This is a genomic window from Streptomyces sp. NPDC034086, from assembly GCF_055575515.1.
Map to the genome: position 1 here is coordinate 1 of NZ_JBVISM010000025.1, position 45,114 is coordinate 45,114.

Annotated in this window: 44 protein-coding genes and 5 pseudogenes; 28 read left to right on the forward strand and 21 right to left on the reverse strand. The window is 70.7% G+C overall.

The window, feature by feature from the left end:
* Positions 1 to 126: pseudogene (locus ACZ514_RS30880) on the forward strand (IS5/IS1182 family transposase); the annotation flags it as partial.
* A gap of 179 nt (positions 127 to 305) precedes the next feature.
* On the opposite strand, the gene ACZ514_RS30885 reads toward ACZ514_RS30880, so the two are convergent.
* Both ACZ514_RS30885 and ACZ514_RS30890 read right to left on the reverse strand, forming a co-directional pair.
* Positions 306 to 1,883, reverse strand: a complete 1,578-nt coding sequence (locus ACZ514_RS30885) for a transporter (RefSeq protein WP_469126205.1) — start codon at positions 1,881 to 1,883, stop codon at positions 306 to 308.
* Complete coding sequence (locus ACZ514_RS30890) at positions 1,859 to 2,656, reverse strand: ABC transporter ATP-binding protein (protein WP_469126206.1); 798 nt, start codon at positions 2,654 to 2,656, stop codon at positions 1,859 to 1,861. The genes ACZ514_RS30885 and ACZ514_RS30890 overlap by 25 nt, the downstream gene beginning before the upstream one ends.
* Before the next feature lie 891 nt (positions 2,657 to 3,547).
* Between ACZ514_RS30890 and ACZ514_RS30895 the strand changes: the two genes are divergently transcribed.
* The 4 genes and pseudogenes from ACZ514_RS30895 to ACZ514_RS30910 all read left to right on the forward strand — a co-directional run.
* Positions 3,548 to 4,165, forward strand: a complete 618-nt coding sequence (locus tag ACZ514_RS30895; RefSeq protein WP_469126207.1) for a GNAT family N-acetyltransferase — start codon at positions 3,548 to 3,550, stop codon at positions 4,163 to 4,165.
* 1,328 nt (positions 4,166 to 5,493) lie between these two features.
* The gene (locus ACZ514_RS30900; RefSeq protein WP_469126208.1) at positions 5,494 to 5,676 is read left to right on the forward strand and encodes a cold-shock protein; all 183 of its coding nucleotides are present in this window, start codon (positions 5,494 to 5,496) and stop codon (positions 5,674 to 5,676) included.
* 126 nt (positions 5,677 to 5,802) lie between these two features.
* Positions 5,803 to 6,138 (forward strand): ferredoxin FdxA, encoded by a 336-nt coding sequence (fdxA, locus tag ACZ514_RS30905; protein WP_468164418.1) that lies wholly within the window; start codon positions 5,803 to 5,805, stop codon positions 6,136 to 6,138.
* 191 nt (positions 6,139 to 6,329) lie between these two features.
* Positions 6,330 to 6,506 (forward strand): annotated as a pseudogene (locus ACZ514_RS30910) (transposase family protein); the annotation flags it as partial.
* Between the two features lie 273 nt (positions 6,507 to 6,779).
* On the opposite strand, the pseudogene ACZ514_RS30915 reads toward ACZ514_RS30910, so the two are convergent.
* The 3 genes and pseudogenes from ACZ514_RS30915 to ACZ514_RS30925 form a co-directional block, all read right to left on the reverse strand.
* Positions 6,780 to 7,321, reverse strand: a pseudogene (locus ACZ514_RS30915) (transposase); the annotation flags it as partial.
* A 1,085-nt stretch (positions 7,322 to 8,406) separates the two neighbouring features.
* Entirely contained in the window at positions 8,407 to 9,069 is a 663-nt protein-coding gene (locus tag ACZ514_RS30920) for a hypothetical protein (protein ID WP_469126209.1), read from the reverse strand.
* Positions 9,070 to 9,378: 309 nt separating this feature from the next.
* Positions 9,379 to 9,975: a DUF5956 family protein gene (locus ACZ514_RS30925; RefSeq protein ID WP_469126210.1), complete on the reverse strand. Its 597-nt coding sequence runs from the start codon at positions 9,973 to 9,975 to the stop codon at positions 9,379 to 9,381.
* A 718-nt stretch (positions 9,976 to 10,693) separates the two neighbouring features.
* Between ACZ514_RS30925 and ACZ514_RS30930 the strand changes: the two genes are divergently transcribed.
* Positions 10,694 to 11,431, forward strand: coding sequence for a 3-keto-5-aminohexanoate cleavage protein (locus ACZ514_RS30930; protein WP_469126211.1), 738 nt, complete (start codon positions 10,694 to 10,696; stop codon positions 11,429 to 11,431).
* A 17-nt stretch (positions 11,432 to 11,448) separates the two neighbouring features.
* Here the strand turns inward: ACZ514_RS30930 and ACZ514_RS30935 are convergent, their stop codons facing one another.
* On the reverse strand, positions 11,449 to 11,769 hold the full coding sequence (locus tag ACZ514_RS30935; protein WP_469126212.1) for an STAS domain-containing protein: 321 nt from the start codon (positions 11,767 to 11,769) through the stop codon (positions 11,449 to 11,451).
* A gap of 288 nt (positions 11,770 to 12,057) precedes the next feature.
* Here ACZ514_RS30935 and ACZ514_RS30940 point away from each other — a divergent pair, with 288 nt between their 5' ends.
* Positions 12,058 to 12,414, forward strand: a complete 357-nt coding sequence (locus ACZ514_RS30940; RefSeq protein ID WP_469126213.1) for a hypothetical protein — start codon at positions 12,058 to 12,060, stop codon at positions 12,412 to 12,414.
* A 122-nt stretch (positions 12,415 to 12,536) separates the two neighbouring features.
* Here ACZ514_RS30940 and ACZ514_RS30945 read toward each other — a convergent pair whose 3' ends face one another.
* Both ACZ514_RS30945 and ACZ514_RS30950 read right to left on the reverse strand, forming a co-directional pair.
* The gene (locus ACZ514_RS30945; RefSeq protein ID WP_469126214.1) at positions 12,537 to 12,956 is read right to left on the reverse strand and encodes a hypothetical protein; all 420 of its coding nucleotides are present in this window, start codon (positions 12,954 to 12,956) and stop codon (positions 12,537 to 12,539) included.
* A gap of 517 nt (positions 12,957 to 13,473) precedes the next feature.
* The gene (locus ACZ514_RS30950) at positions 13,474 to 14,343 is read right to left on the reverse strand and encodes an alpha/beta fold hydrolase (RefSeq protein WP_468164432.1); all 870 of its coding nucleotides are present in this window, start codon (positions 14,341 to 14,343) and stop codon (positions 13,474 to 13,476) included.
* A gap of 119 nt (positions 14,344 to 14,462) precedes the next feature.
* On the opposite strand from ACZ514_RS30950, the gene ACZ514_RS30955 reads away from it, so the two are divergent.
* Both ACZ514_RS30955 and ACZ514_RS30960 read left to right on the forward strand, forming a co-directional pair.
* Positions 14,463 to 15,047 carry a TetR/AcrR family transcriptional regulator gene (locus ACZ514_RS30955; protein WP_468164434.1) on the forward strand — a complete coding sequence of 195 codons (585 nt, stop codon included), beginning with the start codon at positions 14,463 to 14,465 and terminating at the stop codon, positions 15,045 to 15,047.
* Positions 15,048 to 15,259: 212 nt separating this feature from the next.
* Complete coding sequence (locus tag ACZ514_RS30960) at positions 15,260 to 17,407, forward strand: hypothetical protein (protein ID WP_469126215.1); 2,148 nt, start codon at positions 15,260 to 15,262, stop codon at positions 17,405 to 17,407.
* Positions 17,408 to 17,715: 308 nt separating this feature from the next.
* On the opposite strand, the gene ACZ514_RS30965 is transcribed toward ACZ514_RS30960, so the two are convergent.
* Together ACZ514_RS30965 and ACZ514_RS30970 are read right to left on the reverse strand one after the other, a co-directional pair.
* Complete coding sequence (locus tag ACZ514_RS30965) at positions 17,716 to 18,027, reverse strand: hypothetical protein (protein WP_469126216.1); 312 nt, start codon at positions 18,025 to 18,027, stop codon at positions 17,716 to 17,718.
* A pseudogene (locus ACZ514_RS30970) lies at positions 18,011 to 18,769 on the reverse strand (IS5 family transposase); the annotation flags it as partial. The pseudogene ACZ514_RS30970 and the gene ACZ514_RS30965, both read right to left, overlap by 17 nt.
* A gap of 180 nt (positions 18,770 to 18,949) precedes the next feature.
* Here ACZ514_RS30970 and ACZ514_RS30975 point away from each other — a divergent pair.
* From ACZ514_RS30975 to ACZ514_RS30990, 4 genes are all read left to right on the forward strand, one after another.
* Positions 18,950 to 19,255 carry a GNAT family N-acetyltransferase gene (locus ACZ514_RS30975; protein ID WP_469126217.1) on the forward strand — a complete coding sequence of 102 codons (306 nt, stop codon included), beginning with the start codon at positions 18,950 to 18,952 and terminating at the stop codon, positions 19,253 to 19,255.
* A 272-nt stretch (positions 19,256 to 19,527) separates the two neighbouring features.
* Positions 19,528 to 20,808, forward strand: a complete 1,281-nt coding sequence (locus ACZ514_RS30980) for a geranylgeranyl reductase family protein (protein WP_469126235.1) — start codon at positions 19,528 to 19,530, stop codon at positions 20,806 to 20,808.
* 84 nt (positions 20,809 to 20,892) lie between these two features.
* Positions 20,893 to 21,063: a hypothetical protein gene (locus ACZ514_RS30985; protein WP_468164438.1), complete on the forward strand. Its 171-nt coding sequence runs from the start codon at positions 20,893 to 20,895 to the stop codon at positions 21,061 to 21,063.
* 395 nt (positions 21,064 to 21,458) lie between these two features.
* Positions 21,459 to 21,611, forward strand: coding sequence for a CsbD family protein (locus tag ACZ514_RS30990; protein WP_468164440.1), 153 nt, complete (start codon positions 21,459 to 21,461; stop codon positions 21,609 to 21,611).
* A gap of 102 nt (positions 21,612 to 21,713) precedes the next feature.
* Here the strand turns inward: ACZ514_RS30990 and ACZ514_RS30995 are convergent.
* Positions 21,714 to 21,800 (reverse strand): annotated as a pseudogene (locus ACZ514_RS30995) (TetR/AcrR family transcriptional regulator); the annotation flags it as partial.
* Between the two features lie 325 nt (positions 21,801 to 22,125).
* Here ACZ514_RS30995 and ACZ514_RS31000 point away from each other — a divergent pair.
* Positions 22,126 to 22,557: a hypothetical protein gene (locus ACZ514_RS31000; RefSeq protein ID WP_469126218.1), complete on the forward strand. Its 432-nt coding sequence runs from the start codon at positions 22,126 to 22,128 to the stop codon at positions 22,555 to 22,557.
* A gap of 87 nt (positions 22,558 to 22,644) precedes the next feature.
* Here ACZ514_RS31000 and ACZ514_RS31005 read toward each other — a convergent pair whose 3' ends face one another.
* The 3 genes from ACZ514_RS31005 to ACZ514_RS31015 form a co-directional block, all read right to left on the reverse strand.
* Positions 22,645 to 23,010 (reverse strand): Asp23/Gls24 family envelope stress response protein, encoded by a 366-nt coding sequence (locus ACZ514_RS31005; RefSeq protein ID WP_469126219.1) that lies wholly within the window; start codon positions 23,008 to 23,010, stop codon positions 22,645 to 22,647.
* A complete protein-coding gene (locus ACZ514_RS31010) occupies positions 23,007 to 23,546 on the reverse strand; it encodes an Asp23/Gls24 family envelope stress response protein (protein ID WP_469126220.1) in 540 nt (179 codons plus the stop codon). Before ACZ514_RS31010 ends, ACZ514_RS31005 begins: the two co-directional genes overlap by 4 nt.
* A 131-nt stretch (positions 23,547 to 23,677) precedes the next feature.
* Complete coding sequence (locus ACZ514_RS31015; protein ID WP_468164471.1) at positions 23,678 to 24,319, reverse strand: RNA polymerase sigma factor; 642 nt, start codon at positions 24,317 to 24,319, stop codon at positions 23,678 to 23,680.
* 168 nt (positions 24,320 to 24,487) lie between these two features.
* On the opposite strand from ACZ514_RS31015, the gene ACZ514_RS31020 reads away from it, so the two are divergent.
* The 5 genes from ACZ514_RS31020 (at position 24,488) to ACZ514_RS31040 (ending at position 27,014) form a co-directional block, all read left to right on the forward strand.
* Positions 24,488 to 25,015: an Asp23/Gls24 family envelope stress response protein gene (locus tag ACZ514_RS31020; RefSeq protein WP_468164473.1), complete on the forward strand. Its 528-nt coding sequence runs from the start codon at positions 24,488 to 24,490 to the stop codon at positions 25,013 to 25,015.
* Positions 25,016 to 25,081: 66 nt separating this feature from the next.
* Positions 25,082 to 25,261 carry a hypothetical protein gene (locus ACZ514_RS31025; RefSeq protein WP_469126221.1) on the forward strand — a complete coding sequence of 60 codons (180 nt, stop codon included), beginning with the start codon at positions 25,082 to 25,084 and terminating at the stop codon, positions 25,259 to 25,261.
* Positions 25,262 to 25,359: 98 nt separating this feature from the next.
* Positions 25,360 to 25,662, forward strand: a complete 303-nt coding sequence (locus ACZ514_RS31030) for an Asp23/Gls24 family envelope stress response protein (RefSeq protein ID WP_468164477.1) — start codon at positions 25,360 to 25,362, stop codon at positions 25,660 to 25,662.
* 34 nt (positions 25,663 to 25,696) lie between these two features.
* Entirely contained in the window at positions 25,697 to 26,359 is a 663-nt protein-coding gene (locus ACZ514_RS31035) for a DUF6286 domain-containing protein (protein WP_469126222.1), read from the forward strand.
* Positions 26,360 to 26,408: 49 nt separating this feature from the next.
* A complete protein-coding gene (locus ACZ514_RS31040) occupies positions 26,409 to 27,014 on the forward strand; it encodes an alkaline shock response membrane anchor protein AmaP (RefSeq protein ID WP_469126223.1) in 606 nt (201 codons plus the stop codon).
* Positions 27,015 to 27,538: 524 nt separating this feature from the next.
* Here the strand turns inward: ACZ514_RS31040 and ACZ514_RS31045 are convergent.
* A complete protein-coding gene (locus ACZ514_RS31045) occupies positions 27,539 to 27,988 on the reverse strand; it encodes an NUDIX hydrolase (RefSeq protein WP_469126224.1) in 450 nt (149 codons plus the stop codon).
* 1,210 nt (positions 27,989 to 29,198) lie between these two features.
* Here ACZ514_RS31045 and ACZ514_RS31050 point away from each other — a divergent pair.
* Positions 29,199 to 29,963, forward strand: coding sequence for a PDZ domain-containing protein (locus ACZ514_RS31050; RefSeq protein ID WP_468701060.1), 765 nt, complete (start codon positions 29,199 to 29,201; stop codon positions 29,961 to 29,963).
* 153 nt (positions 29,964 to 30,116) lie between these two features.
* Here the strand turns inward: ACZ514_RS31050 and ACZ514_RS31055 are convergent, their stop codons facing one another.
* The 4 genes from ACZ514_RS31055 to ACZ514_RS31070 all read right to left on the reverse strand — a co-directional run bounded on the left by ACZ514_RS31055 (position 30,117) and on the right by ACZ514_RS31070 (position 36,275).
* Entirely contained in the window at positions 30,117 to 31,436 is a 1,320-nt protein-coding gene (locus ACZ514_RS31055) for a DUF7507 domain-containing protein (RefSeq protein WP_469126236.1), read from the reverse strand.
* 705 nt (positions 31,437 to 32,141) lie between these two features.
* Complete coding sequence (locus ACZ514_RS31060) at positions 32,142 to 32,795, reverse strand: hypothetical protein (RefSeq protein ID WP_469126225.1); 654 nt, start codon at positions 32,793 to 32,795, stop codon at positions 32,142 to 32,144.
* A 367-nt stretch (positions 32,796 to 33,162) separates the two neighbouring features.
* Positions 33,163 to 33,786, reverse strand: a complete 624-nt coding sequence (locus ACZ514_RS31065) for a hypothetical protein (RefSeq protein ID WP_469126226.1) — start codon at positions 33,784 to 33,786, stop codon at positions 33,163 to 33,165.
* Between the two features lie 1,424 nt (positions 33,787 to 35,210).
* Positions 35,211 to 36,275, reverse strand: coding sequence for an ABC-2 transporter permease (locus ACZ514_RS31070; RefSeq protein ID WP_469126227.1), 1,065 nt, complete (start codon positions 36,273 to 36,275; stop codon positions 35,211 to 35,213).
* Positions 36,276 to 36,354: 79 nt separating this feature from the next.
* Between ACZ514_RS31070 and ACZ514_RS31075 the strand changes: the two genes are divergently transcribed.
* Positions 36,355 to 36,825, forward strand: a complete 471-nt coding sequence (locus ACZ514_RS31075) for a MarR family winged helix-turn-helix transcriptional regulator (RefSeq protein ID WP_468164502.1) — start codon at positions 36,355 to 36,357, stop codon at positions 36,823 to 36,825.
* Positions 36,826 to 37,444: 619 nt separating this feature from the next.
* Positions 37,445 to 38,119: a GntR family transcriptional regulator gene (locus ACZ514_RS31080; protein WP_469126228.1), complete on the forward strand. Its 675-nt coding sequence runs from the start codon at positions 37,445 to 37,447 to the stop codon at positions 38,117 to 38,119.
* Positions 38,120 to 38,399: 280 nt separating this feature from the next.
* Here the strand turns inward: ACZ514_RS31080 and ACZ514_RS31085 are convergent, their stop codons facing one another.
* Positions 38,400 to 38,963, reverse strand: coding sequence for a MarR family winged helix-turn-helix transcriptional regulator (locus ACZ514_RS31085; protein WP_469126229.1), 564 nt, complete (start codon positions 38,961 to 38,963; stop codon positions 38,400 to 38,402).
* 212 nt (positions 38,964 to 39,175) lie between these two features.
* Here ACZ514_RS31085 and ACZ514_RS31090 point away from each other — a divergent pair, with 212 nt between their 5' ends.
* Together ACZ514_RS31090 and ACZ514_RS31095 are read left to right on the forward strand one after the other, a co-directional pair.
* Positions 39,176 to 40,249, forward strand: a complete 1,074-nt coding sequence (locus tag ACZ514_RS31090) for an alkene reductase (protein WP_469126230.1) — start codon at positions 39,176 to 39,178, stop codon at positions 40,247 to 40,249.
* 41 nt (positions 40,250 to 40,290) lie between these two features.
* On the forward strand, positions 40,291 to 41,229 hold the full coding sequence (locus ACZ514_RS31095) for an NAD-dependent epimerase/dehydratase family protein (RefSeq protein ID WP_469126231.1): 939 nt from the start codon (positions 40,291 to 40,293) through the stop codon (positions 41,227 to 41,229).
* 468 nt (positions 41,230 to 41,697) lie between these two features.
* On the opposite strand, the gene ACZ514_RS31100 is transcribed toward ACZ514_RS31095, so the two are convergent.
* A complete protein-coding gene (locus ACZ514_RS31100) occupies positions 41,698 to 42,042 on the reverse strand; it encodes a peptidase inhibitor family I36 protein (RefSeq protein ID WP_468164512.1) in 345 nt (114 codons plus the stop codon).
* 1,322 nt (positions 42,043 to 43,364) lie between these two features.
* On the opposite strand from ACZ514_RS31100, the gene ACZ514_RS31105 reads away from it, so the two are divergent.
* The 4 genes from ACZ514_RS31105 to ACZ514_RS31120 all read left to right on the forward strand — a co-directional run bounded on the left by ACZ514_RS31105 (position 43,365) and on the right by ACZ514_RS31120 (position 45,107).
* Entirely contained in the window at positions 43,365 to 43,790 is a 426-nt protein-coding gene (locus ACZ514_RS31105) for a hypothetical protein (RefSeq protein ID WP_469126232.1), read from the forward strand.
* A gap of 123 nt (positions 43,791 to 43,913) precedes the next feature.
* Positions 43,914 to 44,342, forward strand: coding sequence for a hypothetical protein (locus ACZ514_RS31110; protein WP_469126233.1), 429 nt, complete (start codon positions 43,914 to 43,916; stop codon positions 44,340 to 44,342).
* A gap of 44 nt (positions 44,343 to 44,386) precedes the next feature.
* Positions 44,387 to 44,746 (forward strand): peptidoglycan-binding domain-containing protein, encoded by a 360-nt coding sequence (locus ACZ514_RS31115; protein ID WP_469126234.1) that lies wholly within the window; start codon positions 44,387 to 44,389, stop codon positions 44,744 to 44,746.
* A 13-nt stretch (positions 44,747 to 44,759) separates the two neighbouring features.
* Entirely contained in the window at positions 44,760 to 45,107 is a 348-nt protein-coding gene (locus ACZ514_RS31120) for a peptidoglycan-binding domain-containing protein (RefSeq protein WP_468701088.1), read from the forward strand.
* Positions 45,108 to 45,114 lie beyond the last annotated feature (7 nt).

Below are 45,114 nucleotides of genomic sequence, written 5' to 3' on the forward strand. Positions count from 1 at the left end.
GAAGTCGAGCGGACAATCAACCGGCTCAAACACCACCGGGCCGTCGCCACCCGCTACGACAAACGCGCCTACGTTTTCCACGGCACCATCACCACAGCAGCCATCAGACTCTGGCTCCGCGAATGATCCGCCGGACACAACCTAGGCGAGGCCGCCCTCTATGAGGTCGCTGCGGTACTGGCTGTGTCGTATTCCGCGACGGATGCGCTGTACGAGGTTCGGGGCCCTGGGGTGACGTTGGAGAGCCAGCGGCGTCGCAGGAGCGACCCGATCCCTCGACGGGGTGGTCGTGTCCGGTCGGTGGGTCAGGACATCCGCAGGGTGGTGAGGATCTCGGGCGCCTTGTCGAACAGTCGCTGTCCCATGGTCCGCAGGGTGATCAGGACGACGAGCAGGCCGTATGACGTACCCAGAGGCAGCAGCAGCCACAAGAAGGGGGCGCCGTTCAGGGCGATCGCGCCCGCGATTACCGGGGCGATCGCCACCAGGCCGAGGATGGAGCTGAAGAAGTTCGCCAAGTGGTAGCCGCCGCTCTGGCCGGGGGCGCTCACGCTCCACGGGTCCTCGGGGTATGGGTAGGGGTGGAACACGCTGATGACCATGCCCATCGCGAAGGTCACCCCGAGCAGCGCGAAGCTGACGCCGAGAGCGGCCGCGAGCTGGTCGGTGCGCCCGGTGACGAGGGCGGCGCCAGCGGCGACGGCGGTGAGCCAGGGCGCGATGACCACCAGCTGGGGGATCAGCCGGCCGGCGAGTTCGGCGCGGGCCTGCGCCACGGTGCGCAGGGTCGCGACGTTGCTCCAGATCGCGGAGCCGTCGAGGGCGAACATCACTCCGGGGACGGTCAGTCCGAAGACCCAGGCGCCGCCGACGGCGGCGTACGGGGTCCGCATGCCGACCCCGGCCATCACGACCGGGAACAGCAGCGCGTACGCCAGCGCCGCGATCATCGTCATCCGGTGCCTCGGCGACCGTGCGAAGGCGCTGAACTGGTGGTGGGCGACGAGCAGGGTCCGGCTGGAGGTCAGCAGCCGGGCCCGCAGGCCTGTCGTCCGGCCCGCCCGGACTTTGACGGCATGGGCCGTAGAGGCGTCCGTCGTGGTCATCAGCCGGGTCAGGGAGCCGTGCCACCACACCATCAGCAGAGCGATCAGGGCGGCGGTCCCGGCCAGTTCGAGCAGGGCGGCGGCGGTCCTGCCGTCGGCGGCGGCCCGGATCGCGTCGGCCGGCCAGCCCGGCGGGGTCCAGCGCAGGATCCGTGCGACCAGGGGCGGCAGAGCGAGCCCCGAGCTGGCGGTGGTCAGCAGCAGGTAGGTGGTGTAGCCGCCGACCGCGGTCAGGACGCCGCCGAGGGCGGCGGCGTCCTTGCCGCGCCGGCCGGTCAGCGCGCGGGCGAAGGAGGCGAGTACGGCCCGGGAGGCGACCACGCACAGCAGCAGTATGAGCGGCACGGCGAGGACGGTGACGACCGCGGCGGGGAAGCTGCTGAACGCGCCCTCGGCGGCGCCGACGACCGCTCCGGTGATGAGGATGAGCGTGCACAGCGGCCCCGGGCCGATGAGCGCGGAGGCGGTGGCCCCGGCGATCAGCGTGCGCGGCCGGACAGGCAGCACGGCGAGGCGGGTGGGGTCGGAGCTCTCGTCGCCCCCCGCGCCGAAGGACAGCGGCAGCGCCAGCCAGGCGACGGCCAGCCCTGCGAAGGCCAGGACGGCCAAGTCGGGCCCGTCCGGCTCACCTTGGGCGCGGGCGAGGCCGATGGCCGCGTAGCAGGACCCGGCCAGGCTGATGCCCGCCCCGGCCACGAAGCCCACGGCGCGGGCGGTACTGCGGCGCAGACTGCTGCGCAGGAGGGCGAGTTTCAGCCCGACGAAGACCCCAACCATGCGAGGCTCCCTCCCTTCGCCTTCCCGACCGGGGCGCCCACCAGTTCCATGAAGCGCTCGTTCAGGTTCCGGCCGGCCCGTACCTCGTCGAGCGTGCCGTCGGCGACCACACGCCCCTTGGCCAGGATGGCGACGTGGCTGCACAGCGCGGCCACGAGCTCCATGACGTGACTGGAGAAGACCACCGTCGAGCCGGTCGCGGTGTACTGGCGCAGCACCTCGCGGATCGTCTCGGCCGATACCGGGTCGACGCTCTCGAAGGGTTCGTCGAGGAAGAGGACCGGAGGGTTGTGCAGCAGCGCGGCCGCCAGACCTATCTTCTTGCGCATGCCGGTGGAGTAGTCGACGACCAGCTTGTCGCCGGCCTCGGTGAGCCCGAGCACGTCGAGCAGCTCCTCGGCGCGCGCCTCGGTGTCGGCGGCGGAGAGCTCCCGCAGCCGTCCGGTGTAGCGCAGCAGTTCCCGTCCCGACAGCCGCTCGAACAGGCGCAGGCCGTCGGGCAGGATGCCGATGCGGTGCTTGGCCTCGTATGGGTCCTGCCAGACGTCGTACCCGGCGACCCGCACGGTGCCCGCGTCGGGCCGGAGCAGGCCGGTGATCATCGACAGACTGGTGGTCTTGCCCGCGCCGTTGGGTCCGACCAGGCCGTAGAAGCTGCCCCGTGGAACGGTGAGGTCGACTCCGCCGACGGCGACCTTATCGTCGAACTCCTTGCGGAGTCCGCGTACTTCCACGGCCGCCGGGACCGCGTCGCCTTCAGGGGGGTGTTGCATGGTGCTGTCTTCCTCCTGGTAGGGGGATGTGGGATGGGGCGTACGGTCGGATCGGCGGGGGCCAGCGCGCTCAGCGGGCCGGGATGGCCGGAAAGGCCAGGTTAGCCGTTGGGTATTGGGCGCTGTGCGAGCGGTATGCGGCACGCGGATGCCGCCGAGGCAGCACCCGACGACGCGGCTCGGCGACCGGCCACCACCAGGGGTTCGCGGGCCAAGGCGGCTTCGAGCCCGGGGGCGCGGGCCGTCGGCACGGGCCCCAGCCCGGCTGCTGCTCACCCGGGGACGGGTACGGATTCGACATCACGACCCCCTGACCGGTCGCGCACGGGCGCTCCTCCCACCGCTGGACACCTCCAGCCTCATCCGCCGCCCGCCACCGCGCACCCCCACGACCCGCCCCACCCCGGGCCGGGTCGGCGCCGCCGGGACGAGTGCGGCGCCGGGATGTCGTGAAGTGCGGGCTGCAGGGCACCTCGAGCCAGGACTTGTCGCCGTTCAGGACGCAGGGTCTGGCAGAGGGCGCAGAGGTAGCCGCCCTGACGGCTCTCTTTCGGAGCTGGGGAGCCGGGCCCGCTGTCCGTTGGGGACCCCGGCCGGGTCAGCCGCATGCTCGTCCGCACGCAACAGCCTGCCCAGTGCCCGCGCCGCAGCCACGAGCTGCGGAGGGTCGCCCCAGGCGTTCGCTCGGCCATTGGCGCGCTCATCCAGCGCGGAAAGGTGGACGGCCCTGACCACCAGGTATGCATGTCGGCCGAGCGCCAGCAGCGAGCCGAAGTAATGGACGGGCGGGACGGATGACCGCAGCTCCGAGGCGTCGCCGTTCAGAGGTGACCTGGTCGTGTGACGAATAACAGGGGGACACCGAGCGGGGAGGTCGCACACAATGCGGCCATGGTTGATCAGGTTCAAAGTGCTCCCCGCCCCGACTTTGTCAGCAAGCCCACGCTGAGGGGAGAGCGGGTACTGCTCCGGCCGGTCACGGTGGATGATGTGCCCGCGCTGCTGCCGATGTTCCGGGACACCGAGGCGTCACGGCTGACTGGCAGCCATGACGACGGCGAGCCCGATGAGGCGCGGATACGCACCTGGTACGAGACGCGAGGAGACCAGGGTGACCGGCTGGATCTTGCCGTGGTCGAGCAGGCGACGGGGAGCGTTATCGGCGAGGCGGTGCTCAGCGAGTGGGACCCGGGCAACGAAAGCTGCAGCTTCCGTATCTGCCTCGTGCCCGGCACCTACGGGCACGGTCTAGGGACGGAGGCGACGCGGCTGATCGTCGGATACGGCTTCGAGGAACTGGGCCTGCACCGCATCTCGCTGGAGGTCTACGCGTTCAATCCGCGGGCTCGCCGCGTCTACGAGAAGGTGGGCTTCGTCTCCGAGGGAGTACTGCGCGATGCGTTGCTGTGGGATGGCAAACGGGTGGACACGGCGGTGATGTCGATTCTGGCGCCGGAATGGTCCCAGCACCGTGGGCGGCCGGGAGCGTCCGGTCACATGTCGGTCTGACCGTGCCACGGGTCGTCATCGACCTCAGCAGGTCTCCTTCGCCGACTCCGCGCTCGTACATGCGCTCCTGGACGCTCACACCGGGCACGACCTCATCCTCACCGGCCCGCTTCCCCACTACCTCCACCTCCTGCTCGACAGCTCCGGTACTCGCCACTGCTTCATCTTCGCCCCCCGACAGCGGGCACACCTGACCGGCACCCTGCCGGCCACCGCCAGCGGCCCAGACCGCGCGACGCCAGGCAGTGCGCCCTGCGGCAGTCCTGGCCGCCGCAGGACGGCTCATCGCCCCGGAGCCAGGTGAGCGTGAGCGGCTTTCCGTCCGCCAACGCTGGGGACCTCCACCTGCGCGGCCGGGCGCCGCAACAGAAGCCAGTCGCCGCCCACCGCGACCGCCTGCGCAATCCTTCGCCCAGCGGCATGGTGACGGAAGCCACCCGACTGACTTCCGGCCGACCGCAGGATGATCCGGCACCCGTCGGTCGGCGGGCTGAGCGCAAGAAGGCCGCGCACGCCCTGGTTCACGAGCTCCTCCTCGCTCAAGGTCGCGCACGCCGGGCGATCGCCCGGCACCTGGGTGGGGGCCTCAGCACAGTGCTCAGGCACGCGAACGCCGCACACTGGCAGGACACCATCCGCGAGAACCAACCCCGATCCAGCAGGCTGGACCCATACAAGCCCTACCTGGAGCGACCCTTCGCCGAGGGATGCACCAGTGTCACCCACCCACCCCCACGGCGAACTCGTTGCCAACAACGCGCCCGTCACCTACCAGATGGTCCGCAGCTACACCGCCACCCTCCGCGGGGCTCCGGCCGGCGCGCCGCCGCGGCCTCCGACGGTACGGCGGCAGGTGACTGGCTGGCTCACCCGACGCCCCACCGCGCCAAGTGAGAAGAACCGCGTCGGTCTGAAGGGCGTCTTGGTACGCTGCCCAGAAGTGGACACGGTCGCCGGACACGTCCGCGACTTGGGCGAAGTACTGACCGCCCGCCTCGGCGTCAGGCTCCCTGCCCGGATCGACGCAGTCGACGCAAGCCAACTGCTCCGGCCTCACGGGCTTCGCACTGCACCTGCTCCGGGACCTCGATGCCGGGACCGCCGGACTCACCCTCCACTGGAAGCTGCGGCAGCATCAAAGGCGCCGTCAACCGAATGGCGCCCCGTTTCCTCTGTCCACTCCGGCTGGCTGAAGTTCGGCACGGCTTCTCCCTCGTATTCAGTCGTTCGAGCGGGCCGGTGCCGTCCGGGGCGGCGCCTTCACCGCCGCAGCCGTTCCACCGTGCAATGATCAATCCGTAATCGACTGACTACGCAGTGGAGAGGTCATGGCGGAGCGCGAGAACGGCACCGTGAAGTGGTTCAACGACGAGAAGGGGTGCGGCTTCACCACCCCGGAGTCCGGCCCCGACCTGTTCGTGCACTTCCGCGCGAGCCAGGGGAACGGCTTCCAATTCCTGAAGGAGGGCCAGAAGGTCGGGCAGGCCGACGAGGTCCAGGTCACCGGCTGACCCCGTCACCGCCGGCCGAAGGGTCGGCGTCCCCGGCGAGCCACAGCTCCCGCCCTGCATCCGGTAACGCGCCGTATGGCACGCACTGAGCAATCGATCAGATCGATTCGGACGAGAAAGCGCCACATGACCTACGTAGTGACTGAGCCTTGCATCCGGTGCCGGACCACCGACTGTGTGGCCGTGTGCCCCGTCGACTGCTTTCGCGCAGGTGCAAACATGCTCGTTATCCACCCGGAGGAGTGCATCGACTGCGGCGCCTGCGAGCCCGAGTGTCCGGTCAGCGCCATCTTCGAAGAGTCCGAAGTCCCGACGAAGTGGTCGGAGTACAAGGAACTCAACGCGGAGTACGCCGCGAAGTGGCCGCTGATCACTGAGCAGACCGATCCGCCCTCTGGCTGGGAGAGCTGGAGGTACGTCGAAGAAAAGGCGGATTACTTCAGCTCGGAGCCCGCTTCCTGAGCCGACTCATCCGCCGTCGTCGGTGGGGACGCAGGGCTCGTGGGGGCCGAGGACGCAGCGGAGGTCACTCGGCACTTTCAGCTTCCTTCCATGCACCGCGGACCCAGTCGGCGGCCCTCCCCCACCAGGAAGGCTTCGGGCAGCAGGCGGCGTGCGGGCAGCACAGCCGGGTGCCGGAGTAGTTCTTAGGACACAAACGCAACGGCATGAACGTCCAAGTCCTCACCGATCCGTCCGGACGCCTCCTGTGGGCCTCACCCGCACAGTCCAGATCGACTCACGACCTGACCGCCACCCGTACTCACGGCATCGTCGACATACTCGCCGAGGCAGGCGTGAAGCGCTGGGCGGACAAGGCTTACCAGGGCAAGTCGTCCAGGGCCGATACGGCGGCGTCTTTGCGCTCCGGTGTGCGGGCCGAGACCAGCAGGACGTCCAGGCTCGGGCAGGAGCCGACGGCGAGCAGGCAGGCCGGCGCTGGAGGGGGCGCCGGGCCGGAACAACTCAACCAGCTCGGTCGTGATCAGGTCCAGGAATTCCTCGCCGTGCAGGGGCGCGGGCCCGAAGGCGAGCAGCCCGTCCTGAAGGCTGTTGCAGAAGGTCTGGTTTTGGCAGGTCGAAGCGGAGCCTGACCTGCTGTTTCACCACGTCATGGCGAGGTTGTGCATGGTGGCGACGGCCTGGACCGCGTGGTGGAGGCCGTCTCCCTTCTGACGGCAGTCGCGGAGGATCTTCCCGTTCTTCATCCGGGCGAAGGCGTGCTCACGCGTGCCCGGACACGTCGGTGTTCGGCGTTGACTTCCTCCTGGCCACGCAGGAGGGGGCGTCCGGCTCTTTTGCGGTGAGGGACGATCAGGCCGGTGCCGAGGCAGGCGCCGTCCGCGATCACCGTCGTCCCGGCCGCCGTGGCCGGCAGGTCCGACTCCCGCCAGACGTGGGCGTCGGCCTTGTTTCCCGGCGCTGGCCGGGCCGAGGCGATGACCAGGCGGCTGTCTGCGTCGACGATGACCTGCACGTTCGCCGGGAACCGGTAGTTGCGGGAGGAGGCTGCGACGGTACGGTCGCGGACCGGGATCAAGGTTCCGTCCACGATCCACAGCCGGTACACGTCGACGACCGGCCGCGGGGCGGCCTCCAGGGCCAGCAGCAGACGCAGGCGTTGGATGACCCGGCAGACGGTGGCCCACACTCACACTTCAACGCTGGGCTCGCAAACAGACCACCCTGTGGTGCACAGCTCCACCCCCATCAAAAAGGGCTGCTGACAGCCGTCGGCCTACACGCGCTCCAATTCCACTCGGAGCGGCAACTATCCAGGCTGACAGGTGACCTGGACAGCTCACTGGGCCGGACTGCTACTGATCGTTCTGGTGGTAGGCACGGGCAAGGAGACCGGCGAACGCAACGGCCCGCTCTACGCTGTATCGGCCACTTCGAATCTGCTGAAGCAATGCACGGCCTACCTGCTCGGGAGTGAACCCGTTTCTTGCCAGCTCTCGAACGGCCTCCTGAACAGGCCGCGGTGCTTGCCTATAGGCACGCTCACTCCCAGCCCCGGGCGCTGTTCCGGCAAGGACAGGTCTTTGCCCGGCTGGTGCAGCAGCTTGCAGGGGGGCTTCGAAGAGCAGTTGCTGTTCCCTGGGAGCATCTCCAGCAGGCTGGCTCCGCGGTTGTCTCACATCTCTTGGGAAGAGGTTCTCATCCAGCGGCCTGAGATGAGGCCTGGCGCGGACCAGGATGTTTTGGCCGAATGACAAGGTGCCCCACACGTATGTGGCCTGGCTGCTCGCCGTCGGTGTGTCCTTGGGTGTAAGGGGCCCTAGACCGGCCAGCGCCGGTCCCTTTGGCGTGTGCGAGCGTCTTCGAACTCCGCGTGGAGCCGGCAGCTCCCACGTGCGAACCTCTCCACCCGGCTACCCCCCACGCTGCCGGCAGCCGAGGGCGAAGGCCGCGGCCGGGCTGCCTGTCGGCGCAGCAGACTGCGGCCCCTACCGCCGTCGCACACGGGATGGTGTCCGTGTCCCTGCCCGAGCCCTCCGCCAGCGCTGCTCCCGGTTACGGGCTCGGTCCTGATCAGCCGGCCTTCTCCCGGGATGCTTGGAGCCGCCCGCGGCGTACTTCACCGCCCTGGGGAGCGGCAGCGCCGCGCGCGCAACGGGGATGTGGATGGATTGCTGGAGGGTAGGGCCCATAGAACTGGCGCGGGCGCCCCTAGACGTGGGACGGCCAACGAGGGCGTTCCACGTCTCGGGGGCAGGTCCGGTTCGGTCAGGGTGCGTTCAGTCCGAAATCCTGGCGGCTGACGTTGCTGGCGCCGGGGCTGTGGATGTTGTTGTTCGTGGTGATGTTGTTGAACATCGGGATGACGCCGTTGAGGTTGACGGGGAGGATCGACACGGGGCCCCCGTCTCCGTCACCGTCCCCGTCGTCTCCGCCGCAGGTGCCGCCGGTGATGGTGGTGGGGTCATTGACCGAGTCGCCGGTGCCACTTGCGGGAACGATCACCACTGCATAGTTGTCGACGAGGCACGGGCCCTCCTCGGCGACCTTGACGGTGAGGGTGAGCGTGTAGCCCTCACCGGGGCCCAGCGGATCGCTGTCGCAGTTGATCCTGTTGTCCCCCTCGAAGGCGCACGAAATGTTGACATCCGAGTCGATGACCGTCTCCCCTTGGACGAAGGTCACGCCTTCATGCTGGATGGTGTCTTGCATGACCGTCCCGCCGGCGGTCGTCTGATCGCCTGTGTTGGTAACCGCGAGCGTGTAGACACCCTGCCCGCCCTTGGGGAAGCTGCCGGAATGCGTCTTCGTGATGTCGATCTGTGCCGCGGCGGACGCGGGAGTCGCCCCCAGGGCGAACGGGAGGGCGATACCCAGTCCCAGGACGGTGGCGAGGGCGGACATCCGCCGCCCCAACGTGTGCGTGACCATGATGGTCCCCTTGTCGTGTGAAGGTCGCCGTGCTGCGGCTCCGCCCGCGAAGCGACGGGGGGACGCAGTACACGCGGGACGCCTGCACGACAGGAACGCACCGGTGGACCGCCTGATCACGGGCGCGGTCGCCGTTTCACTCGATCGCCCCGCCGCATCCGGGTGGAATGAGCGGCGTGTTCGCCGTCGTCATTCCGTACAACGGTGGCGTGCTCGGCCGGTGCGAGCGGTCTTGCTGGTCCTCTCCACCGGCGAGACCAGCGGGTCGCGGTGCCATCCTTACGCGTCCACCCATGCGTTCAGCTGCGCTCACTGACTGTGGTGCGGAGAGCCATCAGCCGTGCGCGCGGTACGGCGGAAGCTGTGCGCGTCCTGCTCCCCACCGATCTGTCCCGGCGGCCCGCTCACTCCTTCGGCCTGGAGCTCGGCCGCGCACAGCTCCGCGAACGCAGCCGACAGCCCGACGAGCACACCACGGGTCTCGGCGTGAGCACAGAGGTGGTCGAGAACGGCGTCCAGATCCTCGAACCGTCCCACCGGGCGCAGCAGCCACAGCCGGCCGGTGGGACGCGGCGGGATGCCGCAGCGAGCCAGGTCCGCGGAGACGTCCTCCTCTTGCGTCTCCTGCTCCGACTTCGTGACGGGGTGGCATTCGACATCCACCACTCGACCCGATGCGTCCAATGTGGCGTCGATCTGCCAGCGAGTCGACCGATCCGGTACCCAGGTCCGAGCTTCCGCCGGCCACACGAACGGCAGAAACACCCACATCGGGGCCTCCGGCGAGAGGAACCAGCCCAGCTCCCCCAGCTCCCGCACTTCCGGCAACCGGGCCGGTTCCAGCTCACTGCGCCCTGAGCGACGACCGGCCAGCCGATGCGGGCTTCCACTTACATCCCATGACATACCGGACTACAGTAGCCAAGGTTGTGCACCCGTGATCGCTGCCCCGGCCGCCGGACCGGCCCGAGAACGTGCGGCTCACCACTCGTGCGTCCTCGGACGGGTCGTCGATGTGGTCGCCGCTCTCACTCTCGGCCCGGTAGTACGCAGCCCCCATCGGCGCCTGTCTCCCCTCAACCCGCTGACCGAATCGCGGCCAGAATGACCGGTCGGACCGGTACCTCCTGCAGGTCACAGCCATGCGTTGACCGGCGGCCGCGGCCAGCCGCTCCCGGTCTCGAAGCAGGGCGTCCAGGTAGGCCCGCAGGTCCGGCAGGTAGGAGGGGTCGGTGCGGAAGTTCGCCTCCGATATCCGAATCCCGGCTCGGCCGCGGTGGATCTTCCACCGCCCACTCGACGACAACGACCTCAACGCGCCCTGGCTCTTTCCGACTCAGAGACCTGGCGACCCACTGGGCAGCAAACAGCTCAGCCGACGTCTCCGCAAGATCGGACTCCCTACCGAAGCCGGACGATGCGCGGTTCTGCTTGATCTCTGCACGCAGATGCCTCCCGCGGTCCTTCAGCGCCTGCTCGGCATCAGCCCCACACAACCCCACGGGTCGATACACGTAGGGCCTCCAGTGCGATTGAGGTCGAGGCTGGTCGGTTCATCACGGAGCCCCTGGGCTTTGAGTACGGGCCGTGAAGGGTGCCCATGGTGTCTGGCAGAGTTCTGTCCATGTTGCAGGTGTGTCTGAACGGAGCACGGAGTCAGAGCGGGAGCCGTTGGGTTCCCGTGACGCCTGGGGAGTTGGCGGCCGAGGCTGCGCGTGCGGTGGCGGCTGGAGCGGAGGACGTTCACCTGCACCCCAAGGGGTCCGAGGGTCTCGATTCGCTGGAGCCGCAGGTAGTGGGTGCGGCGGTGAGCGCGGTGCGTGCCGCGGTGCCGGAAAGGGTGCGCGTCGGGGTCACCACCGGGGCATGGGCGTTGCCGGACCCGGGGCGGCGGGTCGAGCTGATCCGGTCTTGGACGGTGCTGCCCGATCATGCCTCAGTGAACTGGCACGAGGACGGCGCTGAAGCAGTGGCCGGTGTTCTGCTGGAGCGTGGCATCGGTATCGAAGCCGGCATCTGGTCGGGTACCGATGGGGCCCGCCGGTTCCGTGTCTCGCCGCTGGCCCACCGGGTGCTGCGTGTGCTCGCTGAGGTAACCGATACCGGCCCGGGCACGGCAGTGGTCACGGCCGCGGCCTTGGTGCGGGAACTCGGGAAAGGGCTCACAGTGGCTGTGCTGCTGCACGGCGAAGACGGCGGGGCCTGGCCCGTGCTGCGAGCGGCAGCCGGCCTGGGACTGGACACGAGGATCGGTTTGGAGGACGTGCTGGTGCTGCCGGATGGCTCGGTCGCAGAAGGCAACGCGACGCTTGTACAGGCCGCGCGGAAGATCCTTGACCAGCACCCCTCCCGGCGGTCTTGACCTCACGCAGAAGTTGGTCAGGCTGCCTGGGTCGGGCTGTCGCGGATCGTGAAGAGGGCCAGCGCGCCCGTCATCTCCAGCAGCCGCTCCAGCCGGTGCGGCAGCGGCCCCGCCAGGACCAGGGGACGGGCGTTGCGCAGCCGGATGAGGGCGTTGAGGAAGGACGAGTCGGCGAACGTCACACCGGTGACGTCGAGGACCAGGAGCCGGGCGTCGGCGCCTTCGCCCTCGCAGGCGGCTTCCAGCTTCCCCGTCGTGTCCAGGTCGAACTCGCCGGAGCAGGCGACCACCCACACGCCGTCGGACTCGGCCCTCACCGTCACCTTCGGCGACTCCATCCACGCCTCCCGTCCGGACCGGGCCGGCCCTACGTCGGCCCCTTGCCTGCGACCGTACGCCCTCAGCAGCCGGAACAACACCGTGCCACCGGGGCCCGGAGCGTGCTCGTGGGGGTGAACAGCCCACCGGGTGTCTGCCGTCCTGCCACGAGGAAGTGGGGTGGAAGGCCCGCGATGTGGCTGTGCGTCGGGCACTCACGGATCCGCGCCGACCGTCCCGGTGCAGGGGGAAGAACGTCTGTGTTGGAAGCCCCTCGCGTTCTGGCCGTTGGCGGATAACCTGCCTTCATGCCGCTGAACGTCCCCAAAGAGATAAAGCGTGTGAACAAGCAGGTCCTCGTAGAGCTGAGCTCGCAGAGCGAGCGCCTCAACCTCGGCAGGGGACGCGAGCCAGGATGGCTGGATCAGTACCTGGCCGATGATGCGACGGGGTCTTTGCGGGCGATCCTTCTTGAGCGTCATCCCAAGCCCTGTTATCGCTGCCTCGTCCTGATGAGGCGGGCCAGCCGGGAACTCGAGCACTTCCTGCTCGACGTGCTGCCGGAGGATTTCGACCGGCTTGAGGACATCGTCGGCGAGGATCTGCTCACGTTCACACGCTGGGCGTTGTCACAGATACCTTTGAGTCCTCTTCCTGCGGAGTAGGAGGTTCATTCGACCGACCGCAGGCAGTGCTCTGGGGGTCCAGCGGGTGGCGGCCGCCAGTGGTCTTCGGCGGCGTGTCGGCGTCAGCCGATGGGCTGACAGAGGTGCCATGCCTGTGATCGCTACGGAGGTGTCGTCTTTCGGCGTCCGACCGTCGGTGGGGTGGCGGTGCTGGTCAGGCAGTGGTCGAGGAGTGCGTGCATGCGCAGGGCGGGGAGGGACGGGTTGGCCGCAGCGCCCTCTGCGGTGTGGGAGTCGGCGAGGAGGGTCTCCAGGGCTTCCGGCGTCAGGCTCGGGTTGGCGGCAGCGGCCCGGCACACCGACTCGTCGGGGTCTTCCAGCAGGGCCTCGGCCAGGGCGGGGCCGGCTGCCGCGAGGGCGCGGACCTCGGGGTCCGGGTGGCCGATGAGGTGGGTCAGGCCGGTACCGGGCAACGTGGGCAGGGTCAGCAGGTGCGGGCGGTGGGCCGGGCGGGTGACGAAGACGTCCAGGAGGAGGTGGGGCGGAGCCAGCGGGTGGTGGCAGGCCAGCCGGATCCGCACCTCCTCGTCGTCGTCCTGCGCGAGTGTCCCGACGGGTTCGGCGGCCCGGCCGGGCCACTCGTCGGAATTGTCCGCCCTCTTGATGCGTTCGATCCGCCGGCCTCGCGGGGTGTGGAAGGGCAGGAGGTGTCCTTCCAGTTGTCCGGCACGTCGAGGGCGGTGGCGTGCGGGAACTCGGCGAGCAGCTCCAGCGGAACGGAGTCCCGCCGCGTGAAGCGGTGGTCGGCGGGCACGCCCAGGACCCGGGAGCCGGTGCAGAAGGCCGGGCCGACGGTGAGGTCTGGCTCTTCCACCGGCAGCCAGACGCTGTGGTCGGTGGCCGCCCGGCTGATGACCCTGTACGCCGTGCCCGGCTCCGCGTGCGGCGTGCAGGGCTGCCCCCTCGCCCGTCGGAGCGCGGACCGGGGTTCCGGTCTCATGCCGGAGCCGAGGGGCAGCCGCCCGGGTTCCGGTGGCCGCGCCCGTCGCGGCGCGGGTCGGCCGTCGGCTGATGGCCGACCCGCGCCGCAGGGTGTGATCAGCGAGCCAGGAAGGCGAGGATGCGCTCGTTGACCTCCTGCGGCTTCTCGGCGAGCAGATGGTGGCCGGCGCCTTCGATCATGGCGCCGTCCGATCCGGGGGGCAGCATGGCGATGATCTCGGCGAGTGTCGCCTCGTCGACCACGGGGTCCTCGGTCCCGTGGAGGTACAGGGTGGGCTGGGAGGGCAGCTTGTTCAGCACGCTGACCATTTCCCATTGCGGGGTGCCGAACGTCGCGGCCGGGAAGTTCTGCCGGTAGAGCTCCAGGCCGAGGTGGAGCCTCTCGGGCGTGTTGAGTCCTTCCTTCATGGCCTTGCGGTCCTCGGTGGAGTCGTAGCCGGGGACGGTTCCCGTCCAGTGGTCCCAGAGCCAGTCGAGGTAAGCGAGGTTGTCGGCCGCGACGAGTTGGTCGGCTATGGCCATCTGGAAGAAGTAGAAGTGGACGTACCGCTCGATCCTGCCGGGGTCCGCGCTGTTGCGGTCGTAGAACGACAAGGGCGGTACGTCGTTGACGACCACCTTGGCCCACCGCTCGGGCGCGGCCGCGGCGGCGCCCCAGGTGGTGAACCCGCCCCAGTCATGCCCGATCAGGACCGCGTCGGAGCCGCCGCCGAGTGCCTCGTGCAGGCCGTTGGCGTCGGCGATCAGGTCGGGAAGGCGCATGCTGCCGTCCAACGGCACCTGGGACGGGGCGAACCCCCGCATGGTGGGTACCACGGCGTGGTAACCCGCCTCGGCCAGCGCGGGCATGAGGTACCGGTACAGGTGAGGCGTGTCGAAGCCGTGCAGCATCAGGGCGAGCGGCCCTTCTCCTGCTTCGACGTAGGCCAGGTCCAGGCCGTTGACGGTGATCCGCTTGTGCTCCATTTCCAGCTCCTTGGCATCCAAGAGTCGCTAAAACGAACGTTCTAACTAGCCGCAAGCTAGCACGGGGCCCGCGCGACCCACAAGCTAGAACGAACGCTCTACCCAGTAAGCTTTGCCGCATGGCGAACACACCACAGCCGGGCACCCGGGAGCGCATCATCCACGCGGCCTCCCTGCTGATGCAGCGGCAGGGGTACGAGGGCACCGGCATCAAACAGGTCGCCCAGGAGGCCAAGGCCACGCTCGGCTCGGTCTACCACTTCTTCCCCGGCGGCAAGCAGGAGCTGGGCGTCGCCGCGGTCCAGCACGCCGACCAGGAGTTCGCGGAGCTGCTGTCGGCCGTGCTCTCCGCGGAGGCCGACCCGGCGAAGGCCATCGCCGCCTGCGCCCGCGAACTCGCCCGCCTCCTGCGCGAATCCGGCTGGGTGGACGGCTGCCCGATCAGCGCGACAGCGCTGGAAACCACCGGGCGGGCCCCCGACATCGAGCAGGCAGTCGCCCAAGCCTTCCAGCACTGGCGCGACTTGGTCGCGGGCACACTTCGCGAAGCCGGATTCCCGGAGGGCGACGCGCACGACCTCGCCATCACCGTCATCAGCACCCTCGAAGGCGCCGAGCTCACCGCGCAGGTCGCCAAGAGCGAGACGCCGCTGACCGTCGCGGGCGAGCACCTGGCCCGGCTCATCAACTCCTACAAGGGGTGAGAGCCGGCCGGCCTCCCGTGCCGGCCTCGCCGCCGGGGCCGGGCGGGCGGACGCAGGCCCCTTCGGCAACAACGGCTCCAGCACCGGCCCCGCTTGAGCTTGTCGATGCACGGCTCGACGGGTTCTGCTGCGCCGCTTCCTTGAAGGCCCCAAGGCCTACCTGCCGGACCTGCTCCGAGCGGATGTCAGAGGTCCCTGGGAAGATCACGGCCATGGAGCTCCTCACCACCCTTGCCGGGCTCGACGCCCACCCCTGGTCCACTGTCAACCACGCCTACGGCCCCGCCGAGGACCTGCCCGCTCTGTTGCGCACCTTCGCCGAGGGCGGTGAGGACGCCGAGGGGGCACTGGAGGAGCTGTACGGCTCGATCGTGCACCAGGGCACCGTGTACGCGGCCAGCGTCGACGCCGCCCCGTACCTTGCCCGGATCGCCGCCTGCGGTCGGCAGACCGTCGACGCGCTCCGGCTGCTCGGCTGCCTCGCCGAGAGCGAGGACGAGTACGGCGTCGGGCCGGGTGCTGTCCGGGCCGCTGTGACCGCCCAGCTGCCGTTGCTCATACCGCTGCTGGCCGATGAGGACGCCGCCGTCCGGCAGGCGGCCAGCTGGACGGTCGGCCACACCCGGGACACCTGCACCGCCCTGCCCGCCGTCCGGGCCCGCCTGGCCGCCGAGACCGAGCCCGCTGTCCGGGCCGAACTCCTCACCGCGTACTCGCGGTTGGACCGCGAGGGCGCCGCCGCCGAGGCCCGCGCCCTGCTCGGCCCGGATACGCCCGCGCCGCTGCGCCTGGCCGCCGTGTTCGCCGCCCTGGAGGCCGGGGAGCCGTGGCTCGCCGCGCACCGCGACGCGGTCCTCGGCCTGTTGCCCGCGCGCGAGACGGCCAGGTCCGGCTACGCGGACGAGCACCGGGAGCCGCTGCGCACCATCGTCGAGATCCTGCTGGGGCGAGGCACCGACGCCGACCGCGAGAGTGCCCTCGCGCTGCTCGACACCGCGCTGCGTGACGAGCGCCCCGAGGTGCGGGCCGAGGCCCTGTGGGCGGCCGACCGCGCCTGCACCCTTTCCCGCAGCGCCCCGCAGCGGCTGATCCCCGCGGTCGCCCCGCTCGCCGCGGAATGGGCGGCCGCCCAGTTGCTGGGCAAGATCGGCCCGGCCGCCGCCAAGGCCGCCCCCCTCCTCGCCGAACTCGCCGCGCAGCCGGACGACGAAGCCGCCGACCAGGCCCTCGCCGCGCTCGTCCTGGTAGCGCCGCAGGCCGCCGCCCCGCTGTTGGCCCGGGCCCTCGGCCGGCGCCCGCGCGCCATGCAGTGCGCCGCCGGGTCCCACGCCCCTACTGGTGCGCCCTTCCCGTTCGATGCGGAACTGTTCGCCGCGGTCCGCGCCCGTCTGGCCGCCAAGGCGCTGGAGCGTTCCGAGGGGCGCAAGGACTGCGGCTGCCCGGCGACCGAGGAGCACAACGACACCGCCGGGCTCGTCCACCTGCTGCGGCAGTGGGGCCCACAGGCCGCCGGGGCGCTGCCCGAACTGTGCGCCATCCTGCCCCGGTTCCAGTACGCCGCCACCGCGATCACCGCCGTCGCCGCAGGCATCGGGCCTGAGCAGCGCCAGCAGGCCGCCACCGCCCTCCGTACCGAGGCCCGGCAGCTGTTCGTGGCACAGGCGTTGCACGAGCTGACCGGCGAGACCGGCCCGCTGTTCGCCGCCGCCGAGGCGGCGCTCGCCCCCGGTGCGCGCGGCGGCGTCGAGGGCGCACGCGCCTTGGCCGACCTCGGCCCGGCAGCCGCCCGCCTCGTCCCGGCCCTGCGGACGGCGCTCGGCCGCACTGTCGACCGCGACACCGCGCCGGAGGTGGACACCGACCTCGCCCTGGCGCTCGCCCTGTGGCGGATCGCCGGTGAGGCGGCCGAGGTCGTCCCGGTGCTGGCATCGGTGATCGACAGATGCCAGCACCGGCGGTGGTTCCACTGGACGGCCGCCCGCGCCGCCCGCGAGATCGCCGTGCTAGGCCCGGCCGGGCGCCCACTGACCGCACGGCTCCAAGCTCTCCTCGACGACCCGGCCCAAGCACCCTCGGCCGTCCTCGGGCTGCTCACCGTCGCCGACCCGGCCGGCCTCGACCGCGCTCGGCTCGCCGAGGCGGCGCTGCACTCGGCCGAGACCCGGGCCGACCTCAAGGGCGCCTGCGACGCCCTGCGGGCCCTCGGTGCCGCCGCCCTGACGCCCGAGCAGCACGACCGGCTGACCGTGCTCGCCACCGGAGACCGCCGCCTGGTCGTCTCCGGGTCCGACCACGCGATGATCCGCGAGGACGAACTGCTGCGCGCCGCGCTGACATCTCTCCTCAACCAGGTCGGCTGAGCCCCAAGGTCTGTCTTGCGCATCTCGCCGGCGCCCAACGCCGCGTGCCCGGGAAGATGCGAAAGGCAGGACCTCCGCCCCAACCCTCCACCATGCGGCCTGCGGCACACGTGTCAGAGCCAGGCATTCGTGCGGCGCCCGGTCCACGGGGCCGGTGCACGGCCCGGCCGGCGCTGATCTCCGCCACCCTCCCGGGGCGGACCAGGACCGCGTCCAGGACGCCGCGGTACCCCCTCGCGGCATCACGGGGTGCCTGCGGGCGTGTCCGGGGCGGGCGGGCTTGGGCTTTACCGGACTGAGAGGTCGCCTCATTCGGTGCTGGACACGAGCACAGCGAGCTGGTGCAACCGCTGGCAGTACTGGCTTCCCACAGGGTCTTTGACCTCAGCGATGACTCGGTCCAGGTCCTCGATGCGGCTCTGCAGGAGGATGCTGTTCCTCGAGTCGAGAGAACCGCTGTTGTCGAGCCAGCGAAGAACGCAGCCGGCGATGTCCAACTCGATGAGCCACACGTCTGTGCCCCCGAAGGTGACATGTCGCAGGCTGTCGGGGAATGGCTCTTGGCGGAACTCCTGCCAGAGACGATCTGCGGTCCGCACCTGCTCAGTTGATTCGCTCACTCGAGCCATCCTGCCGTAGCCGGTGAGTCGGTTTGGCGTTCGTCTTCAAGCGGCGGTAGCAGATGAGGGCTGCGGCGATGCCTGCGAACGCCAGGAAGTGTGCGGCCTCGCGTTCATAGCGCCGGTGTAAGTGACGGCAGCCCGAAAGCCAGGACATCGTTCGCTTTACGACCCATCGGTGCCGGCCGAGCCGGTTCGACGGCTCGATTCCCTTGCGGGTGATGCGGTGACGGATCCCGTGGTTGCCTTGTCGCCGTGGAGCTTACCGGGGTGACGGCGACCGCGTCCGCGGCGAGATCTGATCGGCGGGACGCCCCGGACCACATCTGGAGGGCCTGGCTGTCGTGGAGGTTCGCCCCGGAGATTCTGACGGAGAGGGGCAGACCGGCCCGCCCTTTGATCGAATGGATCTTCGGCCCGAAATTGCCCCGATCGACAGGATCCGGGCCCGTCACATCCCCCTTCTCAGGGCCCGCATGTTGACGGAGCCGATCGCGCAGCGGGACCAGTCCAGCTCGCCTCGGGCGCCGAGTGCGTCCAGGACCAGGCGGTGGAGCTTGGCCCACGCCCGGGCCTTCGTCCATTCGGAGAACCGCCGGCGGGCTGTCGCCCCCGACGGCCCGAACGACGCCATGGACAGTTGCTGCCAGGTACAGCCCGAGGCCGCCACGAACAGAATCGCCGCCAGCACCGCCCGCTCACCACGCCGACGCCGGCCACCACCTTGAGGCCGCGTTGGAGCCCGACATGGCCATCGGCTTGAAGGACATCCCGGCGGCCTGCCCCTGAATGCTGGCCCGGGACTGCGAAGCGATGGATCCGTCCGACGCACGCTTCGCCGGCCTCGGGCATGCCCTTCGCGTGCTGTTGCAGGCTCACGGACGCACCTGGCGGCAGTGCCGCCGGTGAGATCGCGGACCGCATGGTCGGCCACGCCGTCACCGGCAGCACCATGGTGGGGCTCATGGTGCTGGGCGGGCGCGAGCTGGGACAGCTCTACCTCGACTCCGCGTGGAGGAAGCAGGGCCTGGGCGACCGTTTCATGTCCCTGGCCCAGAGACGGCAGCCGCACGGACTGGTGCTGTGGCCGTTCCAGGTCAGCGAATCAGCCCACCGGTTCTACGAGCGACACGGCTTCATCACGGTCAAGCGAACCGACGACCCACGCGACGACGAGGGCGGACCGGACGTCCGCTTCGAAGTCTGGTATCCACCACCAACGCGCTGACGCTGAAGCGGTCACCCGAACTCCAGGGTGGCCTCGCCCTGTCTTCACCGTTGCGGGCGCGGTCTCCACCAGGCCCGAGCCGACCGCCCGCCGCCATCGGCCCCGCAACCGGCCAGCGGTCCTGCACGGCCATCGCTCCCGCGCACGACATGCACCTTGCGCGGCTTTGGCCCCGCTTCATTGTCCGGCACCCACGGACGCGCCATAGTGAGGACGTGAACACCGAGCGTGATGACGCATCCAGCGGGTACGGCCCTGGCAGCAGCTCCAAGATTCCAGAGGCCACCGGCGATGAGGAAGCGCAGGTCATCGTCGTGGGTGCGGGACCAGCCGGTTCCGCCGCCGCCGGCCACCTGGCGCGGGCAGGGCTGGACGTACTGCTGCTGGAGAAGAGCGGTTTCCCGCGCGAGAAGGTGTGCGGCGACGGCCTGACACCGCGCGCCGTGGCCCAACTTGTGCGGTTGGGTGTGGACATCAGCGGCTCGGGGTGGATGCGCAACCGCGGGATGCGTTGGGGGTGCCAGGGGGAACAGGTGGAGCTGGACTGGCCGCGCCTGGGCAGTCTTCCCGACTTCGGGCTCACCCGCAGCCGGCATGACTTCGACCACCTGCTCGTGGCGCACGCCCGCGCCGCCGGGGCGCGCCTGCGCACGCATGTGAAGGTGTCGGCTCCATTGACCGACCGGGCTGGGCACATCACGGGGGTGACTGCCGTCCGGGGGCCGGAACGCGAGCCGGTGCGCTACCGCGCACCGCTCGTCGTGGCGGCCGACGGCGCCTCCGCCCGCACTGCGCTGGCCTTCGGGCTCGAACGTGACGAGAGCCGGCCGGTTGCGTCGGCGGGCCGCCGCTACTACCGCAGCGAGGCCCGCACCAACGACCCCTACCTGGAACTCTGGGCAGATTTGCGCTGCCCGAGCAGTGGGCTGGACCTGCCCGGGTACGGCTGGGTGTTCCCGCTCGGGGACGGGCGCGTCAACGTCGGCCTCGGTGTCCTGCCGCAGCGGCGGCGTCGGGTGGGGGACCTGCGGGCCGTCCTGGACGCCTGGCTGCCGCGTCTCCCCGCAGAGTGGGGAATCCGTGAGGAGAACGCCGAGTCGCCTTTGCGCAGCGCCCCTCTTCCCATGGGTTTGAACAGACGACCGCAGTACCGGCAGGGCTTGCTGCTGGTCGGAGACAGTGCGGGGATGATCAGTCCGTGGAGCGGTGAGGGCATCGCCCAGGCCATGGAAGCCGCCGAGGTTGCCGCGGAGACCATCGCCCTGGCCCTGGCCCGGCCGAGCGGACCCCGACGAGAGCATGCGCTGCGGCAGTATCCGGTCGAGATCCACCGCCGCTGGGGGCGCTACTACCGGCTGGGCAACCTCGCCGGTGATCTGATCTTTTCCCGGTACGGCTTCCGGCCGGTCCTCCACCCCCGCGTCATGGCTTCGCCTCCGATGCTGCGTACGTTGGCCCGCCTGCTCACGCACGTGACCGACGGGCCGGCCCAGGACAGCATCGACGTCGTGCTGCACGCCCTGCTGCGTCTCGTACCGGCCGCTCGGCGCTGAGGCCGTCTGGGGCGGCCGCACGGACCGTTTGCGAGTCGGCTGTGGAGGGCAGGCGCTGAGCGGTTGGACTGGAAGGTGACGGACATGAGTGCTGGCGAAAGGGCGAAGGCCGAGATCGAAGTGGTTGCCGGCAAGGCGGTGAGGAAGGCAGCCCACGCCGTGGGCAAGGAGACCATGGCGGCCAAGGGTGCCGCTCTGCAGGCCCGGGGCGAGGCGCGGCGGGCGAAGGAACGGGGCAAGGACAAGCTGCGCTGAGCGAAGCTGCGGTTGTGACGGGGAATGGCTGGTGTGAATCTTTCGGGCAGCTCTAAGCGAGAAATGCGGCCCGCAGCAAGCGCCTGAGAGCGCGGCGCATGCCCCACAGCATCATCTGGACTCCCCATCCCGCCAGCCGCATGAGCGCCCGGCGCACGACAGACCGTGGCGTCCATCGGGCCAGGGGGCTGCGCCGTCTGCTCTTGCGCGGGTTCCACCTGTGTCTGCGCCGCCTCAGGTTCATTACGGCTCCTCCGGTTCGAAGGGCAAAGAACACCTGGATCAGTCCCGGAACGGTGGTCATCGGACCACGATGCGAAGCCGGGGCCACCTGCTCCGCCCGCTGTGGCCTTGCTCCTTGCTGCCATTTTCGGGTCTGCGTGTTTTCTGTGGGTTTGGGTAGAAGCTGGCGCGATACGGGCAAGGTCAAAGAGACCACCGGCAAGGCCGTCGGCAACGAAAGCCTGGACGCGAAGGGGCGGCGCGAGCAGGCAGCAGGTGATGCCAAGCAGGCCGCTCAGAAGGCGAAGGACGCCCTGAAGCATTGATTCTCGACCCCTTGGGCGGCTGCGCCGAGGAGAGGAAGGGCAGACAGGCCGGGTGCGTGTCTGCCCTTCTCGCCTGCGGTGCTGTATGCCGCGCCTGCAGCCGGCGATCTGTTCCCGAGCTCTTTCCTTGATCTCCGCGCGCACCTGCTGGCGGTATCGTTCGCGGGGGGTTGTCGCAGCTTCACCCATGACAGCCTCCTCCTCGCGAGTATTACCCTATCGCTGTCGTAGGGGCTGTTGTAGTTTCCGCTTATCAGCACGCCTTTCAGAGAGCCTTACGCCCGCCGCCCGCCGCGCGTCGCCGCGTGTGCGAGACCGCTCCGGCGGCCGGCCGAGGCGGACACGCGGCCCGGACTGTCCCGGGGAGCGGCCACGGGCGCTTCGTACGCCAAGAATCCGAAGGCTTCGTACGCTGGAAGAACCGACAGCTGCCGGTGAAAGCCGTCGCAGGTTGCCGTCCGCTGAGGAATGCGCCCGCCGCCGGCCGCCAGTCAGGGCAGCAGGAGAGGGAGTCATGGCAGACAGCCCGGCGCTCCAGGCGACCCTGTACGAGGCTGCGCACTTCGGAGGGATCGCTGTCGCGGTTCAGCCCGACGAGGGGGATCAAGGCGGGGAGGCGATCGCCTACGCACTGGCGTTCCTCGGTCTGCGCGAGCTCGGATCCATCAAAGCACCGACTGCGTCCGCCGATCCTGACGACGCGTTCCACCAGGAACTGCGCTGGGTCACGAACGTCACCGTCTGGGAGTCGAGACCGGACACCTGGATGCCCGGGGACGGCCAACGCGGCAAGACCTGGCAGGACTACAGTGCCGACACCTCCGACCTGGGGACCTGGGCCCGGAGGGCCGCATACGTTCGCGTGTGGAAGCAGGTCGCAGGCGGACCGCCCGACATGAACGGCGGCCCGGGTGGTGCGGTGATCCCCATCGCCGCCGTGGAGTAGCCGCGTTTCGACCACCTGCCTGCCGTCGGGGCCGCCCTGCCGCCTCTCCGTCACCGCGCTGATCCGGCAGCAGGGGAACCAGCGGTCTTAAACGGTGCGGGTGACCGTGACGAGGATGGTGACCGGCTCGGCCGGTTCCTGCTGGGCGAGGCAGGCGGTGACTGCGGTGCGTACTCGTTCGCGCACTTGGCGGGCGACGTCCGCCACCCGGCGGTCAGCGCGCAGGATGCACCGCACTTCCACGCGCCAGCCGCCTTCTGGGGCGTGCTGGATGCGGATGCCGGCCGGCTCGGGCAGGGAGGTGGTTCCTGCTGGTGTCACGGCCTGTTTCGCGTGGGAGGCTGCCCGGGCCAACCGGTCGGCGAGCGAGGGCTGGAGCGCGGCTACGGAGGGAACACCGAGGGCTGCCTCGGCTGCTGCTCGCAGGATGTCCTTGCGGTAGGCGCCCGTCATCGTGTCCCGACCCCCGCACGCGTGCCGCTGGGCATCCAGGGAAGATCCAGGACGTTGGTGATGTCGAGGTCGACGGCTGTGACCGCGAGGCCGAGGATGTGGTCGGCTGCCTGGAGGACTGCTTGGCGCACGTCCTCGGCTCTTTCCGGCAACGGTCGGTCGAGCGCGGCCGCGACCGTCATGGCGACGACGTGGACGGCGCTGCCTTCACGCGCCGGGGTCAGTCTGCAGCTGGCCGCATGGGCGCCGTGCACGGTGTCGGCGGCGCGGCGCAGTACTTTCGCGGCTGCGCTCTCGGAGATGCGCAGATCGTGCTCGGGGTCGTCCAGAAGCAGCAGGGTACCCAGTCGTACCTCGGCCCGGACAGCGTTGACGACCCGGGTGGCCAGGCTGCGGCCGTCGGGCTGTTCCTCGGAGCGCAGAGCACGGGTGGCACGCTCCAGGGCGGTCAGCCCCTCGACCGCTTCTCGGCAGTGGGGACATTCGGCGGTGTGCGGGTCTGCCGCACCGGAGGGGTTGCGGACCTGCTGCCACACGCGGCCAAGGGGGCGTCCACAGGGCAGTAGCTCACCGCCGGCAAGGGCCTCGGTCCCGGGTGCGCGAAGGGGCCCGGCCCTTGGGGCGCCCATGGCGGTGGGTGCGGCGCCGGAGGTGAGGTGCGGGTGATCTAGCGCCATGGGCGCATCGCCTCCATCAGAGCGCGTCGTGCGCGAGAGAGTCTTCCCCGCACCGTCTGTTCGCTGGTGCCCACCACGTGGGCGATCTCCTCGTAGTGCAGGCCGTGCAGCTCCCGCAAAACCCAGCACACGCGCAGCTCGGGGGAGAGTTGCAGGACCGCTCGCGCCAGGGCGTCCGTCGCCGCGTCCCTTTCGGCCACTCGGGGCGGCGAGCTGTCGGCATCCGCCGCAGCGGGTTCCGAGACGGTTTCCAAGGGCAGGGGGCGGGGGCGGCGACGCAGGATGTTGAGGCAGCGATTCGTCACGATGCGGTACATCCACGTGCCGAACGAGGCTCCATGGCGGAATTCGGGCAGCTGCCGCCAGGCGCTGATGAAACCTTCCTGTACGGCATCCTCGGCGTCCGCCGGATTGCCCAGGAAATGCTGGGCGAGAGCGAGCAGGCGGCTGCTGTGCCGGCGGACCAGGACGGCGAAGGCGTCTTCATCGCCTTCGGAAGCCCGCACGGCCAGAACGGAATCGTCGAGATCACCGGGCGGGGCGCGGCTCCCGGCGGCGTCGAGCACCTGCGCGGCCGGCTCGTGCACGAACTCCGGGCCGTGCCGGGGCGGGGGTCTGGTCTGGTTGCGCATCCGCCGTTCGCCTCCTGCCGGGCGCGGTCCTCACCGGCTGCGTCCGCACTCTCCGATGGTATGCCGTGTGCGTCAGGCGAACCCGGTGAGGAATGGCCCGGGAGTGTGTCCAAGGCTGTGAGGGCACCGCACCGGCGCCCTGATGGACACATCCCTGGGGAGGTCCTCATGTCGGACACCACCGACCCCACCGTGGCTGGGAGTGAACCGCGCGCCGAGGGCAAGGCTTCCAAGGGCCGCACCCGCGTGGAATCCCGCTCTGCCGAAGGGAAGGCGCTCAAGGGCCAGGCGGGCGCCGGGACGGCGCCGGAGACGCGGGGCCAGACGACCATTGCTGACAGCGTCGTCGAGAAGATCGCGGGGATGGCCACCCGTGACGTGCCGGGCATTCACAGTCTTGGCTCGGGAATGGCCCGCACACTCGGGGCGATGACGGACAGGGTCCCTGGCGGACGTCCCAGCGTGACGCGTGGCGTGAAGGTCGAGGTGGGCGAACGGCAGGCCGCCATCGACCTCGAGGTGGTCGTGGAGTACGGCTTCGCCATCGTGGACATCGCCTCCGACGTCCGCACCAGCGTCATCTCTGCTGTGGAGCGCATGACCGGACTGGAGGTCGTCGAAGTGAACATCACGGTCGACGACGTCCACCTTCCCGACGAGGAGGACGAGGAAGAAGGCGAGGGCCGCGTCCAGTGACCCGCGGCCTGCCGGCCCCGGCACCGCCGGGTCAGCAGTGAACGACGTGAAAGGTTGGTGAGTGAGATGAGCGCAGCAACCGCAGGCCTGCTCACGGGCATCGCCCTGGGTTTCGCCGCATTCTTCGGCGGTTTCTGGGCGTTCCTGCTCGTGGCGGTCCTGGGCCTGTTGGGCCTGATAGCCGGCCGTGTCCTGCAGGGCGACATGGAGATGTCCGACTTCACACGGCGCCGGGACGGGCGGTGACCTCGCGATCTGCCCCTGCTCCGCCCGCAGGAGCCCCACCTGCGACGCCTCCGCTGATACCGGCGGCCGAACGTGGCGCCACGGTGATACCGGAGAAGGTGGTCGCACGCATCGCGGCTCGCGCCGCGCAGGAGGCTCTGGACGAGCACGCAGCCACCTCCCGCGCTCAAGTGCGCCTGGCCGCTCCACATGCCTCGGCCACGGTGCGCGGCGGCACGGCGCGGCTGGGACTGACGCTGGACCTGCCCTATCCCGTGAACCTTGCCACCACCTCGCGCCACGTACAGCACCACGTCACCGAGCGGGTGGCCCAGCTGACGGGGTTGCGCGTCACCGAGGTCACCCTCGCCATTGAGCACCTGGTGCCCTCCGGCGGGCTGGAGCAACGACGCGTGCAGTGAGCCGGAACGCAGTGCCACCGGAAGGAGAGGTGCTATGAGACGGGACCAGGCCCATGCGGCCGCCACGGAACAGCCCACCGGAACCGGCCAGGTCGCCTCCCGCTCGGCGGGTCGGCCGACCGAGGAGCCTTCGGCCGACCTACGGCCCGGCAGCTCGTACTCCTCGCATCGCCCTTGGTCGGCGCGACGCATACCCGCCGCGCTTACCGCCCTGATCGTCGGCGCGGCGGCCGGGATCCTCCTGTTCGACATCGTTCGGGTCCGCGCCGGCCGGCCCGCTGCCGCCTGGCGCAGACGCCTCGCCGCTGAACTGGCCGCCCGCCCGCTCGACGACGTCTGGATGCAGGCCGGCGCCGCCGTCATCGCCATCCTCGGCCTGTGGCTGATCGCCTTGGCAGTCACCCCGGGCCTCCGGCACCAGTTGCCCCTCAAGAGTCCCGATGCCAAGGTGCAGGCTGTACTGGACCGCGACGCCGCGGTGGCTCTCCTGCGGGATGCCGCCATGCGCGTTCCCGGCGTCAGCGGCACACGGATACGGATGGGGCGGCACCGTATCGGAGCGAGCGCGGATGTGCGGTTCCGCTCCCCGGCCGCGGTCAAGGCCGACCTCATGATCGTTCTACGGGAAGAACTCGACCGGCTCACCCTCGCGCGCCCGCCTTCGCTCGCCGTGCGGGTCCGCCCACGCCGCAAGTGACCCCTTCGTGGAACTTCACCTGGTGAGCCAGTGACAGGAGGCGGATCGCATGAAGAAGAAGTCCGCAGTCAATCGAGTCCTGCTGGCCCTGTCGGGCCTCGTGCTGCTCGGCACAGGTGTCATGGTTCTGGCGGGCGCCTTCGACCTGTACCGGCGCTGGAATGTGTCACCGTCCGACGGCTGGCCGCTGACCAGGCCCCGCGACGTCCTCCTCCCTGAAGGGACGCGCACTCGCTGGACGGACGAAGGATGGTGGTGGCCCGCGGTCATCGCCGCCTTGGCCATCATGGCCCTGCTGGCCCTGTGGTGGCTGCTGGCGCAACTCCGTCGCACCCACCCCGGTCGCATACCCGTCGAAGGACCACCCGACATGGACGGCGTGGAGCTGCGGGAGCGTGCCCTCGGTAACGCCCTGGCCGCCGACGCCCTGCGACAGCCCGGCATCCGGCGCGCCAGCGCACGGATGGACGGCTCGCAGAGCCATCCGGAAGCCCACCTCGATCTCACCCTTGACCCCCACAACGAGCCCGGCCCCGTCCTCCGAGCGCTGTGCGACGGTCCGCTCGAACGCGCCCGCCAGTCAACTGGCCGGCCCGGACTCCCCGCAACAGCCCGGCTGCGGATGACCCCGCACAAAGCCCACCGCACCGAATAGAACGGGCCGATCCTCGCCACGGCGCCGGTCAGCCTCCTGCTGCCGACCTGAGCACAGTGCCCAGTCCCCCGTCCCCCGTCCCGCCCGCCACGGGGCAGCGGACGACTGCCCCATGGTCTTGTTCAGCTGCGGGTCAGGGATGGTCGGCAATGCGTTGCCTTGGCTGAAGTCGGCAAGAACCAGGTGCTCGAGAGACCTCCGTACGGCAGGTCTCACGTCCTGGGCCACGTCTCGGCGATCCGGCAGGAGCTGCCGCTGTGGGGGGACCCGCCGCCGCAGCCCACCTTGCCCGCCGGCAGGCCCGGCCCGCCCCTGACGTCGCGGGCGCGTTCGACCGCGCCCCAGTCAGTAGCAGCAGCTGCGCCACCGGTCGACGTCGGCGGGGCGGTACAGGAGGCCCCGCCGGCCAGGAGGAGCCCCTTGGAGGAGCCCCTTACGCCCGGACTGCCCGCCGGCCGCGCGGTGTCGCGCCCCGGACCGCGGGCGCCGTCCGGCGCGCGAAGCCCCGCTCGCAGCTCCTCCGGCTACGACGGCAGCGAGCTCTGCATGGCGAGCAGGTCGCCACTGTCGAGGGCCTGGCACAGCACGGTGGAAATCACCCCCGGAAGCAGGTTGAGGTCCGCGATGGCCTTGGTGGTGAGCGGGACCTCTTCGAGGATGTACTCGCCTCGGTCACTGCGGGCGAACTCCGGTCCGGTGCGGTTCTCGAAGTCCCAGGTGTTGACCCGGGCCAGGTAGAAGAACTCCTTCTCGCCCTGGGCGTTCTCCGTCACGTGGAGGAGGCGGACGATTTCGGCGTCGCCGGCGATCTCTTCGCGGACCTCACGCAGGAGTGCTTCCTCGCGGGTGGCGTCACTCTCCTCCACGCCGCCGCCGACGATTACCCAGTAGGGGGTGATGCCGGGGCGGACGCGCTTCATCATGAGGGTGGTCTCGTTCGGAGTGACGAGGACGGCGCGCACGCGCTCTTTCATGGGGTTCCTCTCGTGGTGAGTGGTGGGGAGGGGTTCAGTGGAGGTGCCAGCCGCCGTCATGTGCAGCGACTCTCCAGTGACGCACGATGCGCTGGGGCGGCGAGGAAGGCGATGTCGTCGGTTGCCCTCGGCGCGGAACGCACTGGCGGGCGATCTGGTCGTTGTACGCCTCACCGGGGAAGACCCGCAGCCCACCGGACACCCCGCCCTTCGCTCGACCCCGGCCCATCATCCTGGCGGTCCCACCTCGGCACGCCAAGAACGGACCATCCTGCGGCCTGCACTCAGCCCGCCGCAACTGCCGGCCCCTCCCCGCACCGTGGAACATCCTCCGTGCTCACGTCCGAGCGGATCCGCTGAAACCTCAGCAGGTGCCGGAAAACACCCAGATCAACCGCCCGGTCGGCGCTGACTTCCGCCACCACGTCCGGGCGGAGGAGCACCGCCCCCGTGCTGTCGCGCCTTCGGATCTTGGTCCACCCGCGCGGTAGCCGGCCAGATGAGGGCTGGTCACGGGCTTAATCACCAGGGCTTGAGCCCGGACGCGTCGGCCCAGGTTTCCCGCCGCTCCCGGGCCCTGGCCAGGTCGGTGGTCATCGGGACGAGCGTCCACGTCCCTCAGGGCGCGGTCGGTGAACCACTCGCCCGTGAGCATGCCGGTCAGCGGCGGTGGCCGCACGGCCGGGCCACGGTGGGTCGTCTCGCGCAGGCTCCCCCGGCACGAGGGCGGCTTGGCGGTGGGCAGCGGTGACAGCGCCAGGAGTCGGTGTCGACCGCGCGATGCTCGAACTCCCCACGCAGTGCGGGCCGTCGTCGGGCCGGCCGGCCTCCACGCAAAGCTCCGGCTCGCGCGCCCTTGTCCGCAGCGGCCGTACGTGTGCCACTCGATCACCCAGCGAACTCCGCGGAAAGTGTCGTTTCGGCGGTGAACAAGGGCGGGCCAAACGGGTGACTCCACGATCTGGCTGCTTACGGCTCGGCTCGGGGACTCGGTAGAAGTGGCCACGACCGGCGAAGCGTTGCCCCTTCAGCTGCCTTGTCCAGGTGGAAGAACCGCTCCAGCTCCGCACCCGTCGGCGCCTGGCCAAGGACCCCACAGCGAGCGACCTGGTATCAGTCCGCAACCCCAGCGGCGCAATCGGGCCGCAGCCGCCCACCGCCCGAAAACCCTCCTCGGCACGACGCCATCACGATCCCGAAGGACATCACCATGACCGACTTCCGTACGCGCCTCCGCACGAAGGCGATCGCGACGGCCCTCCTGGGCCTGGCCGCCTTGATCGCACCTGCCGTGCCGGCCGCCGCAGCCACCCCGGTCCACGCCATCACCGCGGCCACGGCCGCACGGGCTCTGCCCCCGCAGCAGAACATCCCCAACCTCGACGCCCCCGGGCCTGCCCAAACCGTCGTCTTCCCGGGTGACAACGTCACCCGGAACTACCCGATCCACGTTCAGATCCAAGCCCCGCCCCACACCCGCATCACCGGCATCCCCATCGACTGCTCCCATGGAGCGCATTGCGCGATCTCGATCGCACCCGACGGGAAGTCCGCGACGGTCACGATCACCGCCAACGCGCCGATGCTCTCCAGCCTCCCCTTCAACGTCTCCGTCCAAGCAGAGGACAACGCGCCCCTCGCCGGCGGCCAGTACAGCGGCACCTTCACCTACGACTACAGCACCGTCCCCCTGACCGTGAACATCACCCCGGGCGCTCCCGGCAACCTCCTGCTCGCCACGAGCAACGCCCCCGGCAACGGCGGCGTCATCGTCCAGTTCGTCCTGCCGAACTCCAACGGACAGACGGCCGGCCTCCAACCCGGTGACGTCATCACCGCCGTCGACGGCCAGCCCACTCCGAACATCAACTCCTACTACACGGCCCTCAACAACCGCCGCGCCGGCGCCACCGTCCCCTTCACCGTCCAGCGCGCAGGCCAGTCCCTTACCCTCCAGGTCACCCTCGACAGCTGACCGCGTACCGGCCTCCGGGATTCGCGCGTCTCTCGTTGACGTTCCGGGCCGCTGCATGCCGAGTGCGCCCGGCCGTTGACCACACCCTCGGTGGCGCCGTGACCCCCGCCCTGCAGGGCGGGGGTCACGGCGTTCGTGCCGGTGCAGGAGGGGTCAGGCGCAGGGGTCGCAGCAGGAGGGGGCGCGTTCGACGCAGATGGTGACGGTGTCGGTGTTGTCGGAGGGATCGAGGTCCTTCTCCGTGGCCCGGGCGGTGGCGGTGTTGGTGACCGAGCCGGCCGTGGTGGCTTTGGCGCGGAGGGTCAGGGTGGCGGTGGCTCCGTCGGCGAGGTCGCCGACCGTCCAGAGGCCGGTGTCGGAGTCGTAGGTGCCCGAGGAGGCGCCGGCGGACAGGAAGACGAGGGAGCTGGGGAGCTGGTCGGTGACGGTGACGCCGGTGGCGTGGTTCGGGCCGGTGTTGGCGATGGTGATGCGGTAGGTCACGGTCTGGCCGACGGTGACGGTGGTGGCGTCGGCGGACTTCACCACGCTCAGGTCGACGGCCGGCAGGACGTCGGTGACGGCCGCGTTGGAGGTGGCGGTGAGCGGCTCGGGGGTGTCGCCGAGGCGGTTTTCGTAGGTGGCAGTGGCAGTGTTGGTGACCTGCCCGTCGGCACTGGCCTTGTCGATGGTGACGCGGTACTCCACCGTGGTACCCGCCGGCACGGTGACGGTGCTGGGCAGGCTGCCCGACTGGCCCCCGCTGGCGCCGTTGCCCAAACGGAACACGACCTGGTTCCCCTGGGCGTCGAAGTGCGCCTGGTCGTCTCCCCTCTGGTCGCTCTTGGCTCCGGCGTTAGGACCTTCCACGATACGGAGCGATCCGGGAAGGTAGGTCGCGCCGGCCGGGATGGCGTCGCTCAGCGTCAGAGCCTCGGCCGGGCCTCCACCCTCGTTCTTCGCGGTGATGCGGTAGGTGAGCACATCACCCACTTCCAGCGGCCCCTGCGGGACAGCCACCTTGGTGAGCACGACCAGGGGCGCGGTGCCGAAGAACACCCCGTCCAGGAAGTTGCCGATCGTGGAGGCCCCGCCGGCAGCGGCCACCGAGCGGAAGGCGAACCGGGTCGTGGTCTGGCCCGCCGGCACGGTGTAGGTACCGGTGTGATAGCCCCAGGCGGTGGTGCCGTCGGTGAACCGGCGCTGCTCGACGGCCGCGCCCGGCGCGCCGATGTCCAGCGCCATGGTGTCCTGGCCCAGGCGGCCGCGGTGGTGCAGGCGCCAGTACAGCTTCGTGCCGGGCGTGGTCGTCAGGTCCTGGTAGAGGGTGGAGACCTCGTTGGCGTTGAGCTCGGCGAACTGTGCCCCCTCAGCCGCCGGGACGCCTTGAAAGCCCGAGCGCCACACCTCGACCCTGTGGTCGGTTGCTGTGGTTCGCCAGCCCGGGACCCGGGATGCAGGTCGCTGCCGCCCACCGGGCCGCAGAAGTCGGATGACTGCGGCGCCAGTTCACCACCGCGGCCTGGCGATCCGCGCCACCTCGGCGAATACTTCTTTCCCGGCAAGACGCCTGGCCGACCTCGCAGCGCCAACGCGATCCGCAGCCGGCTCGCCGCGCACGGCCTTGGAACCCTCGCAGCCAGACACTCCGCGATGGCCGCGCTGATGGCAGACCTGCCACCCCAGATGGTCAGCGACCTCCTGGGCGGGTCTGCACCACCACCGCGCCGCCGGGCCGGCCGGGGTGAACAGCAGCGCCCGGTGCCCGTCGGACTTCTGCTCATAGGCCACCCCAGCGCGCAGCACGGCAGGGCCCGGAAGTCGCTCTGCGGCCTGCGCCGGCATCGGCTCCACCGGCGGCCGCAGCACCGTCCCCAGGCCCTCCTCCACCGATCCGGCCCGGGCCGGCCCAGGGCAGCCTGGGCCCCGGGCGGGCCGGGGTCCGGCGGAGGAGGCCGGCCGGCGTACCGCCACCCGGCGCGGCCCGCTGCCACAGCCGCGCGCCGCAGGGATGAATCCTCAAGCAGGAGGACGCCACCGTAGCCGTCCAGTGCCGCCGCACCGAAGCCGGCGAACGCCCGCAATGGTCGACCCGGCGGCTCAACGCGCCAGGGTCGCGGCAGGCCGCCCCGCACCACCTGCCGCCGGTTGCCTCGACGGGCGCTCCCGGCCGGGGAGCGCGCCACGGTCAGCCCGGCGTCAGCCGCCACCCGAACCGGCCGAGGCCGAACCCCCGGAGAACCAACTCGAGTTGGACCGCGGCTCGTCGCGCGTGCTGCGCTCCGTGCGCAGCGTCACCACGACCGCAGCCGGGCCGAGTAGGGCCTCCAGCGCGTCGGCGAGCCGCTGCGGGTCGCCGCCGAACGGGAGCGAAGCGAGCCGCTCCGGGCCGCTCCCCAGGAGGAGTTCCAGCGCGAGCGTGGAGACGGCCGGCTTGCGGTCCCCCTGGTAGGGCTCCACCACCTCGTGCGTCAGCCGCACCTCGCACAGGGTGTCGACGGGCAGCCAGTCGTCCGGCCCGGCGGCCCGGACCAACCGCAGGGACGCGGGCACCCTGGCCGGCGCGAACTCCACCCGCAGGATGTCCCGGGCCCGGGACATGGCCAGCGCCAGCCAGCCGAGCAGGTACTCCAGCCCGGCGATCACCCCCACCACCACGAACACGGTCGACGCCCGCGCCCCGGCCAGCGCCATCCAGAAGGCGACGAGCAGGGTCGGCACGCCCAGGACGAACGGAGTCAACAGCGCCGACCCCGCCGAGGTCAGCACGTTCCACGCCGGCCCGGCCGGGCCGGCGCGCAGGACCAGATCCGTCGAGTCGGGGCCTTGTCTCAACAAGGGATCAGTGGTCATGCCTTCAGCGTAGGACCGGTCCGCAAGGGCGCGACCCTATCCGGGCGATGGGGCGCAACGCCTGACGGACCGTAGCCCTCAGAAGGATCGCAGTGACGATCATGCGCAGGCTACCGTCCGGTGACCGACGGCCCGACCAGCGGCCTTCGCCGTCACACAGGGGGCGGCACCGCAACGGCTCCCCCGAGGCCTCCGTCCATCAGTCCGCAGCCCCACCCCGGCACCGATCGCCTCCCGCAGGGCCGCACGCGGCTGCTCCGGGTCGGCGGCCTCCACCACCGCCCGGTGAAACCGCCGGCCGGGCGAGCTCGGTCGGCGGCAGCTGCCCGGCGGTGTCCCCTACCCGCCTGCGCCGCAGACCAGGGGCTCAGGCGGCGAACGGGTTGGTGTGGCCGGGCAACTGCTGGCCCGGGCGCAGGAACCGCTGGCCGCCCTGCTCGTCGCGCACCGCCAGGAGTCCGGCGTCCGTCAGCCGTCGTGCGATCTTCCGGCGGCGGATCGCGCCCACCTGGAACGCTACGGTGAAGAGCACCGCGACCGCCCCGCCGGAGGCGACCGCTTCGACCGGGGACCTGTCGATGAGCAGGAGGACGGTCAGGACCACGCAGGCGAGGTAGCCCTTGACCTTCTGGCTCCGGTCCGCGACGTACATGGCCATGACGTCGAAGGTGATGAGGTCCTTCAGCACGGCCACGGCACCAACCGCTTCGGGCAGCGGCTTCAGCGAACCCTGCTCCAGCCCCGGCGCTGTCCCGCCGTTGCCCGCCTGCGGATGGGCGGTGATGACGGCCGCCTCGCGGGCGCGCGCGTCGGGCCGCGGGTCCCGGTACATCCGGACCTGGACGAGCGAGTTCTTGAACCCGGTCCTGTACGCCATGCCGTAGATGTAGCCGTACTGCTCCGCCACGTGCGCCAGAGCGGCCGCCTTCGCCGTGGAGCCCTGGGGGGCGATCTCCACAATGTCCTGCTGACGGGCGATCTGCTGCAGCATCCCCGCTATGTGACCGTCTACGGACATCCTCTTCCCCCGCCCCTGGGGCCCCGCGCCCGGAGCCGACCGGCGCACAGCCTAGGGCATGCGCCGCCCCGCGCGCCTCGTACACCGCACCTGCCCCAGCACCTCCAACGGCGCCGTTCCCGCACAGTCAGATGAGGAGCGAGGCGGTGGCCGCTGGGGCACCGCGGCCGTCGATGCCGTCGGCGAAGTCTCTGACGGGCTGCCCGGCTTGGGCCTGGCAGCCGGGCAGCCGGTTCGGACGAGGGCCTCGACCACATCTGCCGCACCGGCGGATGTGGTCGAGGGTGTCCGCGGTGGCGGCGTGGGCGTGGTCGGGGCGGTCGGCGGCGAGGTGGATGCGGGCCCGGGCAGCGGCTGAGGCGGGCAGGACGATCCCGGTGTCGAGTGGGGAGGTACGGGCGGCGCGCACACGGCCACCAGCCCGGCGCCGCCTACCCGTCATCACCACCCGCTTCCCCCCTTCCTCGCGGGTCTCGCCAGTCACGCCCCGAGTCCCGCACCGCCTCGCGGGCCACGAGCCGCTCCCCCACGTACCGGGTCGCGCTCAGACCGCGGGCTGGCACCACCTGCTGCCGATACGCGGCCACCGCCGGCCCTGGCAGGCGCAGCCCCGGCCGGGGTGGCGGTGGAGCGGGCCGGCAGTGGCCGCGAGCGGGGAGACCCGGGCCGCAGGCGCGGCAGGGATGGAGGCCGCCGATCACCCAGAGCTCGGCAAGGCGGCCTTTCACAGCGCCGGCGGCCCAGCCGGCCCCAGTCGTCGTGCGGCCGCACCGCAGCCCGGTGAACAATCCCCGTCGCGCGGCCCGCTGCCTTGGTGACAGGACCACTACCAGGGCGTGCAGCCCCACTGATCGGCCGCCAGAGCGGCTTGCGGAAGCAGCCTGGATCGGCCGCCACGCGCCTCGTGCGAGCCCCGGCCGGATGCTTGACGCCTCTGTACCCAAGGTGATCGTTTCTCCGGTGAAGCCACTCCCCCGAGCAGGCGAGCACCCATCCGCCGCTCCCCGTCTGCGGCTCCCCCAACGCCTCCGTCAGCCCCCCCCAGCCCGCCCCGCACCCACCGGCCCCGCAACGCCGCCCGTACCGCCTCCGGGTCGGTGGCCTCCACCACCGCCCGCGACCACAACCCCCGGCCGACGTCGGCCAGCGGGGCCAGCCCGCAGCCGGCCGCCCACCGGCACGCGCAGATGCCGCCGACTCCAGCGCTGGGGGGCGGGCGGCCTGACCCCACCGCGCTCCGAGCACACGCACAGCGCGAGTTGGGAGAGGTACGGCGCGGTCGGCTGACCGTCCTTGTCCAGATCGGTGAGGTACTGCTCGACCTGCTCCGGCCGCCAGCCCAGGCCACTGACTTGCGAGCGCAGGGACTCGGCCGCATCCGGGCGGGTCTGAAGGGGTCAGGCGGTGCCCGGCAGGGCCTTGCGGGTGCTGCGGGTGTCGCGCAGGTAGAGCAGGGCCACGCAGGCGATGATCCACGCGGCCAGCACGGCGAGGCCGGACCACAGGCCGTCATCGTGGAAGTAGGACATCCCCTGGAGAGCGCGCACCCCGGCGCCGACGGGCAGCACGCCGGACAGCGGATGCAGCCAGTCGGGCAGGTAGAAGGGGGGCATGACGCCGCCGCTGGTGGCGTTGCCGAAGATCAGCAGGATCACCGAGGCGATGGCGGCGCCCGCGGATCCGGTCCATTTCACGATCGCCATGGTCGCGCCACCCGCTGCCATGGCCATCAGGGCGGTGACCGCGGCCGTGCCGGCGAAGGAGGCGGGGAGGGCGCCGAAACCGGTGTCGCCGGCGAGGAGGGCGACGATGATGCCGCCGAGGGCGCCGAAGAGGGTCAGGCTGGCGATGCGCTGGCGAAAGCGCAGAGCGGGCGCGGCCTGGTAGGTCATCATGCCGAAGAGGTAGCCGGCCAGGACCAGGCCGAAGGCGGCGTAGAAGACGGACAGGCCCCGGGTGTCGCCGGCGGCCACCGGCAGGATGTCCTCGCCGGCCGGGGGCGGGCCGTGCTGCGCTGCGGCTTGGGCGAAGGCGGCGGTCAGGGTGCCGGTCACGGAGGGGCCGTTGGCGCCGGCGTAGAGCAGCTTGCCGCTGCCCTGGCCGTGGGCGGGGAGGTGGGCGGCGTAGACCTCGCGGTGCTCGACCGCCTCGCGGGCCGCGGCTTCGTCGCCGTAGGGACGGACCTCGAAGCCGCCGGGCAGGGCCCGCTCCAGGTCGGCTTCCAGGCGGTGCGCCTCGGCGGCGGTGCCGACGGCTGCGACGGGGAGGTCATGCGGGCGGGGAGCGTGGAAGGCGGCGAGGTAGACGCTCACGAAGATCGTCCCGATGGCGAGCACGACGGCGACGGGCAGCAGGACGCCCTTCAGGCCGGAGCGGGGGTGCGGTTCGGGAGCGGGGTCGGGTATGTCCCCGTGGGTGGCCGGCAGGGCGTCGGCGAGAGGGAGGGAGGTGGGGGCTGGCATGAAAGGAACCGTCCACAAGTTGTAAGCTGCCTGATAACCGAAGCAGTAAAACATAAGTTGCCTTACAAGTGGGGTCCGTGTGAGCGAGCAGCCCATCCACACCGGCTATCTGGCCTGGCACTTCGCCCAGGCCATGGCCACCCGCCTGGAGAGAGAGCTGCGCGCTCTCGACCTGAACCTCGCGCAGTACAACGCCCTCCAGCGGGCCGAGCACCAGCCGGGGATCTCCAGCGCCGACGCCGCCCGTCACGCCGGCATCACCGCCCAGTCGATGGGCTCCGCCGTGGCCAGCCTTACCGACCGCGGGCTGCTCACGCGCTCGCCCCACCCCACCAACCGCCGCATCCTGTGCCTGCACAGCACTCCCGACGGCTCCCGCCTCCTGGAGCAGGCACGCGATGTGGTCCGCCGGGTCAATGAAGAGGCACTGGCGGTTTTGGAGCCCCAGGAGCAGGCCTCGGTGCATCACCTCCTGCACCGTCTGGTCACCCATATGAACCCCGGCGCCCTGCCCCCCACCGCCGGTCCCCCGGCGACGCCCGGCCCGTGAGACCAGCGCCTACCCACCGGCGGCATCGGCGCCGGGAGACTGACGGGCAGCCGTCCCGGCGCACGAGCACAGGGGCGGCCCTGTTCTCGTCATACTTCAGAGCTACGCAGCAGAGCGGCTCTGCAGGGTGACGCCGACCACGGCCCGCCGTCCCTCACGTCGGTGGAGACTCCCTCCCGACCGCTCAGACCATGGACTGCGCTCCCGGCCTGCTACCGCCGTCCTCGGTGACGGCCGGCCTCACTCGATAAAGGTGCACGTGGAACGACGAGCCACCCGCAGACCGGCTCCGAGAAGTGGATGCCGGCCGAACGAGGCGTCGCCGGCCACCGTGGACCGGGCACAGCGCACGCTGTTGGAGGAACGCGGGCGGGGGCCACCTCACCGCCGGGCCCATCACACCGGCGGCTACCGCGTCAGCGCGCACATCCGCTCAGTCAGCGCCTCGCCGCCCACCGCGACGACGCCGAGCGCAGGGAGAAGCGCAGCGCATGACAGCTCTGGCACGGCCATGGCCGGCCACAGCGGGACCGGGGCGTCGTCCCCCCGCCCAGGGCAGCCGCCCGAGGACGGCGGCTGTTGCCGGAACCAACGGACCGACACCACGAACGAGGACGCCGTGCCCCAAGATGCCCGCACACCGCTCGACGCCCACTACGGCACCGACGATCCCCAGACACTGCACGAACGCATCCACGAGACCCTGCTCGTGGAGATCACCAGCGGTGAGCTGCCGCCGGGCACACTGCTCGGCGAAGGGGACACCGCCCGGCGGCTGGACGTCCCCCAGGTGCGCGTGCGGGAAGCCCTGCTGACTCTGGCCTCACAGAAGTTGATCGAGTACTGCGGCCCGGACAGTGCACGCGTCACCCACACCAGCACCGCCGAGGCCCGGCACACCGCGACCGTCCTGCACGGCCTCTACCGCACCGCCCTCCTCACGGCCCCCTGGCCCCTCGCCGGCGACCGCGTCCAAGCCGTGCGCAACTGCGCCGCAGCGCACAGCCGCGCCGCTTCCGCAGGCGATGGCGCCGAAGCCCTCGCCTGCGCACTGGCCGCGTGGGACACCGTCCTCCATACCTGTGCCAACCCGCCCCTCCATGACGCCGTCAGCCACCTCAAACCCGTATGGCAACGAGCCCACCGCGTCCACCTGTCCCCCTCCGATGTCGGGGACGCCGACTGGAGCCCGTTCCTGACCGCCTGCGCCACCGGCGACCGCGCACGAGCCCTCCACCACCTCGACAACCACTGGTGGCACATCGATCGCCGCCTCACCCACCCCGCCACCTGAGACGCCGGTCACCACGTCCAAGACGTCACCGCTCCCCTACGCCGGAGCGAGCCGCACTCCCGGCCGGGAAGCGACGAGGCCGACGGCCGCCAGGTGTCGCCGCTGAGCCGTCTGCGGACTCAGCGCGACCGTAGACCCGGCCGCGGGTGCGGCCCGGCCCCGGTACGACAACGTCGGCGACGCGACACGGGCACGGGCGGTCGGAACGCGGGGCCGGGCACGGGCACGGGCTGTCCGAACGCGGGGCGGGGCACCGGTCGCCCCTGCACCCGAGCCTCGGCTACACCTGACCGGCCCGCCCCTTGAGTGAGGCCGCCTGGCCGCCGGCCTCCTGTTGCGCATGCCGGGTCGCGGCGAGGGCCAGGCTCGACTCGATCTGCTCCAGGATCTGGACAGCCTCGGCCTGCCGCTCCTCGGACAGCTGTCCGGCGGTACATTCCTCCAGCTCCGCCCAGACCTCGTCGACCTGGTGGCGCAGGGCGAGGCTGGCCTCGGTGGGCTCGATGATGGTCGCCCGCTTGTCGGTGGGGCTGGGCCGTCGGCGAACGAAGCCCGCGTGTTCGAGCCGCTTGACGGTGCGGGTCATGGTGGCCGCGTCCGAACCGAGCAGCCGGACGAGGTCGATCTGGCGCTGCGGCCCGAGGTCCCACAACTGCATCATCACCAGTTCCTGGCCGGGGTGGAGGCCGACCCGGCGCAAGAGCTGCCCGGCGAGCATGCGGTGCAGCCGGGCCACCCGGAAGATCGCATGGGCCATCGGCCCGGCCTGGACCGAAGGCGGCAGCGGCATGCCGGCCGCCTCGGCAGCGTCAGGCGTGGAGGCCTCGGAGTCTGGGCCGATCATGTGACTGCTCTCCTTCATGTAACTGCTCGAACATCTATATCGGGAGTCTATCGCTCCAGACCGGCCGAGACCGGGCCCGATACAGCCAAAATGTACGCATTTCGAGTCGAGTCCCGCGCGGCGGAATGCCGAGACGGCTTTACTTGTTCGAGCAGGTAACGTCAGAATGGCAGCGGCCCTGCGAGGGCCCCGTACGAACGAGGAACGATCACATGCACAAGGCATTCGCCTCTTACGACCTGTCCGGCACACGCCTGGCCAACCGCATCGTGATGGCGCCGATGACCCGCAGCCGTGCCTACGGACCCGGCCTGTCCGCCACCGACCTGATGGCCGCCTACTACGGTCAGCGCGCCAGCGCCGGCCTGGTCGTCACCGAGGGCACCCAGCCGTCAGCCGTCGGTCAGGGCTACCCGGACACTCCCGGCATCCACTCCGACGAGCAGATCGAGGCGTGGAAGAAGGTCACCGGCGCGGTCCACGAGCGCGGCGGGGTGATCTTCCTCCAGCTGATGCACACCGGGCGGGTCGGCCACCCGAGCCTGATGGGCCTGACACCGGTCGGCCCCTCCGCGGTCAAGGCCGCCGGCCAGGTCTACACCCACCAGGGCCCGCAGGACTTCGTCACTCCTCGCGAACTGACCGAGGCGGAGATCGCCCGGACCATTGCCGACTACGCCACCGCCGCGCGCAACGCGGTCGCCGCCGGCTTCGACGGCGTGGAACTGCACGGCGCCAACGGCTACCTGATCCACCAGTTCCTCGCCCCGAACTCCAACAGGCGTACCGATGCGTGGGGCGGCTCCCCGGAACGCCGCATCCGGTTCGCGGTGGAGACGGCGAAGGCAGTCGTCGAGGCGATCGGGCCGGAGAAGGTCGGCTTCCGCATGTCGCCCGGCAACCCCTTCAACGACATCGCCGAGACCGACCAGGACGATCTGGAGACCACCTACTCCGCCCTGGTGGAGGCGCTGGCCCCGTTGAACCTGGCTTACCTGCACCAGATGGAGTCCGCCGGGGCCCGCGAGCTGACGGTCCGGCTGCGCCGGCAGTGGCCGGGCACCTTCATCCTGAACCCGTTCACCGGTGCCGAGCCCACCGGCCCCAAGGAGCTGGACCTGATCGAGAACGGCACCGCCGACCTGATCGCATACGGATCCCTGTTCCTGGCCAACCCCGACCTGCCCGAGCGCCTCGAACGCGGCGGCCCCTTCAACACCCCCGACCGGGCCACCACGTACGGCGGCGACGAGCGCGGCTACACCGACTACCCCGCTCTGCCTTGACCCGACTGACCCTACCGGCACAACGAACGAAGGCACCCGCAATGAACGCTGGCCCCAACAGCTCGGCAGCCCCGAAGAAGCCCAGAGCGCGGCTGAGCGGCACCGTCGACCGCACGACCACCATCGGCACCCCCTCCCTCGAGCAACTGGATCTCACGTCCAAGCGGGTGCTCGTCGTCGGCGGGACAGGCGGCCTGGGCCGGGCCGTGGCTCAGCAGGCCCTGGCCCTCGGCGCGGAGGTGACCGTGGTGGGACGGACCTTCCGCGACCACGCCGCAGACCGGCTCACCTTCGTCCGGGCGGACCTGTCCTCGATGCGCGAAGCGGTCCGGCTGGGCAGGGAGCTTCCCGCGGAAACCTACGACGTCGCCTTCTTCTCGCTGGGCATCATGGCCGCCAAGACGCGCGAGGTAACCGCCGAAGGCATCGAGCGGGACCTGGCCGTCAGCTACCTCAGCCGCCTCGCGATCCTGCAGGGCCTCAGCCCCAGGCTGGGAACCGGCCGCCCGGACAGCGCGCCCCAGCCGCGCGTGTTCATCATGGGAGCACCGGGGGCCGGCAACACCGGCCGGCTCGAGGACCTGAACTCCGAGCACGGCTACAAACCGATGGCCGCGCACATGAACACCGTCGCCGGCAACGAGGTCCTCGTACTCGCGGGCGACCGCAGGCTCCCCGGGCCGTCGTACTTCGGCCTGAACCCTGGATTGATCAAGACCGACATCCGCTCCAATTACCTGGGGGAGGGCAGCCTCCTGCACCGTCTGGCCGAAGCCGTGGTCGGGCTGGCCGGCCCCTCCCCGGAGACATACGCGGCGAGGATCGTCCCCCTGCTGTTCACCGACGAGCTCAACGGTCGCACTGCCCTGATGTTCAACAACAAAGCCCAGGTCATCCTGCCAAGCGCGGGACTCGACACGGCCTACAGCGACCGCTGTCTGGACGCCTCCGAAGCACTCCTGCGCCGCGCCACCGGCTGAGCCTGGGAACCGTCCAGGCGGCGGTCAGCATGGGGCGCAGTTCGTCGCGGGTGTACATGGGGGTGCGGCGGAGGTGCGCTGATCCGCGGCGGCTGTAGGTGACGTGGGCCAGGCTGTTGGTCAGGACGGGGGGCGGGCGCAGAGCATCGTCTCGGGTAGCCGGGTGGTCCCGGCCGGCCCCAGCATGCGGGACGGGTGGGGCGGTACGGACTGCCCCGCTGATGTGGTCGTGATCGCCGCGGCACCTCTGGGCGCACCGGCTGCCGGCTCCGTAGCTTGCGCCCCACAACAGGTGGGCCTCGGACCGGCGCGCGGTTCGAGGCCCTTGTTCGTGCTAGGACGGCCCGCAGCAACCTGCCGACCGGCGGCCACCGCGTTCCTGGCCCCGTGCGAGTTCTCGCACGTCGGTGCGCCGACGACCGGCCAACACGAGCTGTCGGCGCCGACGCAGGCGGGCCAGGGTTCGGCTCAGCAGGGGCGGACGTACCAGACAGGCGTCCAGTCGAAGCTGGAGCTGGCGGAGTAGGCGCCGGGTGTGGTCGAGATGACGTTGTGGTTCTGGTCCAGGAATTGGGCGCGGGTCCCCGGGGTCTGGTTGTTGATCCAGGATCCGTAACCCTCCCAGCCCGACAGCTCGTACGTGTCACACCGGTAGAGGTTGAACTGTGCGCCGGTGAAATCGGTGCCGCTGTAGAGGCAGAGGTTGCCGGCCGGACAGTCGGCGGCAGCCGCCGGGGTGGCCAATCCGAGCAGCGTCGTGGCAGCGAGTGCCGTGGCCGCGAACAGTGCTGTGATCGGCTTGCGCAGGGTCATGTGAGGCTCTCCGTGGTGGCTCGGACGGCTGGTCCGGGGCTTGCGATGGACGTCACTGCCAGCAGCGCTGCGTCGCATCCGGCCCCGTCATCGACAGGAATGGATGGCTACCTGCGGCACCATGACATTGGGTCGCCCCCAGAACAGCAAGGATCTCGACGCCATGGCACCCGCATCCTCACGATTCACCTGTTAGGGCCTGCCTGCCCCGGCCCGGCACCTGAGCGAGGCATCTGCCGCAGTGGCGTCGCCGCCGGCAACGTCCAGGGCAGTCGGGCCCCACCAGGCCAGGAAGAACGGCGATCTCCTATTCATCCGCCTCACCCGAGCCGGCGGCCGCTCGGCGGGAACGCCGGCGGGCGATACGCGCCGCCCCCTCCCCCCGGCCACAGGCCACAGGCCACAGGCCACAGGCCGGGGCTTCGTGCCTCCTGGAGCAGGTCTCCATCTCCACCCAGTGATCTCACGCGGCCCCACTGATCTGCGGGTTCCCCGCACCGGGCAGGCGCGGGGCACCCGCATGAAGCCACATCGATCGCCGTGTGGCTACGGCACGACCGAAAGCTCTGCGGCTGTTGTGAGGAGGTCGAAGGCGTGACGGCGGCACGAGCCCACGGTGAGGCATCAGGCAAGCACGAGCTGGCTGCCGGGGCCAACTCGAAGGCTGCGTCCGTGTTCCGCGCGGGGAGCGGCCAGGCCGGTGGGTGAATGACGGTCAGCCTTCACGGTGCCCCTCAGACCGCGTCCGTCCAGGGCCGGAGGGCCGTCTGCGCCGAACCAACATCACCCCGCCACACGAACCGGCTCACGTCACCGGGCCGGCCGGGTTCGGCCGGTACGTACTCCGGGCGTCCCCCGCCGGCCGGAACCACCCGTGCTCCAACCCAACCTCAGCAGCGCCCCGTCCACCACCTCCCGCGCAGGCCGGCCCGTCACGTCGAGCAGCGTGCCGTTCCCTCAGCCTGCCCGCAGCTCACCCCGCACCCACCGGGCCCCGCAATGCCGCCCGTACCGCCTCCGGGTCGGCGGCCTCCACCACCGCCCGCGACCCCAACCCCCGGCCGGCCTGCGGCCGCGTACGCGTCGTAGCTCTCAAGTACCGATCGCGGCCGTCGATAGTGACCGCGCATCACCCCCAGAGGGGCCACCGCGTACACCCAGGGCGTTAGTGCGGCCTCGGGCAGTGGTTGTACTCGGGGCCAAACCGTGGTTGCACGCGGCCGGAAAGGACTCAACCCGCTACCCGATGCGCGCCACGACCTCACATCCCTAGGGTCTTCCTCGAATCCACTCGATGAATCCAAGGGAAGGAGACGAGTCAGATGCGAACGACAGCACGACGTCGTACGGGTGTGGCCATGGCGGCGGCTTGCGTCATCGGTGTTTCCGCGTTGGCGACCACCACCGCAAGCGCCCAGCAGCCGAACCAGCAGACCGCTGTTTCCGCGCCCACTTCCCAAAGCGCGGCCCCCCAGGCGATCAACACGACGGTCGACGCCAACAGCCAGCTGCGCGCGGGCCCCTACCTGAGCAGCCGCAAGGTCGGCGTGACCGGTGCCAAGTCCAGCTTCTACGTGGAGTGCTACAAGCGCGGCTCGGACTACAACGACGGCAAACACCACACCAACGTCTGGTACCGGGGCGTGGTCATCGACGACTCGACCAGCCACACCTACTACGACGTCTACTCCTGGGGCGGCAACGTGAACACCCCGCACGACCCGCCGGCAGGCCTCGGCCGCTGCTGACCCCGACGAAACCGTGCCCGGTGCTCCCCGCGACGCTCAGGGAAGCGCCGGGCTCCTGCCGGCCGGCCAACACCGGCCGGAGGACCGTCCAGGCGGTGCACAGCTCGACTCACGAGGAGCGCGATGACCCACAAGGCCCACACCATCACCAAGACACACACCGTAACCCTCGCCGGAGCACCCCTGCGAAAGCCGGCTCGCCGACTGCGGGGGCTGCCGGGGATCACCGCAGGCGCCACGCTCCTGGTTCTGGCGACCGCAGGAGCGGCACAGGCAAGCCCAGCGGCGTACCGCGGATGCGACTACCCGTACGTCTGCCTCTACCAGGGGGAGACGGAGACCGGTCGCTACAAGGACGTCACCGCCGACTGGCAGGTGCTGCACGCCAGCCGTGGCGCCGCCTACCTGGTGAACACCCGCAGGGACGACACCGTTCTGATGCACTTCACCAACGGCAGGGTCGTCTGCGTTCCGCCCCTGGCCAACCCCGCAAGCCCCTTCATGTACGGGACCATCGACAAGATCAAGATCAGGAGCACGTCACGATGCTGAACCCGGCGTCCACCAACCCGACGTCACGGACAGGGCCACCTCTCATGCGGGCACACGCCGCTTTCACTGCCGTCCTCGTCTTCACCGCTGCCCTCATCGGCGGTCTCCTCCCGGGCGCGGCCTCCGCGGCCGCGGCTGCGCCTGCCGCATCCGCCCAGCTCGCCATGGGCAGGTGCGGACTCTACAGCGGCAGCGATCTCATCAGCCGCGGTGACCGCGGCGCGAAGGTGAAGGAAGCCCAGTGTCATCTGCACGCCTGGCGCTACCTTCCCGAGTCGACGGACGTCGACGGCGAGTTCGGGCCGAAGACAGAGCGCGCCGTCAAGGCGTTCCAGCGGGACCGCAGGCTCGGCGTCGACGGAATCGTCGGACCGAGGACATGGGCGGCGCTGCGCAATGGGTGAACGGAAGAGCGGCATGAGCAAGTACGCAGCGGTACTGGTCGCCGTGGTGATCGCCACTCTCACGGCGACTGGCTCCCCGGCGTCCGCCCTGGCGCCCGCCCCCGGAACCCCGAGCGCCGCCGACTGCGCCACCTCCCGTCCCTTCCTGTCCCCGGGGGACAGGGGGCCGTGCGTGGCCTTCCTCCAGCGGAGACTGAACGCGAAGGGCGCCGGGCACCTCGCTGTGGACGCGATGTTCGGCCCGGCCACCACCCGCGCGGTGAAGACCTTCCAGAGGGCCTGCGGCTTCCGCAACCACGAGATCGACGGCTTGGTGGGCCCCAAAACCTGGGCCGGCCTGATCGACGGCTCCTGCGTGTGAATCCCCC

Bases quoted from the DNA above. Each gene is read 5' to 3' on its own strand.
- ACZ514_RS30885 (WP_469126205.1), bottom strand. From the start codon at position 1,883: ATGGTTGGGGTCTTCGTCGGGCTGAAACTCGCCCTCCTGCGCAGCAGT.
- ACZ514_RS30890 (WP_469126206.1), bottom strand. From the start codon at position 2,656: ATGCAACACCCCCCTGAAGGCGACGCGGTCCCGGCGGCCGTGGAAGTA.
- ACZ514_RS30895 (WP_469126207.1), top strand. From the start codon at position 3,548: ATGGTTGATCAGGTTCAAAGTGCTCCCCGCCCCGACTTTGTCAGCAAG.
- ACZ514_RS30900 (WP_469126208.1), top strand. From the start codon at position 5,494: ATGGCGGAGCGCGAGAACGGCACCGTGAAGTGGTTCAACGACGAGAAG.
- fdxA (WP_468164418.1), top strand. From the start codon at position 5,803: ATGACCTACGTAGTGACTGAGCCTTGCATCCGGTGCCGGACCACCGAC.
- ACZ514_RS30920 (WP_469126209.1), bottom strand. From the start codon at position 9,069: ATGGTCACGCACACGTTGGGGCGGCGGATGTCCGCCCTCGCCACCGTC.
- ACZ514_RS30925 (WP_469126210.1), bottom strand. From the start codon at position 9,975: ATGTCATGGGATGTAAGTGGAAGCCCGCATCGGCTGGCCGGTCGTCGC.
- ACZ514_RS30930 (WP_469126211.1), top strand. From the start codon at position 10,694: ATGTTGCAGGTGTGTCTGAACGGAGCACGGAGTCAGAGCGGGAGCCGT.
- ACZ514_RS30935 (WP_469126212.1), bottom strand. From the start codon at position 11,769: ATGGAGTCGCCGAAGGTGACGGTGAGGGCCGAGTCCGACGGCGTGTGG.
- ACZ514_RS30940 (WP_469126213.1), top strand. From the start codon at position 12,058: ATGCCGCTGAACGTCCCCAAAGAGATAAAGCGTGTGAACAAGCAGGTC.
- ACZ514_RS30950 (WP_468164432.1), bottom strand. From the start codon at position 14,343: ATGGAGCACAAGCGGATCACCGTCAACGGCCTGGACCTGGCCTACGTC.
- ACZ514_RS30955 (WP_468164434.1), top strand. From the start codon at position 14,463: ATGGCGAACACACCACAGCCGGGCACCCGGGAGCGCATCATCCACGCG.
- ACZ514_RS30960 (WP_469126215.1), top strand. From the start codon at position 15,260: ATGGAGCTCCTCACCACCCTTGCCGGGCTCGACGCCCACCCCTGGTCC.
- ACZ514_RS30975 (WP_469126217.1), top strand. From the start codon at position 18,950: ATGGTCGGCCACGCCGTCACCGGCAGCACCATGGTGGGGCTCATGGTG.
- ACZ514_RS30985 (WP_468164438.1), top strand. From the start codon at position 20,893: ATGAGTGCTGGCGAAAGGGCGAAGGCCGAGATCGAAGTGGTTGCCGGC.
- ACZ514_RS31000 (WP_469126218.1), top strand. From the start codon at position 22,126: ATGGCAGACAGCCCGGCGCTCCAGGCGACCCTGTACGAGGCTGCGCAC.
- ACZ514_RS31005 (WP_469126219.1), bottom strand. From the start codon at position 23,010: ATGACGGGCGCCTACCGCAAGGACATCCTGCGAGCAGCAGCCGAGGCA.
- ACZ514_RS31015 (WP_468164471.1), bottom strand. From the start codon at position 24,319: ATGCGCAACCAGACCAGACCCCCGCCCCGGCACGGCCCGGAGTTCGTG.
- ACZ514_RS31020 (WP_468164473.1), top strand. From the start codon at position 24,488: ATGTCGGACACCACCGACCCCACCGTGGCTGGGAGTGAACCGCGCGCC.
- ACZ514_RS31025 (WP_469126221.1), top strand. From the start codon at position 25,082: ATGAGCGCAGCAACCGCAGGCCTGCTCACGGGCATCGCCCTGGGTTTC.
- ACZ514_RS31035 (WP_469126222.1), top strand. From the start codon at position 25,697: ATGAGACGGGACCAGGCCCATGCGGCCGCCACGGAACAGCCCACCGGA.
- ACZ514_RS31040 (WP_469126223.1), top strand. From the start codon at position 26,409: ATGAAGAAGAAGTCCGCAGTCAATCGAGTCCTGCTGGCCCTGTCGGGC.
- ACZ514_RS31045 (WP_469126224.1), bottom strand. From the start codon at position 27,988: ATGAAAGAGCGCGTGCGCGCCGTCCTCGTCACTCCGAACGAGACCACC.
- ACZ514_RS31050 (WP_468701060.1), top strand. From the start codon at position 29,199: ATGACCGACTTCCGTACGCGCCTCCGCACGAAGGCGATCGCGACGGCC.
- ACZ514_RS31060 (WP_469126225.1), bottom strand. From the start codon at position 32,795: ATGACCACTGATCCCTTGTTGAGACAAGGCCCCGACTCGACGGATCTG.
- ACZ514_RS31065 (WP_469126226.1), bottom strand. From the start codon at position 33,786: ATGCTGCAGCAGATCGCCCGTCAGCAGGACATTGTGGAGATCGCCCCC.
- ACZ514_RS31070 (WP_469126227.1), bottom strand. From the start codon at position 36,275: ATGCCAGCCCCCACCTCCCTCCCTCTCGCCGACGCCCTGCCGGCCACC.
- ACZ514_RS31085 (WP_469126229.1), bottom strand. From the start codon at position 38,963: ATGATCGGCCCAGACTCCGAGGCCTCCACGCCTGACGCTGCCGAGGCG.
- ACZ514_RS31090 (WP_469126230.1), top strand. From the start codon at position 39,176: ATGCACAAGGCATTCGCCTCTTACGACCTGTCCGGCACACGCCTGGCC.
- ACZ514_RS31095 (WP_469126231.1), top strand. From the start codon at position 40,291: ATGAACGCTGGCCCCAACAGCTCGGCAGCCCCGAAGAAGCCCAGAGCG.
- ACZ514_RS31100 (WP_468164512.1), bottom strand. From the start codon at position 42,042: ATGACCCTGCGCAAGCCGATCACAGCACTGTTCGCGGCCACGGCACTC.
- ACZ514_RS31105 (WP_469126232.1), top strand. From the start codon at position 43,365: ATGCGAACGACAGCACGACGTCGTACGGGTGTGGCCATGGCGGCGGCT.
- ACZ514_RS31110 (WP_469126233.1), top strand. From the start codon at position 43,914: ATGACCCACAAGGCCCACACCATCACCAAGACACACACCGTAACCCTC.
- ACZ514_RS31115 (WP_469126234.1), top strand. From the start codon at position 44,387: ATGCGGGCACACGCCGCTTTCACTGCCGTCCTCGTCTTCACCGCTGCC.
- ACZ514_RS31120 (WP_468701088.1), top strand. From the start codon at position 44,760: ATGAGCAAGTACGCAGCGGTACTGGTCGCCGTGGTGATCGCCACTCTC.